41 protein-coding genes, 1 tRNA gene, 1 pseudogene and 1 riboswitch (1 of these 44 cut by a window edge) are annotated in these 52,356 nt (G+C 38.9%); of the genes and pseudogenes, 31 read left to right on the plus strand and 12 right to left on the minus strand.

From position 1 onward, the window contains the following. Both HMPREF3034_RS06305 and HMPREF3034_RS06310 read right to left on the minus strand, forming a co-directional pair. Positions 1 to 2,271, minus strand: the 5' portion of a protein-coding gene (locus HMPREF3034_RS06305; protein WP_062434109.1) for a UvrD-helicase domain-containing protein. The gene continues 933 nt to the left of window position 1, outside the view; only the first 2,271 of its 3,204 coding nucleotides appear in the window; it begins with the start codon at positions 2,269 to 2,271; its stop codon lies off the left edge, out of view. A gap of 3 nt (positions 2,272 to 2,274) precedes the next feature. Then, complete coding sequence (locus tag HMPREF3034_RS06310) at positions 2,275 to 4,296, minus strand: DUF5686 family protein (RefSeq protein ID WP_036899823.1); 2,022 nt, start codon at positions 4,294 to 4,296, stop codon at positions 2,275 to 2,277. A gap of 133 nt (positions 4,297 to 4,429) precedes the next feature. Between HMPREF3034_RS06310 and HMPREF3034_RS06315 the strand changes: the two genes are divergently transcribed. Both HMPREF3034_RS06315 and HMPREF3034_RS06320 read left to right on the plus strand, forming a co-directional pair. Further along, positions 4,430 to 5,923 (plus strand): glycoside hydrolase family 10-like protein, encoded by a 1,494-nt coding sequence (locus tag HMPREF3034_RS06315; RefSeq protein ID WP_062434112.1) that lies wholly within the window; start codon positions 4,430 to 4,432, stop codon positions 5,921 to 5,923. An 8-nt stretch (positions 5,924 to 5,931) separates the two neighbouring features. Further along, positions 5,932 to 7,185: a D-alanyl-D-alanine carboxypeptidase/D-alanyl-D-alanine-endopeptidase gene (locus tag HMPREF3034_RS06320; RefSeq protein WP_062434114.1), complete on the plus strand. Its 1,254-nt coding sequence runs from the start codon at positions 5,932 to 5,934 to the stop codon at positions 7,183 to 7,185. 121 nt (positions 7,186 to 7,306) lie between these two features. On the opposite strand, the gene HMPREF3034_RS12585 is transcribed toward HMPREF3034_RS06320, so the two are convergent. Both HMPREF3034_RS12585 and ppdK read right to left on the minus strand, forming a co-directional pair. Continuing rightward, positions 7,307 to 7,377: transfer RNA gene (locus HMPREF3034_RS12585), tRNA-Cys, on the minus strand. A 176-nt stretch (positions 7,378 to 7,553) separates the two neighbouring features. Further along, the gene (gene ppdK / locus HMPREF3034_RS06325; protein WP_062434117.1) at positions 7,554 to 10,277 is read right to left on the minus strand and encodes a pyruvate, phosphate dikinase; all 2,724 of its coding nucleotides are present in this window, start codon (positions 10,275 to 10,277) and stop codon (positions 7,554 to 7,556) included. A 317-nt stretch (positions 10,278 to 10,594) separates the two neighbouring features. On the opposite strand from ppdK, the gene trxA reads away from it, so the two are divergent. The 7 genes from trxA (at position 10,595) to HMPREF3034_RS06360 (ending at position 17,112) form a co-directional block, all read left to right on the plus strand. Then, positions 10,595 to 11,071, plus strand: coding sequence for a thioredoxin (trxA, locus tag HMPREF3034_RS06330; RefSeq protein ID WP_082721714.1), 477 nt, complete (start codon positions 10,595 to 10,597; stop codon positions 11,069 to 11,071). Positions 11,072 to 11,396: 325 nt separating this feature from the next. Then, the gene (locus HMPREF3034_RS06335) at positions 11,397 to 12,641 is read left to right on the plus strand and encodes an MFS transporter (protein ID WP_062434120.1); all 1,245 of its coding nucleotides are present in this window, start codon (positions 11,397 to 11,399) and stop codon (positions 12,639 to 12,641) included. Continuing rightward, the gene (locus HMPREF3034_RS06340; protein WP_036899812.1) at positions 12,634 to 13,197 is read left to right on the plus strand and encodes a DUF151 domain-containing protein; all 564 of its coding nucleotides are present in this window, start codon (positions 12,634 to 12,636) and stop codon (positions 13,195 to 13,197) included. The genes HMPREF3034_RS06335 and HMPREF3034_RS06340 overlap by 8 nt, the downstream gene beginning before the upstream one ends. Continuing rightward, positions 13,197 to 13,928, plus strand: a complete 732-nt coding sequence (locus HMPREF3034_RS06345; RefSeq protein ID WP_036899810.1) for a 16S rRNA (uracil(1498)-N(3))-methyltransferase — start codon at positions 13,197 to 13,199, stop codon at positions 13,926 to 13,928. Before HMPREF3034_RS06340 ends, HMPREF3034_RS06345 begins: the two co-directional genes overlap by 1 nt. Continuing rightward, positions 13,925 to 15,265 carry a DUF4836 family protein gene (locus HMPREF3034_RS06350; protein ID WP_082721715.1) on the plus strand — a complete coding sequence of 447 codons (1,341 nt, stop codon included), beginning with the start codon at positions 13,925 to 13,927 and terminating at the stop codon, positions 15,263 to 15,265. Before HMPREF3034_RS06345 ends, HMPREF3034_RS06350 begins: the two co-directional genes overlap by 4 nt. 3 nt (positions 15,266 to 15,268) lie before the next feature. Continuing rightward, on the plus strand, positions 15,269 to 15,913 hold the full coding sequence (locus HMPREF3034_RS06355) for an ATP-binding cassette domain-containing protein (protein ID WP_062434126.1): 645 nt from the start codon (positions 15,269 to 15,271) through the stop codon (positions 15,911 to 15,913). After that, complete coding sequence (locus HMPREF3034_RS06360) at positions 15,910 to 17,112, plus strand: cell division FtsX domain-containing protein (RefSeq protein ID WP_036899803.1); 1,203 nt, start codon at positions 15,910 to 15,912, stop codon at positions 17,110 to 17,112. The genes HMPREF3034_RS06355 and HMPREF3034_RS06360 overlap by 4 nt, the downstream gene beginning before the upstream one ends. A gap of 95 nt (positions 17,113 to 17,207) precedes the next feature. Here HMPREF3034_RS06360 and HMPREF3034_RS06365 read toward each other — a convergent pair whose 3' ends face one another. Next, a complete protein-coding gene (locus tag HMPREF3034_RS06365) occupies positions 17,208 to 21,080 on the minus strand; it encodes a translocation/assembly module TamB domain-containing protein (RefSeq protein WP_231725621.1) in 3,873 nt (1,290 codons plus the stop codon). A gap of 749 nt (positions 21,081 to 21,829) precedes the next feature. Between HMPREF3034_RS06365 and HMPREF3034_RS06370 the strand changes: the two genes are divergently transcribed. The 6 genes from HMPREF3034_RS06370 to nqrF are packed head-to-tail and all read left to right on the plus strand — an operon-like array spanning position 21,830 to position 27,628. Further along, entirely contained in the window at positions 21,830 to 23,182 is a 1,353-nt protein-coding gene (locus tag HMPREF3034_RS06370) for a Na(+)-translocating NADH-quinone reductase subunit A (RefSeq protein WP_062434129.1), read from the plus strand. A 25-nt stretch (positions 23,183 to 23,207) separates the two neighbouring features. Then, on the plus strand, positions 23,208 to 24,362 hold the full coding sequence (locus HMPREF3034_RS06375) for an NADH:ubiquinone reductase (Na(+)-transporting) subunit B (RefSeq protein WP_062434130.1): 1,155 nt from the start codon (positions 23,208 to 23,210) through the stop codon (positions 24,360 to 24,362). A gap of 33 nt (positions 24,363 to 24,395) precedes the next feature. Next, positions 24,396 to 25,094: an NADH:ubiquinone reductase (Na(+)-transporting) subunit C gene (nqrC, locus tag HMPREF3034_RS06380; protein WP_036899796.1), complete on the plus strand. Its 699-nt coding sequence runs from the start codon at positions 24,396 to 24,398 to the stop codon at positions 25,092 to 25,094. A 1-nt stretch (position 25,095) separates the two neighbouring features. Next, on the plus strand, positions 25,096 to 25,719 hold the full coding sequence (locus HMPREF3034_RS06385) for an NADH:ubiquinone reductase (Na(+)-transporting) subunit D (protein WP_036899795.1): 624 nt from the start codon (positions 25,096 to 25,098) through the stop codon (positions 25,717 to 25,719). Positions 25,720 to 25,724: 5 nt separating this feature from the next. Beyond that, positions 25,725 to 26,351 (plus strand): NADH:ubiquinone reductase (Na(+)-transporting) subunit E, encoded by a 627-nt coding sequence (gene nqrE / locus HMPREF3034_RS06390; protein WP_036899793.1) that lies wholly within the window; start codon positions 25,725 to 25,727, stop codon positions 26,349 to 26,351. Positions 26,352 to 26,359: 8 nt separating this feature from the next. Then, complete coding sequence (nqrF, locus tag HMPREF3034_RS06395; protein ID WP_062434133.1) at positions 26,360 to 27,628, plus strand: NADH:ubiquinone reductase (Na(+)-transporting) subunit F; 1,269 nt, start codon at positions 26,360 to 26,362, stop codon at positions 27,626 to 27,628. 15 nt (positions 27,629 to 27,643) lie between these two features. Here the strand turns inward: nqrF and HMPREF3034_RS12590 are convergent, their stop codons facing one another. From HMPREF3034_RS12590 to HMPREF3034_RS06410, 4 genes are all read right to left on the minus strand, one after another. After that, entirely contained in the window at positions 27,644 to 28,324 is a 681-nt protein-coding gene (locus HMPREF3034_RS12590; protein ID WP_156431057.1) for a DUF6261 family protein, read from the minus strand. 50 nt (positions 28,325 to 28,374) lie between these two features. Further along, positions 28,375 to 28,605 (minus strand): hypothetical protein, encoded by a 231-nt coding sequence (locus HMPREF3034_RS12595; protein ID WP_156431058.1) that lies wholly within the window; start codon positions 28,603 to 28,605, stop codon positions 28,375 to 28,377. 158 nt (positions 28,606 to 28,763) lie between these two features. Beyond that, positions 28,764 to 29,069, minus strand: a complete 306-nt coding sequence (locus HMPREF3034_RS06405; RefSeq protein WP_062434139.1) for a type II toxin-antitoxin system YafQ family toxin — start codon at positions 29,067 to 29,069, stop codon at positions 28,764 to 28,766. Continuing rightward, complete coding sequence (locus HMPREF3034_RS06410; RefSeq protein ID WP_036900159.1) at positions 29,069 to 29,266, minus strand: hypothetical protein; 198 nt, start codon at positions 29,264 to 29,266, stop codon at positions 29,069 to 29,071. The genes HMPREF3034_RS06405 and HMPREF3034_RS06410 overlap by 1 nt, the downstream gene beginning before the upstream one ends. A 661-nt stretch (positions 29,267 to 29,927) precedes the next feature. Next, positions 29,928 to 30,128, plus strand: a riboswitch (cobalamin riboswitch). Between the two features lie 59 nt (positions 30,129 to 30,187). Here HMPREF3034_RS06410 and HMPREF3034_RS06415 point away from each other — a divergent pair. Genes HMPREF3034_RS06415 through cbiB form a run of 7 tightly spaced genes read left to right on the plus strand, consistent with a single transcriptional unit; the run spans position 30,188 to position 38,771 of the window. Beyond that, positions 30,188 to 32,317: a TonB-dependent receptor plug domain-containing protein gene (locus HMPREF3034_RS06415; RefSeq protein WP_062434142.1), complete on the plus strand. Its 2,130-nt coding sequence runs from the start codon at positions 30,188 to 30,190 to the stop codon at positions 32,315 to 32,317. Positions 32,318 to 32,329: 12 nt separating this feature from the next. Beyond that, positions 32,330 to 33,625 (plus strand): hypothetical protein, encoded by a 1,296-nt coding sequence (locus HMPREF3034_RS06420; protein WP_062434145.1) that lies wholly within the window; start codon positions 32,330 to 32,332, stop codon positions 33,623 to 33,625. A gap of 5 nt (positions 33,626 to 33,630) precedes the next feature. Further along, entirely contained in the window at positions 33,631 to 34,920 is a 1,290-nt protein-coding gene (locus tag HMPREF3034_RS06425) for a cobyrinate a,c-diamide synthase (protein WP_062434148.1), read from the plus strand. Further along, the gene (locus HMPREF3034_RS06430) at positions 34,892 to 35,401 is read left to right on the plus strand and encodes a cob(I)yrinic acid a,c-diamide adenosyltransferase (RefSeq protein ID WP_062434151.1); all 510 of its coding nucleotides are present in this window, start codon (positions 34,892 to 34,894) and stop codon (positions 35,399 to 35,401) included. The genes HMPREF3034_RS06425 and HMPREF3034_RS06430 overlap by 29 nt, the downstream gene beginning before the upstream one ends. Positions 35,402 to 35,408: 7 nt before the next feature. Then, positions 35,409 to 36,854, plus strand: a complete 1,446-nt coding sequence (locus tag HMPREF3034_RS06435; protein ID WP_062434182.1) for a cobyric acid synthase — start codon at positions 35,409 to 35,411, stop codon at positions 36,852 to 36,854. Further along, positions 36,851 to 37,831 carry an aminotransferase class I/II-fold pyridoxal phosphate-dependent enzyme gene (locus HMPREF3034_RS06440; RefSeq protein ID WP_036900163.1) on the plus strand — a complete coding sequence of 327 codons (981 nt, stop codon included), beginning with the start codon at positions 36,851 to 36,853 and terminating at the stop codon, positions 37,829 to 37,831. Before HMPREF3034_RS06435 ends, HMPREF3034_RS06440 begins: the two co-directional genes overlap by 4 nt. Before the next feature lies 1 nt (position 37,832). Next, positions 37,833 to 38,771 (plus strand): adenosylcobinamide-phosphate synthase CbiB, encoded by a 939-nt coding sequence (gene cbiB / locus HMPREF3034_RS06445; protein WP_036900153.1) that lies wholly within the window; start codon positions 37,833 to 37,835, stop codon positions 38,769 to 38,771. Here the strand turns inward: cbiB and pheS are convergent. Continuing rightward, complete coding sequence (gene pheS, locus HMPREF3034_RS06450) at positions 38,768 to 39,808, minus strand: phenylalanine--tRNA ligase subunit alpha (protein ID WP_036900151.1); 1,041 nt, start codon at positions 39,806 to 39,808, stop codon at positions 38,768 to 38,770. The two genes, cbiB and pheS, sit on opposite strands and share 4 nt — an antisense overlap. A 128-nt stretch (positions 39,809 to 39,936) precedes the next feature. Between pheS and HMPREF3034_RS06455 the strand changes: the two genes are divergently transcribed. Genes HMPREF3034_RS06455 through HMPREF3034_RS06465 form a run of 3 tightly spaced genes read left to right on the plus strand, consistent with a single transcriptional unit; the run spans position 39,937 to position 42,579 of the window. Next, positions 39,937 to 40,791 (plus strand): DUF4348 domain-containing protein, encoded by an 855-nt coding sequence (locus HMPREF3034_RS06455; RefSeq protein WP_036900149.1) that lies wholly within the window; start codon positions 39,937 to 39,939, stop codon positions 40,789 to 40,791. A gap of 1 nt (position 40,792) precedes the next feature. Further along, positions 40,793 to 41,803, plus strand: coding sequence for a UDP-N-acetylmuramate dehydrogenase (murB, locus tag HMPREF3034_RS06460; RefSeq protein WP_062434154.1), 1,011 nt, complete (start codon positions 40,793 to 40,795; stop codon positions 41,801 to 41,803). A gap of 11 nt (positions 41,804 to 41,814) precedes the next feature. Continuing rightward, complete coding sequence (locus HMPREF3034_RS06465; protein WP_036900146.1) at positions 41,815 to 42,579, plus strand: MBL fold metallo-hydrolase; 765 nt, start codon at positions 41,815 to 41,817, stop codon at positions 42,577 to 42,579. Between the two features lie 50 nt (positions 42,580 to 42,629). On the opposite strand, the pseudogene HMPREF3034_RS06470 reads toward HMPREF3034_RS06465, so the two are convergent. After that, positions 42,630 to 43,148, minus strand: a pseudogene (locus HMPREF3034_RS06470) (NUDIX domain-containing protein). A gap of 2 nt (positions 43,149 to 43,150) precedes the next feature. Further along, positions 43,151 to 43,993, minus strand: coding sequence for a 4-(cytidine 5'-diphospho)-2-C-methyl-D-erythritol kinase (gene ispE / locus HMPREF3034_RS06475; RefSeq protein WP_062434157.1), 843 nt, complete (start codon positions 43,991 to 43,993; stop codon positions 43,151 to 43,153). 102 nt (positions 43,994 to 44,095) lie between these two features. On the opposite strand from ispE, the gene dnaB reads away from it, so the two are divergent. From dnaB to leuB, 6 genes are all read left to right on the plus strand, one after another. After that, positions 44,096 to 45,625: a replicative DNA helicase gene (gene dnaB, locus HMPREF3034_RS06480; RefSeq protein WP_036900141.1), complete on the plus strand. Its 1,530-nt coding sequence runs from the start codon at positions 44,096 to 44,098 to the stop codon at positions 45,623 to 45,625. Between the two features lie 275 nt (positions 45,626 to 45,900). Further along, positions 45,901 to 47,403: a 2-isopropylmalate synthase gene (locus tag HMPREF3034_RS06485; protein ID WP_036900139.1), complete on the plus strand. Its 1,503-nt coding sequence runs from the start codon at positions 45,901 to 45,903 to the stop codon at positions 47,401 to 47,403. Positions 47,404 to 47,414: 11 nt separating this feature from the next. Continuing rightward, positions 47,415 to 48,806, plus strand: coding sequence for a 3-isopropylmalate dehydratase large subunit (gene leuC, locus HMPREF3034_RS06490; protein WP_062434160.1), 1,392 nt, complete (start codon positions 47,415 to 47,417; stop codon positions 48,804 to 48,806). Positions 48,807 to 48,814: 8 nt separating this feature from the next. Beyond that, positions 48,815 to 49,408, plus strand: coding sequence for a 3-isopropylmalate dehydratase small subunit (gene leuD / locus HMPREF3034_RS06495; RefSeq protein WP_062434162.1), 594 nt, complete (start codon positions 48,815 to 48,817; stop codon positions 49,406 to 49,408). Continuing rightward, the gene (locus HMPREF3034_RS06500; RefSeq protein WP_062434165.1) at positions 49,384 to 50,916 is read left to right on the plus strand and encodes an alpha-isopropylmalate synthase regulatory domain-containing protein; all 1,533 of its coding nucleotides are present in this window, start codon (positions 49,384 to 49,386) and stop codon (positions 50,914 to 50,916) included. The genes leuD and HMPREF3034_RS06500 overlap by 25 nt, the downstream gene beginning before the upstream one ends. 2 nt (positions 50,917 to 50,918) lie before the next feature. Further along, entirely contained in the window at positions 50,919 to 51,980 is a 1,062-nt protein-coding gene (leuB, locus tag HMPREF3034_RS06505; RefSeq protein ID WP_036900132.1) for a 3-isopropylmalate dehydrogenase, read from the plus strand. The last annotated feature ends 376 nt before the right edge of the window (positions 51,981 to 52,356 follow it).

The raw sequence follows: 52,356 nt of genomic DNA on the forward strand, positions 1-52,356 counted from the left end.
CCAGTCACAAAACGGAATGATGACATGGTCAAATTCCAATCCTTTACTTTTATGTATTGTTATAAGTCGAATACCGTCAGTTTCGGTTGTCTGTATTGTATTTTGATGTAAGTTGTCATCCCATTCCTCTAAAAAGGAGCCAATATCAGGAATATTGTCTTGCATATATCTTTCTAAAATATCATAGAATGCACAGATATATGTATTTTGTGACTGTATGGTCTCGATATGGAAAATGCTATATATCTTTTCGACCATATCTATTATCGGCATGTGTTGTAGCTCTTCGATATGTTCTGAAAATTGTTTTGGCAATATGTCGTTGATATGTTCTGATTTCTCAATTACTACATTGCTAGTTACATTCTTTATATAAGTATTATATGCCTTGGATAAAAAAGCTCTAGCAATAAGGTCATCCGGTCGCGCGATAACTTTCATGGCATTTATGAGAATATTTACAGCTATAGATGAATCTAACCGAAAGGCTTCGTCTGAAACGATTGGGATGTCGGGCCATGTAGCTGTAAAGTATTCACTGATGGTTTGTATGCCTTTGTTGTCTCTTACAAGAATAGCAATGTCATGTATTTGAGCGCCATTTACCAGAAGAGTGTGAATCGTGTCTGCAACGCTTTGAAGCATGGCCTCTTGATACAAATCGTTAGAATTAAGTAGCTCTATTTTAATGAGACCCTTAGGTTCTTTCTCTGCAGGAATTTCTTGGACAACATCTGAATATGCCCTTTTCAACTCTTCGGCTTCTTTACTTTTTAGTTCTGTGAGTTTGTCGTACTCAGCCTCAACAACTTGAGTGAAGAAGCGATTATTAAATTCTATAATATTTCTGTTGGAACGATAATTAGTACTTAGTGAATGGCATGCTACTGTTTCTGTATCCTCAAACTGCTGGGTAATATTATTTAAGAGTCTCCAATCTCCAGAGCGCCATCGATAAATACTTTGTTTTACATCTCCGACAATAAGGTTTGGGCTATATCCGTGACTCATGCATTCTAGTAAAAGTGTTTTGAAGTTTTGCCATTGGACAGTACTGGTATCTTGAAACTCATCTATCATAATATGTTCTAGCTGCGAACCTATCTTCTCGTAAATAAATGGTGCATCGTTCCCTTGTATCATCTGTGAGAGCAATGTTTGGGTATCACTTAACAAAAACCTATTTGATAGTTGGTTGATTTCATGAACCTTGTTTTCTATACTATTTAATAGTCTCAATTGGTACATGTGTCGAAGGGTAAGTGTGGCACTTTTATAATTACGTGCTTCTACTACTCTTATTGATTCTGTTGCGTGGAGGAGGGGAGAAAGTTGAGTTTTTGCTAATTCATAAATAGGCTCTCCATCTTTACAGAACTTTTTAGTTACCCATGCATCAGGGTTTTCTGATGCGTTTTGAGCTGATTTATTGTAGATCTTTTCATCTTCCCAAAACTCTCCAGATTTTAATTTTAGAAAATAGCCGCATGCCCCTCTGTCTCCCTTACTAAAATCATTAATATTAAATCCATGCTTTTCTACTATATCAAAGAATATTTGTGCTTGAGCAGCCATTTTATCTTTAGCTTCTTGCTGAATCTTTTTAATCTCCTTCGTATATTGATAGAAAAACTTATCATCACCAATGGTGGCACGGAGCTTTTCACTATGTTGCTTATAGTACTCTTTAAAGATACTCTCCCCAAACGACTTGATTTTTCCAATGACATTCCAAGATTTGCCATCATCCATATTTTCTTGAATATAGTCAAGAATCCAATAGATGATTTTATTGCCTTTTTCTAATTGGTCTATTAGTTCGTCAGTTGCCTGATGTTCGATTTGAATATCATTGAGCCCTACGTTAAGTATTGCCGAGAGCTCTAGTTCTCTAGCAAGATTTCTCAAAATGGTTTGGAAAAAGGCATCAATGGTCTCTACCTTAAAATAGTTATAGTTGTGTAGAAGGTTATGGAGGGCTTGACCACAGCGATTCATTATGATTTTTATTGGTAGTTTTGTTTCGGCTGCAATCTTGTCTAAATAAGGCTTGCTAGCTAGTTGGTTTTTCCAAATCCCATAAAGCTGCCCAAGAATACGTAGTTTCATCTCTTCGGTAGCTTTATTTGTGAAGGTAACAGCTAAAATTGATTTATAGTTGACATTTTCATCAATTAGTAATTTGATATATTCTATAGTAAGCGTGAATGTCTTTCCCGAACCTGCGCTAGCCCGATATACTGTTAAAGTATTATTTTGATGTTGAGTCATAATCTACCAGTGTCTAAATAATTCGAAACCCAATTTACATCCGAAATCTCTGAATCGTCCATTTTCATTATTGACGAACATACCGATGGAGAATAATCTTGTTGTAAACCCATATCCCATTTCTATGTATGGATGAATTGTTTTCACACATAAACCACTAAGATAGAAACGTTCCATTTCTATAAAGTGACCAACCAATGGAAGTCTTGAAATAAATAGTAATGGGCTTTCGTATGTAAAATTCGTTCTTGCGTACCATTTAGAGGCATTATATATGTTAGAGTTTAGTAATTCAAATTCGCCACTCCAGTCGTCGTTCCAACCTCCGGGAAGATTGTTCTCTCTAAAATTCTCAAAATCAAGGAAATAAGCGGACTCACCTTTCTTGGTATATAAACCGGTACCAATTCTCATTTGTAGAGATTGGAGACGTGTCAGACGTTTAATCCATTGCATATCTAACTCCCAGCGTTCATAATTAATATCTCCACCAAGAAAATTCTTTATACCGCGTTCATAATCTAATGCTATCAAAGGCCCGTTCCAAGTTCTTGGACGCCATTGAATTTCGGCCATTGGAGCTACGGATACATAGTTAGATGGTAATCCTGCGGCTTCATATCTTTCGTGTTCCATGGCTGAGCGCTTATGAGCAGAGATTCCAACTTGAAAGCTTATGTATTTATTAATATCAAGATTATTCTTGATTTTTACATGCATGTCCTTGAAATATTTACTTCGGCTATAATCACTATAGGTAGATTTAACTCTCTTTTTATCTAGTTCACTTTCTATAAGTTCATTTCTAATCCAGTTCCCGTTTTCTAGCTGCATTTCTATATAAGCATTTTTTTGCTTATTATAATAAAATACGGTTGGAAGTTTGAAATAGAATTGATGTCTTTTAAATGAATAGCTCGATTTTAAGCGAATATAAAACTCTCTATTGGAATCAAAATCATAGTTTGTTCTTAAATCAAGTTTGTAGATGAATCCGCGTCTATCGTCATATCCCATATAAAGAGGATTAAAGATGGGATCCATCCTAAAATATCCTTGGTTTGCTTTTCCATAGTTAGATCTAATTCGGTTTAAAATATTGTCACCAATTATATCCCATAATATTTTTTTTAGTGGACTTGTAGTTTTGGGTTGAATTGTCCTTGTTTTGATTTTGTTGAAATACTCTGTATACGTATTTTGCTCTTCTGCAGAGAGAGGAATAGGGCGCAATTTTTCCATGAGCTGGTAATCATGGGAATCACCAATGCTATCCGTAAAATGTGGAGTTAAGCCATATACAGCTTGAAAGTGTCCATCGGTTTTATTGCCCAAGAAAGAGAAATTACAGGTCAGTATAGCTTCTTTTGGAACTAATGCATACGCTCCATTTCTATTCATATTTAAATTCAGGGTGAATTTGACCATATCGTATTCACCATTTATTAGCGTTTTAATAATGCTGCCGGTTTCAATATCTATAAGTGCTTGACCTTTTATCAGTTGTGTGTTCTTCAGTCGTGGCTTGAAGTGTAGGTTTGCTATTCCATTTTTCATAAATGCAATGGAATATTTATAATATCGTCGATTATAATAATTAAAAGGAGATAATAGGTTGTCACCAATCATTGTCTCTGCATAAAGTCGAGGTGTAAGATATTTCAGCACGTTAGACATGCTCTTTTTATGATGGGGTACTGTAGTTACATCTAGCAGATTGCGGGTTGAGTATCTCTCAATATTTTGTGAAGTAATTTGTTCTAAGGTCTCACCTATATACTTTCGGCTCTCTCCATGTGCTACAGCATACATCGTAGGAACCGCTAATAAAATAAAGTTACGTTGTTTTACATTTAATGAGTATTTGGTATAAGTATAGGATGTATTTGGCTTGATATTCGTAGTGTCAACAGTTGCTGCAAATGAGAAAACTCGGTGTAGCAAGAGCGTATCAGAATGCGCTTTTGCAAATACATTGGCAGATGACAGTGCCAGTAAGATTATATAGAGCCATTGCGTTTTCATCAAATTGTATTTAGGCCAAAGTTAATAAAAAGCAATCGAATACAAAAAATAATGGTGTTTTTTTATTAACTTTGCCATCTGTCTACCAGTTATTTTACTGTTCAGCCAAATATGTACATTACACTTATTTAATATGAAACGCTTAATATTTCTATTTTTGATTTTTCTTTTATTGATTCCATGTTTTGGTCAAGCTCAAAATAAACGTGAGTTTCGTGGAGCATGGATTCAGTGTGTCAATGGCCAATTTCAGGGGCTAGGCAGTCAAAGGATAAAACAAATGCTAACTAGCCAATTAAATGAACTACAACGGGATGGGGTTAATGCTATTATCTTTCAAGTAAGGGCTGAATGCGATGCTCTTTATGCTAGCCCATACGAACCTTGGAGTAGGTTCTTGACTGGCCAACAAGGATTGGCGCCACAGCCCTTTTGGGACCCGTTAGAATGGATGGTAAAAGAATGTCATAAGCGTGGAATGGAATTACATGCATGGATAAACCCTTTTAGGGCGAAGACAAAATCTACATCAACGTTGGCTTCAAATCATATTGCTATTTTACACCCAGAGCGTGTCTTCTCATATGATGGTCAATTTATATTGAATCCCGGACAAGCCGTGAATAGAGAATTTATATGCCGCATAGCTACCGATATTGTAAAACGTTATGATATTGATGGCTTCCATATTGATGATTATTTCTATCCGTATCCTGTAGCTGGTTCTATGATTCCTGATGATAAAGAATATGCCGAAAGTAGAAATGGTATTAACAATCGTGATGACTGGCGAAGATATAATGTGAATCTATTTATTAAGCAGTTGTCTGATTCTATTCATTCTGTAAAACCTTGGGTCAAGTTTGGAGTCTCACCGTTTGGTATATATAGAAATAAGGCAAATGCTCCACTGATAGGAAGTGAGACTAGGGGATTACAGAACTATGATGATTTGTATGCTGATGTCCTTTTATGGGTTAATAATGGCTGGGTAGATTATTCTGTTCCACAGTTATACTGGCAGATTGGTCATCCTACAGCAGATTATGCTACTCTTATTCGCTGGTGGAATCGACATGCTTCTCATAGGCCTCTTTATATCGGCGAGAGTGTAGAGCGCTCTGTTAGTACTCCGGATTTAACTGATCCACAAAAAAATCAGCAAACCGCAAAGTTTGAACTCCATAAACAAATGCAGAATGTAAAAGGAACTGTCTTGTGGTATGCTAAAGCTGTTACAGATAATATGGGTAACTATGGTACAATGTTGCGTGAACATTATTGGAGAAATCCTGCACTCCAACCTCAAATGACATTTATTGATGATAAAGCACCAAAGAAACCTAAAAAGGTGAAGCCGGTGTGGACGAGCGATGGTTATATTCTATTTTGGAAAGCGCCTAAAGCGAAGAAATGGTATGATGTTGTGACCAAATATGTTATCTATCGTTTTAAAAAAGATGAGAAAATAGACATAGAGAATCCTAATTGTATTGTAACGATAACCGATAACACCTTTTATAAATTGCCCTATGACAAAGGTATGGAGAAATACGTCTATGTTGTAACGTCTTTAGATCGCATGAGCAATGAGAGTAAAGGGGTAAAGAAAAAAATTAAGTTGTAGAAGGTTAAATGAGTAGAAGGATTATTGATAATAGGTTATATTCTCCCTTGCATGTAATTGTAGTATTGGTTGTAATATTTTTATTCTATGCATGTGGAAATGATAACAGAACGAAAGAAAAAAGACAAAGCCTAGTATCAGAGAATGTCGAAATTGATAATGCTCTGTATGAGCGACTCGTAGAATTTGCAGCGAAGCCGCGGGCAAAAGGAAATTTTGGCTTTTTTGTTTATGATCTTACAGCAGATAAGCCTGTCTACGGAGTGAATGAGAATGTAGCACAATCTTCAGCTTCATGCTTGAAGCTACTTAGTGGGGTTGCCGGGTTGCAATTGCTGGGTACTAAATATCTATATACAACATCTTTGTACACATGTGGAACTGTAAGTGATGGAATACTACACGGTGATTTAGGTTTTCGAGCGGATTTAGATCCACAGTTGCAAGGAACTGATTTCACAATGTTCGCTAAAGAGCTAAAACGGCGTGGTATTAAAAAAATCAGTGGTAAAATTCGTTTGGATTTATTACTTCATAAGCCAGTACAGAGTGAGAAGCATTGGTATCCTTGGGATTTAAGTTTTTCACACTATAGTATTCTTTACAAAGGAGCACCACGTGTTATACGTGACTTTAAGTCTTCACTTCGTTTATATGGAATCCAAGTGGCCGATAATCAATTTGTTATAGCAAAGATTTCCAAGAAATTTCATTGTATTTTTCGCTTTTATCGTTCAATAGACAGAGTGACGCGACGCATGTGGAAGAATAGTTCTAACACGCAAGCTACATCTATGCTCTACACTATTGGACATCGTGTGAATCCTGATATAGAACCAACTACCGCAGGTGTACAATATTTAAAGACCTTTTTAAAAGATACATTACAACTACATGATTCGACATTAGTTGTTCACGATGGTTGTGGATTATGTACTCATAATCATCTTTCACCAGTCGCTCTCACAGCAATATTACGCTATGGTTATCAACACAAATCTATTTTCCGTATGTTATACAATCAATTGTCTATTGCAGGTGTTGATGGTACACTGCGTAGAGAAATGTCCAGTTCTAAATTAAGAGGAAAGGTGAGGGCCAAAACTGGAACTCTTTCTCATCCTTATGGTATCAGTTCGCTTGCAGGATATTGTATTGGTAGTAATGGGCATCTTCTTGCTTTTGCTATTATGGATACAGATATGTCAGTGTTAGATGCGCGTGTGTTGCAGCGTAAATTATGTGAAGCATTGGTACAATAGGGGAAAAAGCATTTCATAGATAATATTTAGGCTCAAAAGATAGAATCTTGCTGAGTCTTTTTTGTATGTGTATTAACCAATAAAAATACAAAGAGTGAAGATAATTCTTCACTCTTTGTAGAGGTACCTAGCAGAGTCGAACTGCTCTACACGGTTTTGCAGACCGTTACCTAACCGATCGGCCAAGGTACCTTGTTAATTGCGGATGCAAAGATAGAGTATTTTTTTGATATAGCCAAAGATTTGTTTGCTTTTTCTGTAGATTTTTTCTCTGCATTGCGGGTTTGGATGGTGTATATAAAGTTGGGCGGAGATTCCTTTTAAGTTCAAAAGGTTTCCGCTCAACTTTTATTTAGTTCTTTCTTTCTTTATGCTTCTTCCACTGCTGCCTGCGCCGCCGAAAGTCTTGCAATAGGCACTCTATAGGGAGAACAGCTAACATAATCGAGTCCTACGCGATGGCAGAATTTAACAGAGGATGGTTCACCACCATGTTCACCACAAATACCACATTTCAGTTCAGGACGGGTATTGCGTCCCTTTTGAACTGCCATATCAATGAGTTGGCCAACACCGACTTGATCTAATACTTGGAATGGATCTACTTTCAATATTTTCTTATCTAAGTAGACCGGTAAGAATGTGGCGATGTCATCACGGCTATAACCGAATGTCATTTGTGTCAAGTCGTTCGTACCAAAGCTAAAGTATTCAGCCTTCGTTGCGATGGTTTCAGCTGTTAAAGCTGCTCGCGGAATCTCAATCATAGTTCCAACTTTGAATGGAACTTCTACATTCTCTTGCTCAAATAACTCCTTAGCCACTTTACGAATAACCCTTTCTTGCTCATCGAATTCATTTACTATACCGATCAAGGGAACCATAATTTCTGGATGAGGATCCAAGCCTTCTCGTTTTAGTTGGATTGCAGCACCAAGGATAGCACGAGTCTGCATCGCTGTAATTTCAGGATAAGTGTTTCCAAGGCGACAACCACGATGTCCTAACATAGGATTATGTTCGCTGAGGGAGTTGACACGTTGTTGTATCGTCTGTACAGAAACTCCCATCTCTTCGGCCATAATCTTTTGTCCTTCAATATCGTGAGGTACGAATTCGTGCAATGGAGGATCAAGTAAGCGGATATTAACCGGACAACCATCCATAGCTTTTAAGATGCCATAGAAATCTTGTTTTTGGAAAGGAAGAAGTTTTTCAAGTGCTTTCTCACGTCCTTCAGTGTTCTCAGCCAAAATCATCTCACGCATAGCTTTGATCTTTTCATTCTCGAAGAACATGTGCTCTGTACGGCACAGACCAATACCTACTGCACCAAACTGTCTAGCAATCTCAGCATCATGTGGGGTGTCGGCATTGGTACGAACAACCAATTTCGTATATTTATTGCACAACGCCATCAAATTCGCAAAATCACCTGTGATTTCTGCAGGCTTTGTCTGAACTTCACCTAAATATACCTCACCTGTACTTCCGTTTAGTGAAATGTAATCACCTTCGCGCAAAGTGATACCATCAATCTCTAATGTGCGCTCTTTATAATCGATATTGATGCCACCGGCACCAGATACACAACATTTACCCATTCCGCGAGCTACGACGGCAGCATGGCTTGTCATACCTCCGCGAGCAGTGAGAATTCCTTCTGCAGCACTCATTCCTGCTAAATCTTCGGGGCTGGTCTCTATTCTAACCATAATAATCTTATGTCCCTCTGCGCTCCATCTAGCAGCATCGTCTGCAAAGAATACAATTTGTCCACAGGCAGCACCCGGAGACGCTGGTAATCCTCGTGTTAACACCTTGGCTTGAGCTAGAGACAACTTGTCGAAGACCGGATGTAAGAGTTCGTCCAGCTTAATGGGCTCACAGCGCTGCAAAGCTGTTTTCTCATCAATCTCACCCTCTTTCAAAAGATCCATGGCTATTTTAACCATTGCCATACCTGTACGTTTGCCATTTCTTGTTTGCAAGAACCATAATTTACCTTCTTGAACAGTAAATTCCATATCTTGCATGTCATGGTAATGTTTTTCCAACTTCTCTTGGATGGTATTTAGCTGAGCATAGATTTCAGGCATTGTCTCTTCCATCGAAGGATACTTCGTGGCTCTAGTCTCTTCATCAATTTCCTGAAGTTTTGCCCAATTTTTAGAACCCGCCAAAGTAATCTGTTGAGGAGTTCTGATACCTGCAACCACATCTTCTCCTTGTGCATTTACTAGATATTCTCCATTGAATACATTCTCTCCTGTAGCTGCATCACGGCTAAAACATACACCGGTGGCACTAGTATCGCCCATGTTTCCGAACACCATAGCCATAACAGAAACGGCCGTACCCCATTCTTGAGGAATTCCCTCCATCTTACGGTAAAGAATTGCTCTTTCATTCATCCAACTATCAAATACAGCACAGATAGCACCCCATAATTGAGCCATTGGATCTGTTGGGAAATCTTTGCCAGTACGCTGTTTGATGGCAAATTTAAACAATTCTACCAATTGCTTCAGCTCTTCAACGGTTAATTCATTATCCAGCGTGATACCACGTTGACGTTTTACATCCATGATAATAGCTTCGAATGGGTCGATGTCTTCCTTGTTTACAGGCTTCATGCCTAATACAACATCACCATACATTTGGACAAAGCGACGATAGCTGTCGTATGCAAAACGTTCATTTTGAGTTTTCTTGGCAAGCCCTTCAACCACTTCGTCATTGAGTCCCAAATTCAAGATCGTATCCATCATGCCGGGCATAGATGCACGAGCACCAGAACGGACACTGACCAATAAAGGATTTTGAGGATCACCAAATTTAGAGTTCATCAATGATTCTATGTGATGAACAGATTGTTCTACTTCTGCTTTTAGTAGTTCAACAACAGCTTCTCGGCCTTTTTCAAAGTATTCATTACAAACATCAGTGGTAATTGTGAATCCGGGAGGGACAGGAATACCAATTAAGTTCATTTCTGCCAAGTTGGCACCTTTACCACCAAGCAGGTTCCTCATGTCCGCCTTACCTTCAGCTTTTCCATTACCAAAAGTGTAAACTCTTTTTTTAGTCATGTTAAAATGGAGTTATTTAATTATTGTTTTTATTATTCGTTTTATATTATAAGGTCAAACGCGTCAAGTTTGCACTCTCATGTAATTCTTTTGCAAATATAGCGTAAAAATATAAATGTACAAAGAATAGAGTCTCAAATTTGTAATCTCTACATTACATTTTTGCTGTTTCCGCAAACAGATAACCTTCTTATTATTCAATTCTTTATAAAATCCTATTTAAAAAGGATTAACTTCCTAATTCTAAATAGAATTACAGCTATCTTTGCCTTTATGAATTTAAAGAATTATCAATCTAAATGAAAGGATTCAAATAAATGAAAACAAAAATTGTATTAATAATAATGGCTGTAGCGTTTACATTTGTTGGTTGTAATACCTCCCCTCGTTCAGTAAAAAATGTAGCACAGCAAGTAGAGTCGAAAGAGAATTCTGAGAAAGCTGTACAAAGTCTAACCGCTCAAGAATTCAAGAATAAAGTCATGGATTATGAGAACGATAAACAATGGAAGTTTAAAGGTGACAAGCCAGCAATTATAGATTTTTATGCGACATGGTGCGGGCCTTGCAAAATGATGTCTCCCATTTTGGAACAGCTTGCAACCAAATATAAAGGACGTATCAATGTTTATCAGATTGATATAGATAAAGAGCAAGAGCTTGCTACACAGTTTGGTATACAGTCGATACCGACTTTTCTCATGATACCTAAAACCGGACAACCACAAATGATAGTAGGGGCACATAATCAGGCAGAGTTTGACCAAATTATAATGAATGTTTTACTAAAGTGATGGTTACTGCTGATGTGAACTTCTTATCGGTTACTAGATATCGTATATAAAATAGGTACATATTGTTAGAAACGCATGTTCTTGTCAACGAAGTTTAATAGACTGTCTAAGTTTATTAAGTTATGTTATAAAACATACATATAACTGCACTATACTTTGATATATTAAAAGATATAGTCTATATTTGCACTGTGTTTTTCATGGTATTAGATTATTAAGGTTAATAAAGATTGGTTGTCGTGAGACAATCAATTTTTTTTGTTTTATTCTTATTGTAATTGGTTGATTTACCTTATCTTTGCAACAAAGTAAATCAATAACACAGATGAATTTAAAAATACGTTTGGCACTGATGAACTTTTTGGAGTTCGCAGTGTGGGGGGCTTATCTGACTTCCATGGGAACCTATCTCGTAAATATTGGGATGGCTCAAAGCATAGGGTGGTTTTATGCAATACAAGGTGTTGTTTCTATATTTATGCCTGCATTGATAGGTATTATTGCTGATAGATGGATATCTGCCCAACGCTTATTAGGATTTTGTCACTTGATTGCCGGAGCTTTGATGTTGAGTGTTGCTACCACACAAAATCATGTTTTTTTATTATATTCCTTGAGTGTTGCGTTTTACATGCCAACCTTGGCATTAAGCAATTCTGTTGCATATTCTGCCTTAACGCAGGCAAATATGGATACTGTAAAAGCTTTCCCTCCCATACGTATCTTTGGAACTATCGGATTTATTTGTACGATGTGGTTGGTAGATTTAATGGGGTTCCAATCCAATCAGTACCAATTTGTAACATCGGGCGTATTTAGTCTAATCTTATTCCTATATACATTTTCATTGCCTGCTTGCCCTGTTAGTAAAGGTGATGATAAGAAAAGCTTGGTCGATGCCTTTGGATTACGTGCATTTACTTTGTTCAAGCAGCGTAAGATGGCTATCTTCTTTATCTTCTCAATGTTGCTTGGTGTAAGTTTGCAGATAACCAACGGCTTTGCCAATCCTTTTATCCACAGCTTTAAACCGATGGATTTATATGCAGATACTTTCGGGGTAAGCCATGCTAATATGCTTATTTCTCTTTCACAGATTAGCGAAACATGCTGTATTCTTCTCATTCCGTTCTTCATGAAGAAGTATGGAATCAAAAATGTTATGCTTATAGCCATGTTTGCTTGGGTTTTGCGCTTTGGTCTTTTTGCGTATGGAAATCCCGGCAATGGTGTATGGATGTTTGTTTTGTCCATGATAGTTTATGGAGTGGCTTTCGACTTCTTTAATATTTCGGGCTCGCTATTTGTCGATAAGTCTACAGATCCGGCACTCCGTTCGAGCGCCCAAGGACTTTTTATGCTCATGACTAATGGAATTGGGGCTACGATAGGAACTTTATCGGCACAGGCTGTGGTCGATCATTTTACACATGAACTAAAGAAGTTTGATGAAGTATTTGTTGTCGGTGATTGGCAATCTTGTTGGTTGATTTTTGCCGGCTATGCATTGTTGGTTGGTGTATGCTTTGCTTTGATTTTTAAACCGCAGCCGAAGGAGGTACATGAATAAGACTGAAATTATCTTTAAAAACATATCGGAGATAATTGGAACAAAAGATAAAGGACTTCTTGTCTTGGTAGATAAGGCCGAAGAATATCTGTTGTCAATAACATGTGAACGATATGACATGCAACTCTTCGACCTTTATTTCACAAAAGGCAAGATGTCGGAGCGTATGTTGCCTGCCGTTTTATGGAATATCATCAGTTCCGATCAATCCAATGCCTTTGAATTGTTAATATTAGATGTTGTGGATGGACAGTATATGACCGTATTGAATAATGTGGAGACATTAGACCAATATGCTATAAGAGCTACAGATGGAGTCCTTTTGGCTTATATGGCTAGACTTCCTATCAATATAGATACTAATCTTTGGGAGCGCCAAAGGGTGCCATACAATCCCAATGGAAATGGAGTGGCACTCCCTGTGAATGTCATTAGTACTCCTATGCTTAAGGAAGCATTAGAGCGTGCTATTCGCGATGAGGATTATAAACTCGCCTCTAATCTTAGCGAAGAGTTGAAAAGGCGTACCGATATAACTGATGATTCAAATAAATAATGAAAGAATCTCATTTTTTTTATGTATCGACTCTTCCCGAAACGGAAGAGTTACCATTAGATGAAGCCCAACACGCAATACGCGTATTGCGCCTTAAAACAGGCGACCAATTATGGTTATTAGACGGAGTTGGTAATTTCTATCAAGCAGAAGTAACTTTGACAACATCGAAAAGATGTTTATTCCGAATACTTGATATGATTTCTCAACCTAAAGGTTGGTATGGAAGTATACATCTAGCCATTGCACCAACAAAGAATATTGACCGTATGGAGTGGATGGTTGAGAAAGCTTGCGAAGTAGGTATTGACCATTTTTCTTTTTTACAATGCAAGTTTTCTGAGCGTAAAGTCTTGCGTATAGACAGGCTTGAAAAAATTATGGTTTCGGCTGTTAAGCAGAGTAGGAAGTCCATGATGCCTACTATCAATGAACTATCTTCGTTTGAAGAGTTTATAACCTCTCCTCGCAAAGGGCTTAAATTTATAGCACATTGTTACCCAGAAATAGAAAGAGAAGATTTCTTTAATATTTTACAGCAAACAGATGCGAATGAGGATATTACAGTATTGATAGGGCCAGAGGGCGACTTCTCTATTGACGAGGTGAAGTTTGCTATGGACAATGGTTATAGTCCTATATCATTGGGGAATAGTCGGCTACGGACGGAAACGGCCGGACTGTATGCTGTTATGATGTCGCAATTGACTAAAAGAAATTTAGAAGTATGAAACATTTTAGGATTATCATAGGAGTATTATTAGTGAATTTGCTATTATCTTGTTCGGATAGTAGCTATTTGAATCCTATTCCAGCAGAATCAAAAGCTTTAATAGCTATTAATCCTGCCAAGATGAGTGGCATTGATAATGTTATTGTTTTAAAGTCACTTCTTCACTTGAAGAAATTAGACAAGACGGGGATAGACCTTTCACAACGTATCCTGCTGTTTGAATCGCCTGATGGGAATTTAGGGGCATGCATGAAAATGCGAGATAAGGACGATTTTCTAAAAACATTGGACAATTTAAACGAGCAAGGAGTATGTAGCAAAGTACAATCTTTCAGAGATTATAATTTTGCTGTGTTGAGAGATTCTTGGCTCGTAGGTTATTCTGATAAATCGCTTTTGATAATGGGACCTGTAACGGTATCTGGCCAAAGTCAAATGCGACAACAGATGGTAAAATATTTGAATCAAGATGAGGATGAAGGTATCTTGAGTAGTAAAATCTACGAGAAAATCGATTCACTGGAAGCTCCCATGTGCATGGTGGCACGGGCAGATGCCTTGCCTGAACAGTTGGTAGCCCCTCTGACTATCGGTATACCTAAAGGTGCTGATGCGTCAAGAGTTTATATTTGTACAAATGTAGAGAAGCATGGAGAATGTTTATTCTTTGATGGGAAGCCGTTTGCATTTAATCGTAAGGTGAATGAGTCCTTACAAAACGCATTGGCTATTTATCGCCCAATCAAAGGCACATATGCGAATACCATGCATCCCGAAGATGCTATTGGCATCTTTATGGATGTGAATGGAGAAGCCTATTTACCTGTTTTGCAGAATAACAAGGGATTCCAAGTACTACTTTCCGGAATTAATTCGGCAATAGACATGAATAATATATTAAGGAGCATTGATGGTGAAATGACTTTGATAGGGAGGAATGATAAGGCAAGTCAAGGCATCTCATTAGTAGCCCAACTAGCTCATACAAAATGGTTAGCCGATGTTGATTATTGGAAACAGTCTTGTCCAGCAGGCAGTAGCATCGTCGATTGGCAGAAAGATGCATTCCATTTTTCTGATGGAAAGGCTGATTTCTACTTTGGAGTAACGCCTGATAAGCAATTCTATAGTGGTAGTACACCAGAAAAGGCTTTATCTACCATCGCTAATCAAGAGAATAGACCGACAAGAAATGACCAACAGTTGTTTGCCGGACAACGCTTTGTCATGATGGTCAACCTTAATCATATTGGGACAGAAAAGGGTAATATGGTTGGGGATTTTATCAGTCCTATCTTTGGAAAGGTTAGCCAACTCGTTTATAGAATCAAATAACCGATGGAAAAAATCAAGTTTAGCAATGTCTTGCCACAAGTTTTTGCTAACAGAAGTGACATTCATTCTGATGTGTGGAAGCAGGATGTAGAATTTCAAAAGGGACATTTATACCTCCTAGAATCAGAAAGTGGTAAAGGAAAAAGCACCTTCTGCAGTTATATAGTTGGCTACCGGCATGATTATACTGGTGAAATTTCTTTTGATAATCGGTCTATCAGTGACTTTAAAATGAAAGATTGGGTAGAGCAAAGGAAATGTCATGTAAGCCATTTGTTTCAAGAATTGAGACTCTTTCCAGAACTTACTGCTTATGAAAATGTAGAAATCAAGAATCATATTACCGCTTTTAAGACAGACGCCCAAATTCATGATTGGTTCGAACGTCTTGGAATTGTAGACAAGATGAATACTAAAGTTGGGCTTATGTCTTTTGGTCAACAACAGCGTGTAGCCTTTATAAGAGCTTTGGTTCAGCCATTTGATTTCTTATTGGCAGACGAACCTATCAGTCATCTTGATGACAAGAATTCGACAATTATGGCTGAAATTATGTTAGAAGAAGCTAAGAAGCAAGGCGCGGGTATTATTGTTACCAGTATTGGAAAGCATATGGATATGAATTACGAAAGAGTTTTGAGATTATGAAACTTGTTTGGAAGTTACTAAGACAACATATCAGCATTCCGCAGTTTGCCGGTTTTTTCTTTGCAAACCTGTTTGGAATGACCATCGTTCTGTTAGGTTTTCAATTTTATCATGATATATCTTCGGTACTCACAGCAGAAGATAGCTTCATGCGTTCGGGCTTTCTGGTTATTAATAAGAAAATAGGAGCAGGTAATACATTAAGTGCAAAAGCCAGCAATTTCAGTGATGCTGAAGTAGAAGACTTGGAAAATCAAGACTTCATTACCGACTTAGGAACCTTTACAAGTGCAGAGTATAAAGCTGATGCCAATATGTCTGTCAATGGGACAAGCGTTCTGAATAATGGTGAAATATCCTTTGAGAGCATTCCTAATCAATTTGTCGAAGTGCCTTTAAGTGCTTGGAAATATACTCCGGGAAGCAAGGTTATTCCGATTATCCTGCCGAAAGTATATCTTACGATGTACAATTTTGGATTTGCACAGAGCCATTCGCTGCCCAAAATCAGTGAAGGATTGGTGGGGCTGATAGACTTTTATATCAACATACGTGGTAATGGATATACTGATATTTATAAAGGCAAAGTAATAGGATTCTCTAGCCGTTTGTCATCAATATTAGTACCGCAGTCGTTCATGGATTGGAGTAATCAGCGGTATGCGCCTCAGCAATCGACTGCTCCTACACGCCTAATAGTAACTGTTAAGAACCCATCGGACGAACATTTTACAAAGTATCTGGATAGGAAAGGATATGAGCAGGAGAATGATAAACTCAATGCGGAGAAGACTACTTACTTCTTGCGACTACTTGTAGCAATGGTTGTAGCCATCGGTCTAATTATTAGTGCTCTTAGTTTTTATATCCTTATGTTGAGCATCTACCTATTGGTACAAAAGAATTCTGAGAAATTAGAAAATTTACTGTTGATAGGGTATAGCCCTATGCAAGTGGCATGGCCATACAGATGGCTGACATTGGTATTGAATTTTGGAGTTCTAATTTTGGCTTGGATTATTTTGTATGCCGTTCGTCTTTACTATATGGATGTTATAGAAGCGCTATTTCCTAATATGGATGATAGGGGAGTGTGGCCTGCATTGGTTGTAGGTATTGTGCTATTTGTAGGTATATCGACTTTCAACCATATTGCAATCGTTAGAAAGGTGATACATATCTGGAAGTATAGAAAATAGTATTGAGTTACTGCCAAGGCTTAACAGCGATACTGTTGTGCTTTGGCAGTTTTGCTGAATGGCTTATACAATAATGCTGCCAAAGCGTTGCAGTATTATTTATTATTCTTATCGACTTCTTTCTTTAATCTCTTTTTGCTACGGAAACGGAAAAGGTCGCGCCAATTAGTGAAGTCTTTTTTCAGGATAATTCCGACTCCTTGTGTGTTCAGTGTGTTCTTAATAAAGTATCGATCGTTGGTCTGATTGTACACTCGGATGGCAAAGTTGCCATTAGGAAATATCAGATAACGTAAATCAAAGTCCCCGATGAAGCTTGAAGTGGCGGTCTTTGCATTGTCGCGATAGCCCATCTGTCCATTAAAGAGTAGGCGATTGTTGAGTAGCTGACCACTGAATAATCCTTCATATTCTGCATTATTCAATCCTTCATCGCCGGTAGAGATGTTTGCCCCGAAGTTCCAATTAGAATTATTAACGACATTTTTCAGAACATTATTGATTTGTTGGCTCAGCGTACCGCTTAATAGGCTCTGCATAGCCAAGCTTGTCTGGCTTTGCTGAGCCGACAATTCAGATGTGGCATTGTTGGTACCTTGGGTGTAGAAGCGACCTACAGCTAGCAGATATAATACTTGCTGTTTCATCTCTTCTTCACTATTTATAATACTGAATACCATCTGTTTAACATCGGAACTGACAGTAGGTAAATCTAGTGTAAAGTCGACTTTAGGAGCACTAGGAGTACCGCTAATATTCATAAGACAATTGACGCGTATGTTATTGCTCGAGAAACTACGTCCTATCTTCAAGTCACTCAGACTGACACCTACTACTGGATATAAGGCATTGAGGTTTAGGCGTGCGGCATAAGGGTCGCCACCAAAACTGATAGTTCCGCCTTGTTGGAATGTAAAATCTTTTTTAATGACGTTTTGGATAGTAAGTTTATAGAGGCCATCGGATACCACATAATTGCCAAACATGTCGAACGAGCCCTTATTATAATATGTGGCACTGATTCCTCCTGTGCCTTTCAAATCAATATAGTCACCGGTTTGTTGGTCCATGATGAGTCTGATGATAGCGTCAGGGGTCATGTTGATGAGAAACTTGATACGTATATCTGTAGGAATATCAGGAGTGTCGTCTTCGTTCTGTAGGTCTTGCTCAGCTCGTAAGTGAAGGTGCTGGATAGAATCTGTCGCAATAGTATCTCTGTCAGACCACTTGATGAATTCCTGAGAAGATATAGCTGCCGGACTTGCCACGTTATAAACGAATTGACTCCCTTTCTCCGGCGTGGCATTGACATCAATGACTACTTCGCCACTGCGGCCGGTAATAGAGCATGTACCGGTTGTGTAAGCCGTTCCATAAAACGTATTTCCCCCAAATTCATGAGTATCGTAGGCTAATAGGTTCCTTGCATCTACATTGATATTATACGTTAGATTGGTCAGATGTTCATGGTTGATGGTGCCGTGAACGATACCGATGTTATGGTTTCGATCGTAGATTGTATCATGCTTTAAGATGATATGGTCGGGAATAAGTGTTACTGTATCGTTCTTTAATGTATAATCTGTATTGAGACTTAGCATGTGTACATTGCCCGAAGCAACTAGTTGCCCGGTCAGATTGATGTTGTTCAGGGGGCCAAACAGTCGCACTTTACCATTTGCGGTTGCTGTTATATTGTTCATGAATGTCCCACAAAAACTCTCTAAGAATTCTAGTCTGGTGTTATCGGCAGCTATACCTAAATCTATATAATTCTTTTTGGGCGATACATAACCTTTGATAATGGTTTGCTTGTCGGTTTCATCAAGCGCTTGAGCATCTATGTTTATTTGTCCTTCTTGGTGATTATAGTTTACATGGGCAAAGAGTGTACCCATGCGGCCATTCTCAAATCGGAATTCGTTGACGCGTAGATTAGCGTGAGCTTTGGGCTCAGTAAAAACTGATGTAACGTAAGCTTGGCCGGTAGCAAGACCACTAAAATCTACAGCATGGAAGTTGACTAAATTCAAAATGTAGTTGACATTGACATCTTGCAAGTCTACTGTTAGGGAATCCTCCATACTTTTTGTGGCCATTCCCGATACAATGATATGCTGCTTGTTGTGGGATATTTCAAAATGATCAACGGTTAGATGGTTCTTACTATAAATGATATCACTGGGCTGGACATGCCAAATTGTGTCGCCGACAAGAATATTTGATGGGTGTATCTTGACATGGGCAGAAGACACACCACCATCAGTTCTAAAGAAGTCGGCCTCTGTAGACAATTGTCCTCTAAATAATTTCTTCCTTTTATTGTCCCATGAGAGAATTGCTCCCAGCTTGTTGTTGGCGGCATGAGACTGGAGGTTCCAATAGAAACCGTTTCCCTTGTCGTCTAGCATTTTCAATCTAGCGTTGGCTTTCAACGTGTCATTGGGCGTAGTTACTTCAATGAAGGCGTCTTCGTACTGTTTGTCTGCATAAGTGAAGTGTGGAACTTGGCAGATAAGATTGATCTTTTTATCAATGTCATTAATTGAACCCTTCAACGAAACTGTATCTTGGAGTTCCAAAGGAACGTTGAAAAGAGTCTTCAACCATTCTGAGTTGTAGAGTGAAGTGTTGATAGTAAAATTGTTATACTTGCTATTTGTAACTTTTGGAAGACCGGGCAGGGTGGGGAGTTTACTGCCTATTTGATTGGTTATGCTTTGATAGAGTGTTGCATAATCAAAGTTTCCCTGAATAGCAAGTGTCCCGAAATCACTCGTTAAATTCATGTAATGGATTTTGTCATGGTATCCCGTATTAACTCGCAGCTCATTGAGTATAAAATCACCATCACTCTTTGAGATATTAAGATTTGATACGACGAGTTGGCCAGTAGCTGTATTGAGAGATTTACCGACTATATTACTAGAAATTTTCCCGCTAATGAGAGTTTGTGACCAAGGTGATGGCAAATGCATGGCCGTTAGGTTTAAATTAGTAGTATGAACTTCTAATTGGGCTGTTAATACCTGATTAATTTTGCTGATATTACCATGTAAACTCAATTGTCCATTAGGGTCGTCAACATTTAATAGTCCTTTAAACTGCATACCTTTAGCAGCTTGTACAAATTTTCCATTTAGATGAATATTCTGGAAAGAGTATTGGTTGTAGTCAAAGCGTGAGATAAAACCTTTAGCAATAATCAATAGAGGAGATTGTTCTTTTGTAGGCAATTTTCCATCTATATTGATACTTGATGCTAAGACGCCTAATTTGTTGTTATTAAGTATTTTACCAAGGTTGATACCTTTTGTCTCTAGACGTCCGGAAAAGTTATTGAGATGTTTGCCTAAAGCTATATTAGCGACACCTTGACCGGTTTTTAATATTCCCTTTAGAGCAAGGTCTTGCCCATATCCACCAAGAAAACCTTGGAAATGAATATTGCCTAATCTTGTCATTTCTGCCGGGATGTTGAATTTGGTTCCTAGGCTTTCGGCTATCATCTTAATACCATTAGCAGATATTCGTAGTTCTTGTACGGCAGCAACCCAGCGTGGAGTGGACTGCCAATTGCTTAAAGAACCATTTGTATTTAATGTAAGGTCTTTCCCTGTTATATGAATATCTTTGATTCGAATAAATGTACTAGTTCCAGAAAAAGAGGATTGAAGTGTTATTGGATTGTTTGCTTCTTTGAATAATTTATATAAAAACGTTAAATCACAAGGTGTTATGGTAGATTTATCAATACTACCAATGAATTGCAATGAAGGCATTTCTATTCCATGTTTACCTTTTTTGAAACTGGCACGGCATTCTCCTAACTTGATAGAAGATTGAGGTAATTGCAGATGAAAATGGGATAGTTTAGCTTCATGCTGGTTTACTGTTAACTTAAAAGTCAGGCCTTTGACCGTCAAACCTGATTTCTCTGTGAGTGACAGCTTTTTACAATTCACATCTATCAGCTCTTTGGTGAGTTGGTTTAATATAAGATGTGCACTGATATTTTGGAAGGCAATATGATTTGTATTAAATGTACGAGAGAGTGTAACTGCTTCTCGCAAGTCATATGAAAAAGCACCATGTCTAATAATAATTGAGTGTATTGCTAAGTCTAATTTTGAATGTTGAGTTGTATCCTTTGATGCTAGAGAATCAATTACAAATTGGTAATTAGGCTTAGAATTAGTGGTTTGTTTATATGTGGTGATAGAGGTACCAAACAATTGAGCGGCAGAAATAGAGAGCTTACCATGGAAAAGGGGGAGTATATCGAACTTGGCAGATAACCGACTGGCTGATAACATAGTCTCACCATGCTGGTCTTGAATTGCTATCCCGTCGATAATTACCCGATTAAATATACCTAAGTTTACTCGTTTTATTTCTACTTTGGTACCTAATTTATTGCCAACGGCAATGCTAAGTTCCGACCCAATAAAGCGCTGTATTGCTGGTATATGCAACAATACAATTGTAAAGAAGTATATACTGACAAATGTCCAGATACTCCCATTTATGATATGTTTGTATTTACGTTTTATTCGCTCTCTATGAATTAATGACGCAAATTTAGTCGTTTTTTGCCTGACATAGAAATAAAAGCTGTCTTTTCTTGTTTTAAGTGTCCGCTTTTTAGTATATTTGCACTTGTGTTTATTTTTGTGAATGTACAAAAACAATATTTATCAGTTTAAATATAATTATGGCAAATGTAATTAAGTTACGTAAGGGCTTAGACATTAACCTGCAAGGCAAGGCCAAGACTGTAACAAGAAGTCAAGGAATGAGCGATGTATATGCGCTTGTCCCAAATGATTTCATAGGCTTACAGCCGAAGGTAATCGTCAAAGAAGGTGACCATGTTAAAGCAGGAGAAGGCTTGTTTGTGAATAAAAAACATCCTTCGATTAAGTTTGCTTCTCCAGTTAGTGGTACTGTAGAAGCTATTGTGCGAGGTGATCGTAGAAAAGTCCTTAGCGTGAATGTAAAGGCAGATGCAGAACAGCAATTTATAGATTTCGGTGTAAAAGATGTGAATAGCCTTGATGCAGAAAGCGTTAAACAGTCTTTGTTAGAAGCCGGTCTCTTTGGTTTCATCAACCAATTGCCGTATGCAGTGTCAACAACAGAGGATGTAGAACCTAAAGCTATTTTTGTATCTGCTTTGCGTGATATGCCTTTGGCCGCAGATTTCGAGGTTGAGTTAGAAGGTAATGAATCTGCCTTTCAAACCGGACTTACTGCCTTATCGAAGATTCAAAAAACATATTTGGGAATTGGAGCCAATCAAAAGAGTGATGCATTGACAAATGCCAAAGATGTTGAAGTAACAATCTTTGATGGTCCATGTCCCGCTGGTAATGTCGGAATACAAGTGAATCATTTGTCACCGGTGAATAAAGGTGAAGTGGTTTGGACGGTAGAGCCATCTGTAGTTATCTTTATTGGTCGCTTGTTTACAACAGGTAAAGTAGATTTAACACGTACAATAGCTATTGCCGGAAGTGAGATTCATGAACCGGATTATGTTAAAACTTTGGTGGGAACTCCACTTAAGGATTTGCTCAAAGATAAGTTGAAAACTATAGATAATGTGCGTATTATTAATGGTAATCCTTTGACAGGGCGTAAAGCGTTATTAGATGATTTCCTTGGAGCGCATACATCAGAAGTAACTGCTATTCCCGAAGGTGACAATGTAAATGAAATGTTCGGATGGATTTTACCGAGAATCTCTCAATTCTCTGTCAATCGCAGCTATTTCTCTTGGTTGCAAGGGAAGAAGAAAGCTTATAAATTGGATGCTCGAATCAAAGGTGGAGAGCGTCACATGATTATGAGTGGAGAGTATGATAAGGTGTTGCCAATGGATATTATGGCTGAATTCCTTATTAAATCTATTATTGCGGGTGATATTGATAAGCAAGAACAGCTAGGTATTTATGAAGTAAGTCCAGAAGATTTTGCTTTGGCTGAATTTGTCGATAGCTCAAAATTGCCCCTACAGCAAATCGTACGTAATGGACTAGATATCCTACGTAAAGAAAATGCTTAAGGTATAAAACGTAGTTATATTTATTATGAGTTTAAAAAAATACATAGATAGAATCAGACCAAACTTTGAAGAGGGAGGGAAGTTGCACGCATTTAAGAGCGTTTTTGAAGGCTTCGAGACTTTCCTATATGTTCCAAACGAAACTTCAAAGACTGGCGTTTCGATTCACGACTCAATAGATTCAAAGAGAATCATGAGTATAGTGGTGATTTCTTTATTGCCCGCTTTACTTTTCGGAATGTATAATGTCGGCTACCAAAATTATTTAGCTGTGGGTACATTGACCACAGCTTCATTTACTGAAATATTTACTTTCGGAATGTTGGCTGTACTTCCAAAAGTAATTATCTCTTATATTGTTGGATTGGGTATAGAGTTTGCTTGGGCGCAATGGAAAGGAGAGGAGATACAAGAGGGTTATCTTGTGACTGGTATCTTAATTCCACTGATTATTCCTGTAACCACTCCTATTTGGATTTTGGTTATTGCAATAGCTTTCTCTGTCATATTTGCTAAAGAGATATTTGGTGGTACGGGAATGAATATTTTCAATGTTGCACTTGTAACTCGTGCATTTTTATTCTTCTCTTATCCCCAAACAATGAGTGGTGACAGTGTCTGGATAGCTAAAAATTCCATATTCGGTTTAGGCAATACGCTTCCTGACGGTTTCACGGCAGCGACACCCCTTGGTCAATTAGGGCAGAATATTATTCCAACTGCAAGTCTCAACGACATGTTTGTAGGCTTTATCCCCGGTTCAATAGGCGAAACTTCTATCATAGCAATAGCTATTGGCGCCATTATCTTATTGTGGACAGGCATTGCTTCTTGGAAGATTATGTGTAGTGTATTTGTCGGTGGCGGTATTGTAGCAGCTTTATTTAATATTGGTGGTGCTACTGCTATTCCTTGGTATGAACATCTTATCTTAGGTGGATTTGCTTTTGGAGCAGTTTTTATGGCTACAGATCCTGTAACAAGTGCACGAACAGAAACTGGTAAATATATTTATGGTTTCATCATTGGAGCGATGGCTGTTATTATACGTGTGCTTAATCCCGGATATCCGGAAGGTATGATGCTGGCTATCTTGCTGATGAATATGTTTGCTCCAACAATTGATTACTGTGTAGTACAGCGAAATATTGCTAAGCGTACCAATCGTACCAGCAAATAATATTGCCACTACTGAAATTATAATTATTGAACAATGAAAACAAATTCAAATTCATATACGATTATCTATTCAATGGTAATTGTAGTGGTTGTGGCCTTTCTTTTGGCATTTGTGTTTCAAGCATTGAAGCCGGCGCAAGATGCTAACGTTGCCTTAGATAAGAAAAAGCAACTACTCTATGCCCTTAACATTCGTGACATCAATGACGCAGAGGCTGTCAAGAAATATCATGAGGTGGTATTGGCAGATGAGATTATCAATCCAAATGGAGAGGTCTTAGCACCCGGAGAACAAGGTGGAGAAAACACCGGGTTCAAATTGAATAGTAAAGATACTAAAGAAGGTCGTCTCGCTCTGTATATTTGTAAAGTCAATGGTGAAGAGAAATATATCATTCCAGTATATGGTATGGGACTTTGGGGACCTATCAGCGGGTACATTTCTTTAAATGCCGACAAGGAAACTATATTTGGTGCTTACTTCAACCATGAGAGTGAGACAGCTGGACTTGGTGCTGAAATCAAAGATAGTAGAGCTTGGCAGGCTCAATTCCAAGGCAAAAAAATATTTGGGAAAGATGGAGTTGCCATCGCAATTACTGTTAGCAAAAAGGTAGAAGACCCTCAGAGAGAAGTTGATGGCGTCACCGGTGCAACTCTGACATCAAATGGTGTGACAGAGATGCTCCACACTTGTTTGGGACAATATCTTAAATTTTTAAAGGATAAATAATATGGCATTATTCTCAAAACAAAATAAAGAGACATTTATCAATCCGCTGAACCTAGATAATCCTATCATGGTTCAGGTGTTGGGAATATGTAGTGCTCTTGCTGTAACAAGTCAATTGAAGCCTTCTATAGTTATGGGATTGGCTGTAACGGTTATTACTGCATTTAGCAACGTGATAATCTCACTTATTCGTAATACGATTCCGATGCGAATAAGAATTATTGTACAGTTGGTTGTAGTAGCAGCTTTGGTAACTATTGTAAGTCAATTGTTGAAGGCAGTAGCCTATGATGTGAGTGTTCAGTTGTCCGTTTATGTAGGTCTTATCATTACCAACTGTATTCTGATGGGCCGACTTGAGGCCTTCGCCATGACGAATAAACCTTGGCCAAGTTTTTTAGATGGTTTAGGAAATGGCTTAGGTTATGCTTTGATTCTTGTTGTGGTAGGTTTCTTTCGTGAACTTTTGGGACGCGGTTCCTTGCTAGGATTCCAGTTAATACCCCAAGGAGTGTACGACGCAGGATATATTAATAATGGTATGATGACCATGCCTGCTATGGCATTATTACTTGTCGGGTGTGTGATTTGGATACACCGTGCTTACTTTTATAAAGAGAAATAATTAAGATGGAACATATTATTAGTCTTTTCTTTAGGTCCATATTTGTGGATAATATGATTTTCGCATTCTTCCTTGGTATGTGTTCATTCCTTGCTGTAAGTAAGAATGTGAAGACGAGTTTGGGATTAGGACTTGCCGTTACCTTTGTATTGCTAGTTACGGTACCGGTGGATTACCTGCTCCAAACGAAGGTTTTAGGTCCCGATTGTTTGATAGAGGGTGTGGATTTGTCTTATTTGAGTTTCATTCTCTTTATAGCAGTCATTGCAGGTATTACTCAATTGGTTGAGATGACGGTCGAGAAGTTTAGTCCATCTCTCTACTCTGCGTTGGGTATCTTCTTACCTTTGATAGCAGTAAACTGTGCTATTATGGGAGCTTCTCTCTTCATGCAGCAGCGCATCAACCTTGATCCAAGCAACACACAGTATATTGGGAGTATTTGGGATAGTATTGCTTATGCTATAGGTAGTGGTATTGGATGGACGCTGTCTATCGTGAGTATGGGCGCTATTCGTGAGAAAATGCAGTATAGTGATGTGCCAAAGCCTCTACAGGGACTTGGTATTACATTTATTACAGTGGGACTCATGGCTATGGCCATGATGTGCTTCTCTGGTCTAAAAATATAATATAAGATATGGGACAGTTTATATTAATAAGTATACTCGTATTCTTGGCGATTATCCTACTGCTGGTAGTCGTACTACTTGTGGCTAAAAAGTATCTTAGTCCAAGTGGAAACGTAAATCTTGTTGTTAATGATGAGAAGACTCTCAATGTAGAACAAGGAAGTTCGTTGCTTTCTACACTAACTCAAAATGGCATACATCTTTCTTCTGCTTGTGGTGGAAAAGGTAGTTGCGGTCAGTGCCGTGTACGTGTTACAGAGGGTGGTGGAGAGATATTAGACTCCGAACGTCCTCACTTCAGTCGCAAAGAAGTGAAAGAACATTGGCGACTTGGATGCCAATGTAAGGTCAAAGGCGACTTGAAGATTAAAGTACCAGAGAGCGTTCTTGGCGTAAAAGAGTGGGAGTGTACGGTCATTAGTAACAAGAATGTCAGCTCATTTATCAAGGAATTTAAGGTGGCATTACCCCCTGGAGAGCATATGGACTTCATTCCCGGTTCCTATTCGCAGATTAAAATTCCTGCTTACGACGTCATTGATTACGATAAGGATTTTGATAAAAATGATATTGGCGAAGAGTATCTTTCCGCTTGGAAGAATTTCAATATTCTGTCATTGAAGGCTCATAACCCTGAAGATACGGTACGTGCATACTCTATGGCCAACTATCCTGATGAGGGAGACATCATCACTTTGACGGTGCGTATTGCCAGCACACCATTCCTTCCACGTCCACAGGTAGGTTTCCAAGATGTACCGACGGGTATTGCATCGAGTTATATCTTCTCTTTAAAGCCGGGTGATAAGGTGACGATGAGTGGCCCTTATGGTGATTTCCATCCTATTTTAGACTCCGGAAAAGAGATGATTTGGGTTGGTGGTGGTGCCGGAATGGCTCCTCTACGCTCACAGATTATGTACATGTTGAAGACGCTCCACACCCGCGACCGCGAGATGCATTATTTCTATGGTGCGCGTTCTTTGAGCGAAGCATTCTTCTTAGAAGATTTCCATGAATTGGAAAAGGAATATCCTAATTTCCATTTCCATTTGGCGCTAGACCGTCCAGATCCTAAGGCCGACGAAGCAGGAGTGGCTTATACGGCCGGTTTTGTACACCAAGTGATGTACAACACCTACTTGAAAGACCATGAAGCGCCCGAAGATATAGAATACTATATGTGTGGTCCCGGCCCGATGAGTAAGGCCGTACAAGACATGCTTGATAGTATCGGTGTAGAACCGGAATCTATTATGTTCGATAACTTCGGTTAATTCAGAAAACAGCAATCAATAACGAAACAGGCGTCTCTGCATATTTTGCAGAGGCGCCTGTCTTTTTACAAAATGGAGTTTGTGAGTTTTTAAGTTCTTGAGTTTATACTTCCCCCTCCCCCTTCGGGGAGGGCCGGGGGGGCTGCTACCCTTCTTTGTGTTTACGGTGCGGCGTGTGGTCAACACTGTCTTCATGCGGTCAATGATGGCGTTCACAGGGTCGATGAACGGGGGGGTAGGGGGCTGCACCGTTGATGATGGTAAGGGCGTTGACGGTTTCCACGAGTGTGCGATAAGCAGCATCGGCGGCATGCGTGATGGTTTGATGATGCCCACCTGTACAGCACTCTCCTGTCTGGCACGACTGCTCACCGTGGTAAGATATTCGTCCTTGCACTGGTATAGTAGGTCGAGCAGCGGCTTGAAATTGGTGGCGGCCATGCGCGAGGCGTCTATTTCCATGAGGTCGTGTAGCAGATTGTGTAGGCGCCCCGTCTCTTCGGCCTGAGACATTGTGGCAAGGTCGCCGTACTTTTTGAACAGATTGTACACCTCTGTGGCGGTGGCGGCGGTGGCGTGGTCGGGGAATGTCATCGCAGCCTTGGCATACTCGCGCATCGACCTCCATGCCTTGTCGCGCAGTGCATCTTGCTCGGCGGCTACCTTGGCGGAGGGAACGGTGGTATCTTTCTTCAAGTCGACGTCAAACTGCTGATACGCCTGCTTGAATGCCTCGATGGCCGATCTCAGTTTTGCGGCATAGCCGAGGGGGTGTCTACGTACGGTAGGTGCTCGACTTCGACGCTGACCATTTTCTGAAATCCGAAGTCCTCTTCCACGTGCATATGGCCGAGGTCGAACGATTTGATTTTTGTAGTTTTCATAAGCGTTTTGTGTTTTAAGTTGAACATTAGATTGATTTTTATCAAGAATGGGGTGACGCGTGGTGCGCCGGCCATTTTTTCTCGTAGAAGCATTGTCGCGTGGCGCGCCAGTGCTTTTTCTTTCGTAGAGACACCGTTGCGCGAAATCGCCGATACCTGCTTGCTCCGAATACGGCACGAGGGGGAGAAAACAGTCGTCCCACATTCCTGCAATGGGAATGTGGGACGGAAGGGGAATTAGTTTTGTGGCGTCAGCCAAACAAGTCAGAATGCGTTCCGGTACGTATAAGATTGAGAATGCGCAGTTCGCACACAGTATCTTCTTCCATCGAAACAAAATCCTCCTTGCTATAAATCAACAGCCAGTCGGGATGTATGTGGCATTCGCGAAGCCCGGCATATTCACCACTCAAAGCATGGTCACGTTGAGCTGCGGGTAATGGAATATCATCAGCCAACATCTTAATGACTTCGTTCAAGTCATCTTCAGCAAGATGTTGCTTGCGAGCATGTTTCAAGTCACGCTTGTATTGACCTGTGAAAACGATTTCACGCATCACCTCACACTTTTGAGATATTCGTCAAATGTCTTGCAACGTGTGACCTTGCCCTGCTGCAATTCGCTGATGGCTTGCCTTGTAGCCTCAATACCATTAGGTTTGCTCTGCGGAATGAGTCCTTTCTCGCGCAGATATGCCATGATGCCACGTCCTTCCTTCGTGCGCTCGTCGATGTTGATAGTATAAGTTGCCATAGTTTTTCCTCCTTATAATATAATTAATGTTACGGTGCAAATATACTCATTTTCCCGCACAACGGCAAGTAGGAGGCTTTGTTTTTCCTCTCGTGTCTATTCTGCACGTCAAAGAGCTATTTGGGGTTATTCCCCCGTCCCTCCATTATCAGGGACGGAGGAGGTTGTAGAGGGGCTTACTCTGCCACGGGGCGCATACTGTATCCTTCTTGTATATTTGATGACCCAAATGGATATACACCGCTATCTCTATCGAAAGAAAATACAGTTCTCCAATCGAAGTCAACCCCTGTTTTAGTTAGTATCACCGTGTTTGTCCAATACGTACCGGTAGGTCTAGTATCAAATACTGCAGTTGCATGAGTAATTCTACCCAAAGCGGGAAAGAAGATAATTGCATTGGGATTATTGATACGATTATAAAAATAGAAGCCGTGTCTGTATGGACCGTTAGTATTAAAGTCGCTTGGATTCTAGCTCTCCGCACGTGAGAGTGTTGACTGTGCAAGTTACACACATTTTGAGTTCTAACGTGGGCAAAGGTAAAGATATTTTTTTATTAGACAAGGAAAACATATTGTAAAATTAAATCTTCGATAAAAAAACTCTCATTAGTAGAATTCATTTTGTGTTAATTTTGTTTCTTACAGTAAAAAGGGTAACTTTGCAAACAGATATTGGTTCAGACAGATTACTGCCTGTTTGATTAAAAGGGAATCGGGTGTAAGTCCCGAACAGTACCCGCTGCTGTAATCTCCTTGTGTTATCTACCAATGAAAGCCACTGGCGTACATTGACGTGCGACGGGAAGGTGTAGATGATGGAGAAAGTCAGAAGACCTACCAAATCTAATTATCGTTGTATATGGCCTCCGGGTGATGGGGTATATTACAATTTATTAAATAATCGCATTTGATAATAATGAAAGGCTTAGCCTCGTTGATTGTAGCATTGATTGTACCTATATATTTATGGGCACAGGATGATATTGCCGATTCTATCAATTTAAAGGGCGTACATGTGACAGCAAAAAGCAAACAGCGCCAATTGAAAGAAAGTGGTTTCTACATAAATATGATCGATGTACGCAACCAATCAAATGTAGCAACAAATCTAGCCGACCTCATTAATCAGACTACCGGCGCACGAGTAAGACGTGAAGGTGGTTTGGGGGCAGATTATGAATTATCCTTAAATGGGATGTCGGGTAAGTCGGTGAGATACTTTCTTGACGGTGTACCCTTGGATTTGAAAGGACGTAATGCCTCGCTTGATAACATACCTATCAGTCTTATAGATTATATTGAGATATATAAGGGTGTCGTACCTTCTTATCTAGGAGGAGACGCATTGGGGGGAGCTATTAATTTAGTGACTACTCGAAAAATAAAAAACTATTTAGATGTATCTGTAACAGCAGGTTCGTTTCATACCGCACTAGCCGACTTAAACGGGCAATGGGTGCTACCTAAATCCGGAATCGTGATACGACCATCGTTCGGACTGGCTTATTCGAAGAATGATTACCGTATGAAGGGTGTGGAATTATGGAATGAGCAAGCAGATGCTTATATAGAAACTGATGCAAAACGATTTCATGATGGATACTTTTTCTTATTAGGGCAAATGGAAGTAGGAGTTCAGAATAAATCGTGGGCCGATGCGTTTTTCGTCTCTGCATCATGTCAAAAGAAAGATAAGGAATTGCAAACTGGACAGATACAGAGTATTGTATATGGTCAGGCAGAGTGTAATCAGCATGCTTGGAATGTATCGATGAGTTACGATAAACACAATTTCTTCGTGGATGGTTTACGATTGAAGGCTCTTATATCGCAAACTTGGGATAAGGCTGTGACTGTAGATTCTACTTATCGGAAGTATGCATGGGACGGTAGTTACATTAATACTGTTCGCAATGAGATTACTGGTCGTAGTAAACAGCTACGACATTATAGTCGTCCGCTTACCACCATCAGAACAAATTTTGATTATACGCTTGGACATAATCAATCATTCAATCTTAATTATTTGATGTATAGTACCGGTAATCGACGCTGGGATGAACTCGATACAGATTTTGAACCGTCGAGTGATAGAATTACGAAACATCTTATAGGATTATCTTATTATGTTAGCTTGAAAGGTCGTTGGCAAGCATCTGTATTTTTAAAGGATTATATTAATCATGTAAAAGTTGGACAAACCGATCTTCCGTGGATAACTAATTCCATGAATGCGATTCGCAATACGACAAAGAATTATATGGGATACGGGCTCAGTAGCCGTTATACACTGTTGCCGGAAATTTCTGTAAAGGGCTCTTTTGAGCATGCAGCTCGACTTCCGCTAGCCAATGAACTCTTGGGTAACGGTGCTACTGTCTATGCCAATTTAGCTTTAAAACCAGAGAATAGCGACAATGTAAACTTAGGATTGTATGGACATGCAGTATTCAGCAAAACGTATCGCTTAGATTATGAAGTTGCAGGATTTGTCCGTAAGGTGAGAGATTATATTCATGCAGTCTTGTCTGAACAGGATGGATTGTTACAATATAAGAATGTAAATAATGTCACAGTGAAAGGAGTAGAAGGCGAAGTGAGTTACTCGTATGCTGATTGGTTGCAGCTAAAACTGAATGGAACTTATCAGAATGCACGTGATATGAATAGATGGATGAATGATGGTAAGGAATCTGTGACCTACAAAAATAGACTTCCCAACCGTCCATGGCTTTATGGGAATGCGGAAATAATGTTACAGAAGACCAATCTATTTTGTAAGGATACGAATATACGCTTCAGCTATTTGTATCAATATGTACATTGGTTTTATCTGACATGGGAAGGATATGGCTCCCTATTTTCTAAAGCACATATCCCAACGCAAAATCTCCATTCGACAACTCTCTCGTATTCATGGGACAAAATGAGATATAATATCTCACTAGAGTGTAACAATATTTTTGATACAAAAGCTTACGACAACTATAAACTACAGAAACCCGGTAGGGAATGGATGTGCAAATTCAGAGTTTTTATTAATTAACAACATAATAAGATGAGGAAAATATATTTATTAGTAATCGTTGCAACCAGTATTTTTGTGGGTGGATTATTCACAGCTTGCTCTAACGATGACGAACCGAATCGGAATCCTGATGAGATATTGGGAGTTCATTATGATATTTGGGTAACACCCGGACAAAGTACCGGTATGGGTAGCAATGATGCAATCATCGTACAAAATTTGAAGAGTTTGGAAGGAGATAGTACTATTAACTTTAAGAATACCGGCGTAGATGTGACAGCCAAATTATATCAAGAATCTATTATTAAGGGCATGTACTATTATCAGATACCCAAAGAGAAAGACAGGTTTGGAAAGTATCAGATTATTAATGGTCAAATTATAACGGTCAAGGAACGTCCTTTCGATAAGAATACTTATAAAGATAGACGATATACACATGCTTGGTTGGCTAATAATGAACTTGTTGTCATGGCAGCTAATGGTGAAGCAAACGATGTCGTTTGGACAAAATATAATACAGATAATATGACTATTGAAGCCGAAGGAAGTTTAGATTTAGCTAAAAAGACTCGTGTGAAACAATATAGTACCTCTGGCTTGGCTACTTATCGTGCTAGTGATAACAAATTAATCTATTTTTTCTGCGAAAAAGCCAAAAAGGCTACTAAGCAGGTTTTTGCAGCCTTTATCAATCCGACAACAATGGCAGTAGAAAAATTAGATTCAACGACCGTAGGAGAAGAGATGGCCGGAACGGCTTATGGAGAGCTCTTACAGGATAAAAGGTTTTTTGACGATAATCAGAATCTATATCTTCCTCTGTTATCTAGTATAGCTGGTGCTAAATCTGCTACGTCTAAATATAGTCGTATAGTCAGAATCAATAACGGTGAAGAGAAATTTGACAAGTCATATATAGGTATGAACACAGGTACAAATAATGGCAAGATCGTAACTTGTGATTATGTTGGGGGCAATAAAGCTCTGCTCTATATCCAAGATCCTGAACATACAGGTACCAGTAAAGACAATAGACTTAGTAAAGGTTGGGGGGCAAACTATAATTGCTATTATGCATTACTAGACTTGTCTACTAATGTTTTGAAAGAGTTTACTTATAAAGGTAAAGCATTACCTTATAGCAGCGGGACATTTTCACAACGTTCATTTATCTTGAATAATAAAGTCTTTATAGGCGTAAATCCACAAGACAGTCCGGCATGTGTGTATGTCTATAATAAGAGAACGCAGGAGTTGACAAAGGGGATAACTATAGCTACCGGTTATCAATTTACGAGGATTACCCATATATTAGATAAGTAAAACGAATGAAACGTATTCCACAATTCTTATTGGCTGCTCCTACATCGGGTTCAGGTAAAACTACGGTATGCCGACTATTGATGTCGGCACTGACCAAGCGAGGGTTACATGTGCAGCCATTTAAGTGTGGTCCGGATTATATTGATACGAAGTTTCATGCAGTAGCATGCGGACGCCCCTCACTTAACCTTGACACCTTTATGGCTTCTACATGTTGTGTAGAAGCCATCTATACTCACTATGCGCAGAGAGCCGATGTCTGTATAGTAGAAGGCATGATGGGGATGTATGATGGGTATGACAGGGATAAAGGCTCTTCGGCAGAAATAGCATCCATATTAGATATTCCTGTGATACTAGTTGTCGATGCTAAAAGTGCAGCATACTCTATAGCTCCTTTATTGAAAGGTTTTATGGAGTTTCGTCCAAATATCAAAATTGCTGGTGTTATTTTCAATAAGGTAAATTCTGCTCAACATTATAATATGCTCTGTCAAGTTACAGAAGAATTGGAATTGCCATGTTTTGGATATCTACAAAAATGCAAAGATATAGAGCTATCTAGTCGATATTTGGGATTGAATTTCACCAAAATAAAGGAAAAAGACATGTCATACTTCCTTGAATATGTACAAGTTGACCAGTTATTGGAGAGTGTGATGCGCGATGTCCCGAAAGATAATGATTCATATTTAGCAAATATACCTCCACGAGGATGGAATATTTGCGTCGCAAAAAATGAGGAGTCATTCTCTTTCCTTTATCAAGAACATGTTGATATGATGGAGAAATGGGGGCATATTACTTATTTTAATCCGGAAGAAGATTTTACTATTCCGCGCAATACGGATTTGCTATATTTACCCGGTGGTTACCCAGAAAAGCACCTAGACGATTTCTCTGAATATACTATGCACGAAATATACCAATATGGTGAACATGGTGGACGTATATGGGCTGAGTGTGGAGGTATGATGTATTTGTGCAAAGAAATACGAACTCATGAGGGGAGTCGACGAATGGTTGGCCTATTTAATCACGTTATATCGGCAGAAGATGAGCATCGTAAACTTTCGTTAGGCTATCGTAAATTGCAATTACCCAATGGTCTGAAGTTACGAGGGCATGAATTTCACTACACTCAATTTGTGGGGCAAAGACCGCAAACCATAGCAGAAGTTCGCAATGCAAGAAACGAGATAGTTGATAGTCCATTTTTTAAGTATAAGAATGTGACGGCAAGTTATACACATTTATATTGGAATTATGGCAAGAATATACACAAAGACTGGTGATGATGGGCAAACCCACTTGCGCAGTGGTGTTAGAGTAGATAAAGATGATATACGGATAGAAGCCAATGGTGAAATTGATGAATTGAATTGTCATATTGGTGTTGTATGCGCTTCTATGCGAAAAGGAGATACTCGGAGACTCCTATTATGCAGGATTCAACAGGAGTTGATGACTATAATGAGCTTGGTAGCAACTCCACCGGGAAAAGAAAATCCACGTGAGGAAGAACTGAAAGAGCTAACTTCAGAAATGGAAACAGAGATAGATAGGGTTACCAAAGATAGAAAATTTCGCTTTGTATTGCCCGGTGGAACCTTCTTACAGGCCTATTTGCATATGGCTAGAAGTAAAGCTCGCACTGCGGAAAGACGATTATGGACTGTTAACCGCGAATATCCACAAGATAAAAAAATCATGGTTTTTATGAATAGGCTGAGTGATTTTCTTTTTGCTTTAGCTACAGATGAGGATTTTGACTAATAAATATATGACTGGTTTAAGGCCAATAATGCTGTGTGGCACAGGTAGTGATGTCGGTAAAAGTGTATTGGCAACAGCTTTATGTAGAATATTCAAACAAGATGGCTATGCTCCAGCTCCCTTTAAAGCTCAGAACATGGCCTTGAATAGCTATGTCACGAGTGATGGGTTAGAGATAGGAAGAGCTCAAGCTGTGCAAGCAGAGGCCGCAGGTTTAGAATGTCAAGTGGATATGAATCCAATCTTGTTGAAACCCCAAGGAGATCACACCTCACAAGTAGTATTAAATGGTCGTCCTATAGGTAACTACAGTGCACAAGAATATTTCCGCTCAGAAGGACGAGAACACTTGCAGCAAGCAGCTCATAATGCATTTGACAAGTTAGCCCAAATGTATCATCCCATTGTTATGGAAGGAGCTGGTAGCATATCAGAAATCAACCTAAAAAAACAAGACATAGTCAATCTCGCTATGGCTAGATATGCCGGTGCATCAGTCATATTGGTTGCTGATATTGATCGTGGTGGGGTTTTTGCCAGTTGTTATGGGAGTATAGCTTTGCAGTATCCCGAAGACAGAAAGCTTATAAAAGGGATTATAGTCAATAAATTCCGAGGGGATATGCGTCTATTTGAGGATGGGCGTAAGATGTTGGAAGAAGTATGTAAAGTTCCTGTTCTTGGGATTATTCCCTATTTCAACGATATTCATATAGAGGAGGAGGATAGCGTTGATTTAATATTTAAGAATAGGAGAGTAAGCCATGATAAGATTAATATAGCCGTAATATTGCTAAAGTATATTAGTAATTTTACTGATTTTGATATATTAGAGCGTGACCCACGTGTCAATCTATTTTATACTAACAATATTCAAGATATAGCACAAGTCGATATTATCATTATTCCGGGAAGCAAGAGTACATTGGAAGATCTCTATGAGCTACGACGTGATGGTTGTGCACAAGCGATTATGAAAGCTCATGAGAATGGTAAGACAATAATGGGAATCTGTGGGGGATTCCAAATGTTAGGTGAAGAAGTGCTCGATCCTAATCATGTGGAAGGAGATATAGATAGATTACCGGGACTTGGATTACTCCCAATGTCGACTACCATGGACTGTAATAAAGCGACTCAACGAGTAGAATTTTCTTTCGAGGGCTATCTCTTGAATGGCTATGAAATTCATAATGGTAAAAGTGTTTTAAGGGATGGAACTAGTAATTATGGTAAAATTGTAAATAGGGATAAGGTGTATGGAACATATGTTCATGGCATCTTAGATAATATTTCGTTTATTGATATTTTGTTAGCTCCCTATGCCGGCAAATCCCAAGAGGGTTTTAATCTTAAAAAGTATAAGGAAACACAGTATGATTTGCTTGCAAACCATGTTCGGTCTAATCTTGATATGGATTGTTTATACTCAATTATGAAGGGAGAAGTATGATAGAGAGTCTTCATGGCGACGATTTATATCGTTACAAAAATATTCGTATAAATTTTAGTTCTAATATATGGGGGCATGCAGAACTACATGAACTAAAAGCACAATTAGCTCATCGTTTGGATACTATTTCACATTATCCGGAACCTTATGCCCATAATTTAGAACTTTCTTTGGCAAATTCTATAGGAATTCACCAAGATGAAATATTGGTGACTAGTGGTTCTATTGATGCTATCTACTTAATATCAACACTCTTTTCTGATGCGGAACCGATAATTCCAAGTCCTACATTTTCAGAGTATGCATTGGCTTCCAATCGATTTAAGCATAAGGTTGAATCCTCGAAAAAGATTCATTGGGTGTGTAATCCTAATAATCCCACAGGATTAGTTATCCCAAAGAAAACATTATTGGAAGAGATTGATAGCCCGAGAGACATCTTTATCATAGATCAAGCTTATGAAGATTATACACTAGAGCAATTACTTACTGATGCAGAAGTAGTACGGCGTCCAAATGTATTTCTACTCCATTCGATGACAAAGAAATATTGTATACCGGGATTGAGACTTGGATATGTGGTTGGAAATAGAATGTTAATACAGGCATTACGAGAAATAAATCGTCCATGGAGCATAAATGCTTTAGCGCTGGAAGCTGGATTATGGCTCCAAGGGAAAAACGTATTACCAGCCACACAATGGTTGAGAAAAGAAACAGAGTTGTTTAGAAATCATATCAATCAATTAGATGGATATGAAGCTTTACCTACCCAGACCAATTTCTTCCTTGTAAAGATAGACCTTAAGAGAAGACCTTCCTCTAACATATTGAAACAACGACTAGCTCAAGAATATGGTATATTGATTCGTGATGCTTCTAATTTTGTAGGATTAGACGATTCATATTTCAGAGTGGCAACACAATTACCTGTAGAGAATTTAGAGCTAGTGGCTTTATTAGATCGACTTCATTAAAATGGCTTACATTGCAAAAATACTATCGTTAATTATAGGATGGGTATTGGATTTCTGCTTAGGCGATCCGGAGCGGCTCCCACATCCTATTGTATTATTTGGGAAAACAATTGCTTTTGGAGAACGAATCATGAATCGGGGACGGCATAGGATGCTAAAGGGAGGAGTCATGGCGTTAGCACTTATTGGCTCGGTATATACACTTGCATATTTTCTGATACATGAATTATCTTTCATATCTATCTGGCTTGAAATAGGCATAGAAAGTATTTTAATATTCTTCTGTTTAGCCGGTACCACTTTAATAAAAGAATCGAAGCAGGTGTTTAGTGCTTTAGAACATAGCCTTGAAGAGGGGAGAGCACAAGTATCAAGAATCGTGGGACGTGATACAAGTAGCCTTTCTGAACAAGAGATAAAACAAGCAACTCTTGAAACATTATCAGAAAACTTAAGCGATGGTGTCGTAGCTCCCTTATTCTGGTTAGCTATATTGGGTGTTCCGGGGATATTGACATATAAAATGGTTAATACATTGGATTCTATGATTGGCTATCGAACACTACGTTATCTTCTATTTGGAAGTATAGCTGCACGCATAGATGATATCGCTAATTATCTACCAGCGAGATTAACAGCTTTGATGATGTTGCTTGTAAGTGGGAAATTTAGACAAATAAAATTCGTAATGCACTATGGAAAGGCGCATTTAAGTCCCAACAGTGGTTATCCAGAGAGTGCATTAGCAGCAATACTAGATTGTAGGTTTGGTGGCTCTCATTTATATTTTGGAGAATGGGTTGATAAACCTATGATAGGTTTTAACCCTCGTGAACTCACCATTATGGATTTAAAAAAAGCAATTATTATCAATCGCTCAGTTGAGTTGTTGACAATAATTGCCTTGATTGTGTTTTATTTAACTTTGGCAGTTCTTTAATTTGCCGATTCAAATTCACGCAAGAAACGTACGTCATTCTCAGAGAACATACGCAAATCGCTAATACGATACTTTAAATTTGTGATACGTTCAACTCCCATACCAAATGCATAACCTGTATAGACACTAGAATCGATACCGCATGCCTCCAAATCATGTGGGTCTACCATACCACACCCAAGGATTTCCACCCAACCCGTATGCTTACAGAAAGTACATCCTTCTCCACCACAGATATTACATGAAATATCCATTTCTGCACTAGGCTCAGTAAATGGGAAATAGCTAGGACGCAAGCGAATCTTTGTATCAGCTCCAAACATTTCACGAGCAAATGTTAGTAAAACTTGTTTTAAGTCAGTAAAACTAACGTTTTTATCAACATACAGTCCTTCTACTTGATGAAAAAAACAGTGTGCACGTGAGCTAATAGCCTCATTACGGTAAACACGTCCCGGACAAATAATGCGAATAGGAGGTTGGTGATTTTCCATATAATGAGCTTCATCACCCGATGTATGGCTTCTCAATAGAACATTCTTAGTCACATCCGAGGAATTGGTTTGTTCTATAAAGAATGTATCTTGCATATCGCGGGCAGGATGATCTGCCGCAAAGTTTAGCATTGTAAACACATGCTTGTCATCGTCTATTTCCGGTCCTTGAAAGAGAGTAAATCCCATACGTTGGAAAATATCAATAATCTCATTTCTGACGATGGTTAATGGATGGCGTGTTCCAAGTGGAATGGGATAAGGAGTACGGGTAAGATCGAAATCCTCATGTTGGCTTTCGGCAGTATCTACTTTCTCTTTCAACTCATTCAATTTATCTTGAGCAGTTTGCTTCAGTTTATTGAGCTCAATACCTACTGCCTTCTTTTGATCTGCAGCCACATTACGGAAATCTGCCATAAGAGCATTGATTTCACCTTTTTTACTGAGATATTTTAAGCGGAGGCGTTCAATTTCTTCAGCATTTGTAGCCGTGAGTTCCGTCACCTCTTTCAACAGTGCTTCAATCTTTTCTAATAACATGCGTTTCAGTCGTTTGAAAAATATATGCAAAGGTAATATTTTTATGCTAAAAGAAGAAAGAATATAGAAATAAAGTTGTATTTTTGCACTGATTTGAGAGGGTATATTAAGACCCAAAATTTAGAGTCATGAGAAAAAATACTTTTTGTTTTTTTATTGTAGTAGTGGCTACAATAATCAGTTTTTCCATCACCGGTTGTCGGAATAAAAAGCCTTTGGAGACTATGGATTCTGTTGTTGTAGATACAGCCAGGATTGATAGCTCTGCTATAGATACAATGGATAATATAATAGCAGAAACTCCGATGCCAAAAGCAGCCGATGAACTCTTTGATGATTTTATTTTTAATTTTGCAGCCAATAAGAAACTTCAATTTGAACGCATTAACTTTCCATTGCCGGTTTATCATGACAATAAAGTCGAACAAATAAAAAGAAATCAATGGACGATGGAGCATTTCTTCATGCGTCAGGAATTCTATACTTTGATTTTTGACAATGCCAAACAAATGAAGGTTGTCAAAGATACTACGATTGACCATGTTGTGATTGAAAAAATCTTTTTTAAGAAAAAGACCATCAAAGAGTACGTATTTAATCGTATTAATGGCCAATGGAGATTAATAAATATTGCATATAAAGGGATGCATAAAAATCTTAACGCTTCATTTTTAAACTTTTACTATAAATTTGTTACAGATTCTACATTCCAAATTAATAGTGTGCATAATCCTCTACAATTTTCCGGTCCAGATCCTGACGATGATTTTGGCATTATGAATGGAACTTTAGAGCCGGAACAATGGTCGTCTTTTGCTCCTCAATTACCAAGCAATTATATATATAATATTCTTTATGGACAATCATATAAAGAGAGTCGTGAGAAAGTATTTGTAATTAGGGGTATTGCCAATGGACTAGAAACTGAATTGACATTCAAGTATTTAGGTAATTCTTGGAAACTTATTAAGTTGTCAATGTAGAATGAAATATTGTCTAAATTTTAATTTGTTAAATTACAATACATTTGGTATTGAGGCTAAATGTAAATCTTTTATTCAATACACAGATTTAGAAGATGCGAAGAAAACAGCTTCAATACTAACGGCCCCTTTCTTTATCCTAGGAGGTGGTAGTAACCTTTTGCTGACCAAGGATTATCATGGTACTGTTGTTAAAGCAGAATCGCGTCTAGATATAAAGGTTATAAAGGCAGATGCAGATAAAGTTTGGTTGCGCTGTTGGGCTGGTACTACATTTGATGATGTAGTAGAATATGCTGTAAATCAAGGATATTATGGATTAGAAAATCTATCACTGATTCCCGGTGAGGTTGGAGCCAGTGCCGTTCAAAATATTGGAGCATACGGGGTAGAGATAAAAGATGTTATAGATAGAGTTGAAGCTATAGACATTTCTACAGGACTAGAAGTGTCTTTTACCAATGCCGACTGCCAATATTCATACCGGCAAAGTAGATTTAAGAATGAATGGCATCATAAATACTTAATTACCTATGTAGTCTATTGCTTATCTACAAAATTCAATCCACGCCTAGATTATGGTAATATTCGTTCTTCTTTAGATGCTCAAGGCATAGATGTTCCAACTGCTAAGCAATTAAGAGATACTATCATATCCATTCGTCAAGCCAAACTTCCAGATCCAAAAGTATTAGGAAATGCAGGGAGTTTCTTTATGAATCCGATTATCAGCAAAGAACAACTTGGGCATTTAATAGAACTTCATCCTCAAATGCCACATTATCCAATTGATGAACTACACGTAAAAATTCCTGCAGGTTGGCTTATAGAACAGAGTGGCTGGAAAGGTCGGGCTTTGGGACGAGCAGCCGTTCATGATAAGCAAGCTTTAGTTCTTGTAAATAGAGGTGGCGCTACGGGAGCCGATGTATTAGCTTTATGTAATACCGTTCGTGAAGCTGTCTTGGAAAAATTTGATATTCAAATTAAACCGGAAGTAAATATTCTGTAGTTTATAAGATTATGCCAAAATTCACTTTTCTTGGCACTGGAACATCTAATGGAGTCCCTGTATTGGGCTGTTCTTGCGATGTTTGCCATAGTTGTGATCCACGAGACCGTCGATTTCGGTGTGCTGGTCTTCTAGAAACAGCCAATACTCGTATCCTTATTGACTGTGGTCCGGATATTCGTCAGCAATTGCTCCCTTTAGATTTTCGGCGTATAGATGCTGTGTTGATAACACATATACATTACGACCATGTAGCTGGAATAGATGACTTGCGTCCTTATTGTAGCTTTGGCGACATCCATATTTATGCAGACAGTTCCGTTACATCTGGTTTACAGCATACTATGCCTTATTGTTTTGGAGAAGATTTGTATCCGGGAGTACCTAAATTAAACATCAAAACGATACGGGAACATGAACTTTTAGCTATTGGAGATTTCCGTGTACTACCTTTTCAAGTATTACATGATGATTTACCAATACTTGCTTATAGATTTGGAAGTTTTGCTTATATAACGGATATGAAGACAATTCCAGATTCAGAACTTCCTTATTTAGAAGGAATTGAGACATTGGTTGTAAATGCACTTCGCTGGGACAGGCCACATCATTCCCATCAATTAGTAGGCGAAGCCATTGAGTTTGCTCATAAAATAGGTGCACGACATACCTATTTGACACACCTTACACATAAAATAGGATTACATGCTGAAGCAAGTTTAAGACTTCCTCAAGACGTTCAATTTGCCTATGATGGATTACAAATCGACGTATAACTACTTAGCTAGAATTATCATTAAGTAGGAGAAAGTTGCTATTGATATTTTTATATGTTTTTTTGCTCGTTAGCAAAATATCGTTTATACTCTGATTCAAAATTTGGAGTAAATATGCCTTTTCCTAGATTTTCATGAATTTCTTGCATAGTCCAAAATTTTCCATCAGCTAATTCTTCTTTGTTAATGGAGATAGGAATGTTATATATGGCCTTAAAAGAATATATAAGCTCTTGTTCCATTAGGCTCTCAAAGACATAATGGCCTAGCTCTGTTGGGCTAAAGTCCTATATATTTAGTTCCTCTTTCACCTCTCTTTGCAAAGCTGTAGTGACATCTTCTCCCAAATTTACATGTCCCCCACATGCAGTATCCCATTTAGATGGCTGTATATCTTTCCATTTCGGACGCAATTGGAGAAAAAGTTCACCTTGAGAATTAAAAATATGTAAATGTACTACAGGATGAAGAAGTTTACTACCATTATGTGCTTGTCCTCTTGTAATAACTCCTAGTATATTCCCTTCTTCATCTATATAGGGAAAATATTCTTCTAAATTGTCTTGCATGTTCAAAGTTTGGATGAGAATATAAATGTATTAGGAAATTGTTCTTCTAATCCATTAGGCACAATTCTAAATATTCCAAAGATAGCACTACCACTTCCACTCATCTGAGCATAAATGGCACCTAGATCGTATAAGGTTTGTTTGATAGCTGCCAACTCCTCATGAGCTTTAAATATTGGTATTTCAAAATCATTGTGTAATGCTTCCTTCCATGTCTCAATGGGCTGTCTAATAATATCTTTACAGCATTTTAATGGTTTTTGCGGGACAATAGATTGATATGCTTCTTTTGTAGAGATAGATATATCAGGCTTAATAATGACAATATAGTATCCATTCAAATTACCTTTAGGTCCATCAACAGGAGAGATGATGTCACCCAATCCAGTAGCATATGATAGCTCTGAAGTAATAAAAAAAGCACAATCAGCTCCTAGTTTAGCCGCATATCGCTCCATCTCTGCATATCCTATATTAAGTCTGAAACGTTCATCAAGTAATTTAATCATATAGGCAGCATCACTGGAACCACCACCAAGTCCGGCTTGAGATGGTATCTTTTTGTATAAATGAGCATGCACCCTTGGAAGTTCAAAATCGGACGCCAAGAGATTATAAGCTTTTACTACGAGATTATCTTGTTCGTTACATTCAATTACATTTCCCGTTATCTTCAAATCACAATCTGTATCTGAAGGAAAATCTTCTCCCATATATTTAATCTCTAGTGTATCATGTAAAGAGTAAATAGGATAGAATACTGTCTCTAGGTCGTGGTATCCATTACTACGTTCACCTATAATATTGAGCCCAAGATTGATTTTTGCACAAGGAAATGAAATCATAATATTATCAATATAGTATATTGCAAAGATAAAAAATAAATGTGAAATGCCTTTTAACAATACGTTTTTTTTTATCTTTGCATGAAATACAAGGAGTTAATTATGCCAGACAAAAATGATACGGTAAAGACGAAAAGAAAACAACAATCCAATATTGACACTAATTTCGGACATCTACAGCCACAAGCATTGGATGTAGAACAAGTGGTATTGGGTGCTCTGATGATAGACAAAGATGCATTTTCCATTGTTTCAGAGATTTTGAGACCAGAAACTTTTTATGAGCCACGCAATCAAAAAGTTTATCAAGCTATTCAGAATCTCAACATGAGCGAGCGTCCTGTAGATATTCTTACTGTTTCAGAAGAATTAAAACATGCAGGTACATTAGACGATGTGGGCGGTGCACAGTATATTGTGGATTTGAGTTCACATGTTGCCTCTTCGGCTAATATAGAGTTTCATGCTCATATTTTGGCTCAGAAATTCCTTGCACGACAACTGATTTCATTTGCTAGTAAGATAGAGACAAAAGCTTTTGATGAGACGGTTGATGTTGATGAGCTCATGCAAGAAGCAGAGGGAAATCTATTTGAAATCTCTCAAAAAAACATGAAACAGGATTATACCCAGATAGATCCTGTTGTTCAGCAAGCTATTGAAATACTGCAAAAGGCATCTGCTAATAGCGGAGGGCTCACTGGTATCTCTACTGGATATACAAAATTAGACGAGATGACTAGTGGATGGCAAAAGAGCGACCTTGTAATTATAGCGGGGCGTCCGGCCATGGGTAAAACTTCTTTTGCATTAAGTGTCGCTAAGAATATTGCGGTAGATAGCAGGGTGCCTATCGCATTCTTTTCTCTCGAAATGAATAATGTCCAATTGGTAAACCGTCTGATTTCTAATACCTGCGAGATTGGAGGTAATAAAATATTAAATGGACAACTATCCCCGGATGAGTGGAGCAGGCTTGATAAAAATGTTAGAAAATTAACCGGTTCACCTATATATATAGATGACACTCCCGGTTTGAGCGTGTTCGAATTACGAACTAAGGCAAGACGACTTGTCCGTGAGAAAGGTGTGAAGATTATCATGATAGACTATTTGCAGCTCATGAATGCAAATGGTATGAAATTTGGTAGCCGTCAAGAAGAAGTGTCTACCATCTCACGTTCTTTAAAAGGATTGGCCAAAGAATTGGATATTCCTATATTAGCATTGAGTCAGTTGAATCGTACCGTTGAAAATAGAGATGGGTTGGAAGGAAAACGTCCTCAATTAAGCGACTTACGAGAGTCTGGAGCCATAGAGCAGGATGCCGATATGGTTATTTTTGTACATCGACCGGAATATTATCATATCTTTGAAGATGAAAAGGGTAATGATTTGCATGGAATGGCACAAATTATTATAGCCAAGCATCGTAAAGGCGCTACCGGGGATGTACTTCTTACCTTTAAGGGCGAGTTCACTCGATTCCAGAATCCGGAGGCCGCTCCTGCAGCTCCACCCATGGAGGGAGGTGAGGTCCTAGGTTCTAGAATGAATGGTATTCCGTCTGGAGATTTCCCTTCAAGCGATAATTTACCACCGATTCCACCTTCTGATGTTATGCCTTTTTGATTAACACGACACGGAAGTTATAATTTGTAATATTAATATTCAAAAAAGTAACATATTGCTTGTATATATCGGATAACATTATTACTTTTGCAGAAAATAAAAGAAATATGACAGGACTAAACCTACAGAGCATCATTATTGATATTCGACTTAAGCGAGCCGAAGGAAGTGATGAGGTGTCTTGGTAGTCCTAACATATAGATATGTAAGCCTTTCTCACTTCCATTAGTGTGAAAGGCTTTTTCATTAAGTATAATATCATAATTCACATATAAATGAGCGACAAGTTATACATTTTTGATACAACATTGAGGGATGGTGAACAAGTTCCCGGTTGCCAGTTGAACACCATTGAGAAAATTCAGATTGCCAAGCAACTCGAACAATTAGGTGTAGATGTTATAGAGGCCGGATTTCCAATTAGTAGTCCCGGTGATTTCAATTCTGTCATAGAGATAAGTAAGGCCGTAACATGGCCGACAATATGTGCACTTACTCGTGCTGTAGAGAAAGATATTGAAGTTGCTTCCGATTCTTTGCAATATGCAAAACACAAGCGTATTCATACTGGTATTGGAACTAGTGATAGTCATATTAAATATAAATTTAATTCTACTAGAGAAGAGATTCTTGAGCGTGCTGTGAAAGCTGTTGCTTATGCTAAAAAGTTTGTTGAAGATGTAGAATTTTATGCTGAAGATGCGGGGCGAACCGATAATGAGTATTTAGCAAGAGTTGTAGAAGCTGTTATTGCAGCAGGTGCTACTGTTGTTAATATACCTGATACAACGGGCTATTGTCTTCCCGATGAATACGGACGGAAGATAAAATATCTGATGGAACATGTTGATAACATTGATAAAGCCATTATTTCTACACACTGCCATAACGATCTTGGCATGGCTATAGCCAATACATTACAAGGTGTATTGAATGGAGCAAGACAGGTAGAGGTGACAATCAATGGTATTGGCGAACGTGCAGGTAATACCTCTTTGGAAGAGATAGCTATGATTTTGAAGTGCCACCAAGGTATTGGTATTGATACAAACATCAATACTACAAAGATATGTCAGACTAGCCGTATGGTCTCTAGCCTGATGAACATGCCTATTCAACCCAATAAAGCCATTGTTGGTAGAAATGCTTTTGCACATTCTAGTGGTATTCATCAAGATGGTGTATTGAAAAATGTACAGACTTATGAAATCATAGATCCCAAAGATGTTGGGTTGGATGATAACTCTATTGTATTGACAGCACGTTCTGGCAGAGCTGCTCTTAAATACAGACTTCGTGTAAATGGAGTGGACGTAACCGATGAGAATAAGTTGGATAATATTTATCAAAAATTCCTTAGATTAGCCGATCAGAAGAAAGAAGTCAATGATGATGATATCTTGATGTTAGCAGGAGCCGATACGGCAGATGCTCATGCCGTGAAACTCGACTTCTTACAAGTCACTACAGGAAAAGGTGTGCGTAGCGTAGCAAGTATCGGACTTGATATCTCCGGACAAAAATTTGAAGAGGCTTCTAGTGGAAACGGCCCTGTCGACGCAGCTATCAATGCGCTGAAAAAAATCATTCAGAAGCATATGATACTGAAAGAATTTACTATTCAGGCTATCAGTAAAGGCTCTGACGATGTTGGAAAGGTGCATATGCAGGTAGAATACGAAGATAATATTTACTATGGATTTGGGGCAAATACAGATATTGTAACGGCATCTGTTGAAGCATATATCGACTGTATCAATAAATTTAGGAACAAGTAATATTTAGCTTTATGAATACATTATTTGACAAGATTTGGGATAAGCATGTTGTTCAAATTGTTAAGGAAGGTCCAACGCAGCTTTATATAGACCGGTTGTATTGTCATGAAGTTACTTCACCTCAGGCTTTCTCCGATATGCGTGCTCGCGGATTAAAATGTTTCAGACCCAGACAGATTTACTGTATGCCCGATCACAATACGCCAACACACGACCAAGATAAGCCTATCGAAGAGCCTGTATCTAAAAAACAGGTTGACACTTTAGCACAAAATGCCCATGATTTTGCACTTGTTCATTATGGGATGAATACGCAAGATAATGGTATCATCCATGTTGTAGGACCGGAAAAAGCACTTTCTTTACCGGGCATGACAATTGTTTGTGGCGACTCACATACTTCTACGCATGGTGCCATGGGAGCTATAGCTTTCGGTATTGGTACTTCTGAAGTCGAGATGGTAATGGCTTCTCAATGTATCTTACAGCAGAAACCTAAGAGTATGCGTATCAATATCAATGGTAAACTGGGTGACTTCGTTACGCCAAAGGATGTTGCATTATATTTGATGAGTCAACTTACAACCTCTGGCGCAACCGGGTATTTTGTAGAATATACTGGGGATGTGGTGCGAGATATGACGATGGAAGGTCGACTCACTCTGTGCAATTTGTCCATTGAGATGGGAGCACGTGGTGGTTTTGTAGCTCCGGACGAAACCACATTTACCTACTTGAAAGGACGCGAATTTGCTCCTAAAGGTGAAGAATGGGATAAAGCACTGGCTTATTGGAAGACTTTGAAGAGTGGGGAAGATGCAGAGTTCGACAAAGAATTAAATTTTGAAGCGGCAGATATTGAACCCCGTATCACCTATGGAACCAATCCGGGTATGGGTATCGGCATCTCTGAATGTATCCCTCATTTGGATAATATAGAAGAGTCTGGGCAGGCTTCATTCCTGAAGAGTCTTGATTATATGGGATTTACCCCCGGTGAGAAATTACAAGGTCATCCTATAGATTATGTATTTTTAGGTGCTTGTACCAATGGTAGAATAGAAGATTTCCGTGCATTTGCCTCTATTGTCAAGGGATATCAGAAAGCCAAAGATGTGACTGCATGGTTGGTACCCGGTTCATGGGCTGTGGATAAACAAATTCGCGAGGAAGGAATAGATAAGATAGTTGAAGCCGCTGGATTTAAAATTCGCCAACCGGGTTGTTCTGCATGTCTGGCTATGAACGACGATAAGATACCAACTGGAAAATACTCTGTATCGACTAGTAATAGAAACTTCGAAGGTCGTCAAGGCCCCGGTAGCAGAACGATTTTGGCGTCTCCTTATGTTGCTGCCGCAGCTGCTATAACTGGTAAAATCACTGATCCACGTATTTTATAGAAATTATTATGAAACAGAAATTTGATGTAATAACCTCTTCATGCATTCCATTGCCTTTAGAGAATGTAGATACAGACCAAATTATCCCTGCCCGTTTTTTAAAAGCTACTGATAAAGCCGGATTTGGAGATAACTTGTTTCGGGATTGGAGATACAATAAAGATGGTTCGTTAAAGGAAGACTTTGTCTTAAACAATCCATCATATAGTGGTTGTATCCTTGTTGCTGGTAAAAATTTCGGTTCAGGCTCCTCACGCGAACATGCAGCTTGGGCCATTGCCGGGTATGGCTTTAGAGTCGTTATCAGTTCTTTCTTTGCCGATATTCACAAAAACAATGAGTTGAATAATTTTGTTTTACCGGTTGTGGTATCAGAGGAATTTCTACAAGAATTGTTCGATACGATAGAAAAAGACCATCAAACCCAAGTAAAAGTAGACTTACCCAATCAGACAGTGACCAATCTTGCAACAAATCGTTCGGAGCAATTTGAAATCAATGCCTATAAAAAACATTGCCTGATGAATGGACTCGACGATATTGATTTCCTTATTCAGAGTAAAGATAAAATAGAAGAATGGGAGCAGGCAAACAAGTTATAGAAATTATGGACTCCACCTTACGAGATGGAGAACAAACTAGTGGCGTATCTTTCTTGCCCCATGAGAAGCTCATGATAGCGAGAATGTTGCTACGTGATGTCAATGTCGACAGAATAGAAGTAGCATCTGCTAGAGTTTCAGATGGTGAAAAAGATGCCGTCAAGAAAATCTGTCGTTATGCTGCTAGCGTTGACATGCTCAATAGGGTAGAGGTGCTAGGATTTGTAGACAACCATAAGTCTATAGATTGGATTCGTGAATGTGGGGGACGTGTCATCAATTTACTTGCAAAAGGCTCTTTGAAACATTGCACACAGCAACTTAAGAAAACTCCCCAATCACATATTGCCGACATTAAAGAAGAAGTAGCCTATGCGGAGCAAGAGGGTGTCTCTGTTAATCTATATTTAGAGGATTGGTCATCCGGAATGAAAGACTCTCCTGAATATGTTTATCAGTTGATGGATGCACTTCATAGTGTTAGTGGGATTCGACGATTCCTTTTGCCGGACACCCTTGGTATTCTTAATCCACTACAATGTTTGGAATTCCTGCGCAAGATGATTCGTCGGTATCCTAATACTCATTTCGATTTCCATGCACATAATGACTACGATTTGGCAGTCAGCAACTCTTTAGCTGCGGTCTTAAGTGGCGCAAAAGGTATTCATGTCACGGTCAATGGGCTAGGTGAAAGAAGTGGTAATGCGCCTCTAGCATCTGTTCAAGTCATATTGAAAGACCAATTTCATGCCATTACACACATCAATGAGGGAATGCTCAACGATGTGAGTCGACTTGTCGAAGGATATAGTGGGGTTGTCATTGCACCGAATACTCCAGTTGTAGGCGATTATGTCTTCACACAAGTAGCGGGTGTACATGCCGATGGTGATAGCAAAGACCATCTGTATTGCAACGGCTTAGTCCCGGAGAGATTTGGTCGGAAGCGTGAATACGCTTTAGGCAAAAATTCCGGTAAAGCTAATATCATTCAAAATCTAAAAGATTTAGGATTAGAACTCACACTCGAACAAACAAAGGCGGTTACCAATCGAATAACCCAACTCGGCGATCGGAAAGAACTTGTGACACAAGATGACCTACCCTATATTGTCAGTGATGTATTGAAGCATAATGCACCCGAAGATAAGGTAAAGCTATTAAGCTATATGGTTTCTACATCATACGGGCTAAGACCGATTGCAAGTCTGAAAGTAGAAATCAATGGCAAGGAGTATGAGGCCGATTCTACCGGCGACGGACAGTATGATGCTTTTGTGAGTGCATTGCGTAAAATATACAAGGAATGCCTAAATCGTACCTTTCCAGTTCTTGACAATTATCAAGTAACAATTCCACCGGGGGGTAGAACCGATGCTTTGGTACAGACTGTTATTACTTGGCGACAGGATAAAAAGGTCTTTAGAACACGTGGTCTCGACGCCGACCAGACCGAAGCTGCCATCAAGGCAACATTTAAGATGTTAAACTTAATTGAAGAATAAATATGGATTTAAAGATTGCAGTGTTATCAGGCGATGGTATCGGACCTGAAATCATGAAACAAGGAATAGCCGTGATAGACGCTATCGCTAATAAATTCGGTCACCGTTTTTCTTATACAGAGGCCATCTGTGGCGCTCATGCCATTGATGCAGTAGGCGATCCATTCCCGGAAGAGACTTTTAAAGTCTGCATGGATGCCGATGCCGTATTGTTTGCTGCGGTTGGAGATTTACGTTTTGACAATAATCCCACGGCCAAAGTTCGGCCAGAACAAGGTCTGCTGGCTATGCGAAAGAAACTGGGACTATTTGCCAATGTACGTCCTGTAGCCACATTCGATTGCTTACTTCATAAATCACCATTGAAAGATGAGTTGTTGAAAGGTGCCGATTTCATCGTCATTCGAGAGCTAACCGGTGGCATGTATTTTGGTGAAAAATATCAAGACAATGATAAAGCCTACGACACAGATATCTATACTCGTCCCGAAATAGAGCGCATTCTCAAGGTCGCTTTCGAATATGCCATGAAGCGCAACAAGCACCTTACTGTTGTTGATAAGGCTAATGTGCTTGCTTCTTCACGCCTATGGCGACAGATAGCTAAAGAGATGGAACCGGCTTATCCTGAGGTTACCACCGACTACATGTTCATCGATAATGCCTCAATGCGTGTATTGACAGAGCCCAGATTCTTTGATGTAATCGTTACTGAAAATACTTTTGGCGATATTCTTACAGATGAAACTAGTTGTATTACAGGCAGTATGGGCTTGCAACCATCTGCATCTTTGGGTGAGCATACCCCTTTGTTTGAACCGGTACATGGCTCTTGGCCACAAGCTGCCGGCAAAAATCTCGCCAATCCAGTAGCTCAGATTCTTTCCGCAGCTATGTTGCTTGAACATTTTGGGCTGAATCAAGAAGGTGCTTTGATACGCAAGGCTGTCGATGCTAGTCTAGATGCAAACGTACGCACGCCCGAAATACAAATAGAGGGTGGTGAGCAGTACGGCACAAAAGAAGTTGGAAGTTGGATAGCCAACTACATTGCAAAGGCTTGATAACCAATAATAAGGAATAAACACTCGTGCTTTCCATCCCGACTTCCTGTACGTGATATTTGAGCAACAAATCACGCATTTCGTACAGTTCGACTCTGCAACGACCCCAAAGAGCCTCTTTTGACGATCAAGGGAGTATGTACTTGATAAGTGATTGAAAATGAGAATATATGATAATTGACAACAACATATTTGAAAGGGCTGACCGCATTGCTGCGATCAACCCTTTTCCCTTTTTTTGGGGGGAATAAAGCTGAAAGAATCTACTTGATCCGCTCCACGGTCAGTCCGCCCGGCTCTATCTTGAAGTCGGCCTCCGGCGCGGATTGCATTTCACGGCGGTATCTTGCCCCGTCCGCAGGTGCGGATTGCATTT

The sequence above is a fragment of the Prevotella sp. DNF00663 genome (assembly GCF_001553265.1).
Lineage (GTDB): Bacteria > Bacteroidota > Bacteroidia > Bacteroidales > Bacteroidaceae > Prevotella.

What these genes read in the sequence shown, in the direction of transcription:
- HMPREF3034_RS06310 (WP_036899823.1), bottom strand. Translation starts at nt 4,296, where the DNA reads ATGAAAACGCAATGGCTCTATATAATCTTACTGGCACTGTCATCTGCC.
- HMPREF3034_RS06455 (WP_036900149.1), top strand. Translation starts at nt 39,937, where the DNA reads ATGAGAAAAAATACTTTTTGTTTTTTTATTGTAGTAGTGGCTACAATA.
- HMPREF3034_RS06430 (WP_062434151.1), top strand. Translation starts at nt 34,892, where the DNA reads ATGGCAAGAATATACACAAAGACTGGTGATGATGGGCAAACCCACTTG.
- HMPREF3034_RS06405 (WP_062434139.1), bottom strand. Translation starts at nt 29,069, where the DNA reads ATGCGTGAAATCGTTTTCACAGGTCAATACAAGCGTGACTTGAAACAT.
- HMPREF3034_RS06375 (WP_062434130.1), top strand. Translation starts at nt 23,208, where the DNA reads ATGAGTTTAAAAAAATACATAGATAGAATCAGACCAAACTTTGAAGAG.
- leuC (WP_062434160.1), top strand. Translation starts at nt 47,415, where the DNA reads ATGAATACATTATTTGACAAGATTTGGGATAAGCATGTTGTTCAAATT.
- dnaB (WP_036900141.1), top strand. Translation starts at nt 44,096, where the DNA reads ATGCCAGACAAAAATGATACGGTAAAGACGAAAAGAAAACAACAATCC.
- HMPREF3034_RS06340 (WP_036899812.1), top strand. Translation starts at nt 12,634, where the DNA reads ATGAATAAGACTGAAATTATCTTTAAAAACATATCGGAGATAATTGGA.
- HMPREF3034_RS06335 (WP_062434120.1), top strand. Translation starts at nt 11,397, where the DNA reads ATGAATTTAAAAATACGTTTGGCACTGATGAACTTTTTGGAGTTCGCA.
- HMPREF3034_RS06435 (WP_062434182.1), top strand. Translation starts at nt 35,409, where the DNA reads ATGACTGGTTTAAGGCCAATAATGCTGTGTGGCACAGGTAGTGATGTC.
- HMPREF3034_RS06370 (WP_062434129.1), top strand. Translation starts at nt 21,830, where the DNA reads ATGGCAAATGTAATTAAGTTACGTAAGGGCTTAGACATTAACCTGCAA.
- HMPREF3034_RS06500 (WP_062434165.1), top strand. Translation starts at nt 49,384, where the DNA reads ATGGGAGCAGGCAAACAAGTTATAGAAATTATGGACTCCACCTTACGA.
- HMPREF3034_RS06415 (WP_062434142.1), top strand. Translation starts at nt 30,188, where the DNA reads ATGAAAGGCTTAGCCTCGTTGATTGTAGCATTGATTGTACCTATATAT.
- HMPREF3034_RS06345 (WP_036899810.1), top strand. Translation starts at nt 13,197, where the DNA reads ATGAAAGAATCTCATTTTTTTTATGTATCGACTCTTCCCGAAACGGAA.
- ppdK (WP_062434117.1), bottom strand. Translation starts at nt 10,277, where the DNA reads ATGACTAAAAAAAGAGTTTACACTTTTGGTAATGGAAAAGCTGAAGGT.
- HMPREF3034_RS06385 (WP_036899795.1), top strand. Translation starts at nt 25,096, where the DNA reads ATGGCATTATTCTCAAAACAAAATAAAGAGACATTTATCAATCCGCTG.
- HMPREF3034_RS06425 (WP_062434148.1), top strand. Translation starts at nt 33,631, where the DNA reads ATGAAACGTATTCCACAATTCTTATTGGCTGCTCCTACATCGGGTTCA.
- trxA (WP_082721714.1), top strand. Translation starts at nt 10,595, where the DNA reads ATGAAAACAAAAATTGTATTAATAATAATGGCTGTAGCGTTTACATTT.
- HMPREF3034_RS06315 (WP_062434112.1), top strand. Translation starts at nt 4,430, where the DNA reads ATGAAACGCTTAATATTTCTATTTTTGATTTTTCTTTTATTGATTCCA.
- nqrF (WP_062434133.1), top strand. Translation starts at nt 26,360, where the DNA reads ATGGGACAGTTTATATTAATAAGTATACTCGTATTCTTGGCGATTATC.
- nqrC (WP_036899796.1), top strand. Translation starts at nt 24,396, where the DNA reads ATGAAAACAAATTCAAATTCATATACGATTATCTATTCAATGGTAATT.
- leuD (WP_062434162.1), top strand. Translation starts at nt 48,815, where the DNA reads ATGAAACAGAAATTTGATGTAATAACCTCTTCATGCATTCCATTGCCT.
- cbiB (WP_036900153.1), top strand. Translation starts at nt 37,833, where the DNA reads ATGGCTTACATTGCAAAAATACTATCGTTAATTATAGGATGGGTATTG.
- HMPREF3034_RS06360 (WP_036899803.1), top strand. Translation starts at nt 15,910, where the DNA reads ATGAAACTTGTTTGGAAGTTACTAAGACAACATATCAGCATTCCGCAG.
- HMPREF3034_RS06355 (WP_062434126.1), top strand. Translation starts at nt 15,269, where the DNA reads ATGGAAAAAATCAAGTTTAGCAATGTCTTGCCACAAGTTTTTGCTAAC.
- HMPREF3034_RS06440 (WP_036900163.1), top strand. Translation starts at nt 36,851, where the DNA reads ATGATAGAGAGTCTTCATGGCGACGATTTATATCGTTACAAAAATATT.
- HMPREF3034_RS06350 (WP_082721715.1), top strand. Translation starts at nt 13,925, where the DNA reads ATGAAACATTTTAGGATTATCATAGGAGTATTATTAGTGAATTTGCTA.
- HMPREF3034_RS06320 (WP_062434114.1), top strand. Translation starts at nt 5,932, where the DNA reads ATGAGTAGAAGGATTATTGATAATAGGTTATATTCTCCCTTGCATGTA.
- HMPREF3034_RS06410 (WP_036900159.1), bottom strand. Translation starts at nt 29,266, where the DNA reads ATGGCAACTTATACTATCAACATCGACGAGCGCACGAAGGAAGGACGT.
- HMPREF3034_RS06485 (WP_036900139.1), top strand. Translation starts at nt 45,901, where the DNA reads ATGAGCGACAAGTTATACATTTTTGATACAACATTGAGGGATGGTGAA.
- ispE (WP_062434157.1), bottom strand. Translation starts at nt 43,993, where the DNA reads ATGATTTCATTTCCTTGTGCAAAAATCAATCTTGGGCTCAATATTATA.
- pheS (WP_036900151.1), bottom strand. Translation starts at nt 39,808, where the DNA reads ATGTTATTAGAAAAGATTGAAGCACTGTTGAAAGAGGTGACGGAACTC.
- HMPREF3034_RS06420 (WP_062434145.1), top strand. Translation starts at nt 32,330, where the DNA reads ATGAGGAAAATATATTTATTAGTAATCGTTGCAACCAGTATTTTTGTG.
- HMPREF3034_RS12595 (WP_156431058.1), bottom strand. Translation starts at nt 28,605, where the DNA reads ATGCTTCTACGAGAAAAAATGGCCGGCGCACCACGCGTCACCCCATTC.
- leuB (WP_036900132.1), top strand. Translation starts at nt 50,919, where the DNA reads ATGGATTTAAAGATTGCAGTGTTATCAGGCGATGGTATCGGACCTGAA.
- murB (WP_062434154.1), top strand. Translation starts at nt 40,793, where the DNA reads ATGAAATATTGTCTAAATTTTAATTTGTTAAATTACAATACATTTGGT.
- HMPREF3034_RS06465 (WP_036900146.1), top strand. Translation starts at nt 41,815, where the DNA reads ATGCCAAAATTCACTTTTCTTGGCACTGGAACATCTAATGGAGTCCCT.
- nqrE (WP_036899793.1), top strand. Translation starts at nt 25,725, where the DNA reads ATGGAACATATTATTAGTCTTTTCTTTAGGTCCATATTTGTGGATAAT.